This window comes from Serratia sp. ID 25-353 (assembly GCF_054792795.1).
Map to the genome: position 1 here is coordinate 3,003,634 of NZ_CM139236.1, position 57,671 is coordinate 3,061,304.

At 59.9% G+C, this 57,671-nt stretch carries 51 protein-coding genes and 6 tRNA genes (2 of these 57 only partly in view); 44 read left to right on the plus strand and 13 right to left on the minus strand.

The annotated features are described in order from the left end of the window. Together ACYF6X_RS14530 and ACYF6X_RS14535 are read right to left on the minus strand one after the other, a co-directional pair. Nucleotides 1-167: the beginning of a YbgA family protein gene (locus ACYF6X_RS14530; RefSeq protein WP_033647169.1), read on the minus strand. Its footprint begins 790 nt before the window's first position; 167 of the gene's 957 nt are visible here — the first part of the coding sequence; the start codon lies at nt 165-167; its stop codon lies beyond the left edge, outside the window. A gap of 141 nt (nt 168-308) precedes the next feature. After that, complete coding sequence (locus ACYF6X_RS14535) at nt 309-518, minus strand: YbfA family protein (protein ID WP_004939916.1); 210 nt, start codon at nt 516-518, stop codon at nt 309-311. Nucleotides 519-958: 440 nt separating this feature from the next. Here ACYF6X_RS14535 and ACYF6X_RS14540 point away from each other — a divergent pair, with 440 nt between their 5' ends. From ACYF6X_RS14540 to kdpE, 6 genes are all read left to right on the plus strand, one after another. Further along, on the plus strand, nt 959-1,048 hold the full coding sequence (locus ACYF6X_RS14540) for a K(+)-transporting ATPase subunit F (protein WP_016928742.1): 90 nt from the start codon (nt 959-961) through the stop codon (nt 1,046-1,048). Then, nucleotides 1,048-2,736: a potassium-transporting ATPase subunit KdpA gene (gene kdpA / locus ACYF6X_RS14545; protein WP_130018772.1), complete on the plus strand. Its 1,689-nt coding sequence runs from the start codon at nt 1,048-1,050 to the stop codon at nt 2,734-2,736. The genes ACYF6X_RS14540 and kdpA overlap by 1 nt, the downstream gene beginning before the upstream one ends. A 26-nt stretch (nt 2,737-2,762) precedes the next feature. Then, nucleotides 2,763-4,832, plus strand: a complete 2,070-nt coding sequence (kdpB, locus tag ACYF6X_RS14550; protein ID WP_107227282.1) for a potassium-transporting ATPase subunit KdpB — start codon at nt 2,763-2,765, stop codon at nt 4,830-4,832. An 18-nt stretch (nt 4,833-4,850) separates the two neighbouring features. Further along, nucleotides 4,851-5,420, plus strand: coding sequence for a potassium-transporting ATPase subunit KdpC (gene kdpC / locus ACYF6X_RS14555; protein WP_063991181.1), 570 nt, complete (start codon nt 4,851-4,853; stop codon nt 5,418-5,420). 73 nt (nt 5,421-5,493) lie between these two features. Further along, entirely contained in the window at nt 5,494-8,190 is a 2,697-nt protein-coding gene (gene kdpD, locus ACYF6X_RS14560) for a two-component system sensor histidine kinase KdpD (RefSeq protein WP_107227281.1), read from the plus strand. A gap of 16 nt (nt 8,191-8,206) precedes the next feature. Beyond that, nucleotides 8,207-8,896 (plus strand): two-component system response regulator KdpE, encoded by a 690-nt coding sequence (gene kdpE, locus ACYF6X_RS14565; protein WP_033637458.1) that lies wholly within the window; start codon nt 8,207-8,209, stop codon nt 8,894-8,896. A gap of 27 nt (nt 8,897-8,923) precedes the next feature. Here kdpE and ACYF6X_RS14570 read toward each other — a convergent pair whose 3' ends face one another. The 4 genes from ACYF6X_RS14570 to seqA form a co-directional block, all read right to left on the minus strand. After that, a complete protein-coding gene (locus ACYF6X_RS14570) occupies nt 8,924-9,223 on the minus strand; it encodes a DUF3861 domain-containing protein (protein ID WP_038877504.1) in 300 nt (99 codons plus the stop codon). After that, a complete protein-coding gene (locus ACYF6X_RS14575) occupies nt 9,223-9,864 on the minus strand; it encodes a PadR family transcriptional regulator (RefSeq protein ID WP_406880104.1) in 642 nt (213 codons plus the stop codon). The genes ACYF6X_RS14570 and ACYF6X_RS14575 overlap by 1 nt, the downstream gene beginning before the upstream one ends. Before the next feature lie 191 nt (nt 9,865-10,055). After that, entirely contained in the window at nt 10,056-11,699 is a 1,644-nt protein-coding gene (gene pgm / locus ACYF6X_RS14580) for a phosphoglucomutase (alpha-D-glucose-1,6-bisphosphate-dependent) (protein WP_063991180.1), read from the minus strand. 77 nt (nt 11,700-11,776) lie between these two features. Further along, nucleotides 11,777-12,319: a replication initiation negative regulator SeqA gene (gene seqA / locus ACYF6X_RS14585; protein ID WP_063991104.1), complete on the minus strand. Its 543-nt coding sequence runs from the start codon at nt 12,317-12,319 to the stop codon at nt 11,777-11,779. 224 nt (nt 12,320-12,543) lie between these two features. Between seqA and ybfF the strand changes: the two genes are divergently transcribed. From ybfF to fur, 4 genes are all read left to right on the plus strand, one after another. After that, nucleotides 12,544-13,317, plus strand: a complete 774-nt coding sequence (gene ybfF, locus ACYF6X_RS14590) for an esterase (RefSeq protein ID WP_080473430.1) — start codon at nt 12,544-12,546, stop codon at nt 13,315-13,317. A 256-nt stretch (nt 13,318-13,573) separates the two neighbouring features. Beyond that, the gene (gene ybfE, locus ACYF6X_RS14595) at nt 13,574-13,861 is read left to right on the plus strand and encodes a LexA regulated protein (protein ID WP_004939936.1); all 288 of its coding nucleotides are present in this window, start codon (nt 13,574-13,576) and stop codon (nt 13,859-13,861) included. A gap of 264 nt (nt 13,862-14,125) precedes the next feature. Continuing rightward, nucleotides 14,126-14,665: a flavodoxin FldA gene (fldA, locus tag ACYF6X_RS14600; protein WP_025301862.1), complete on the plus strand. Its 540-nt coding sequence runs from the start codon at nt 14,126-14,128 to the stop codon at nt 14,663-14,665. A 329-nt stretch (nt 14,666-14,994) separates the two neighbouring features. Next, nucleotides 14,995-15,441 (plus strand): ferric iron uptake transcriptional regulator, encoded by a 447-nt coding sequence (fur, locus tag ACYF6X_RS14605; RefSeq protein ID WP_019454058.1) that lies wholly within the window; start codon nt 14,995-14,997, stop codon nt 15,439-15,441. 245 nt (nt 15,442-15,686) lie between these two features. Here fur and ACYF6X_RS14610 read toward each other — a convergent pair whose 3' ends face one another. From ACYF6X_RS14610 to nagE, 5 genes are all read right to left on the minus strand, one after another. Beyond that, nucleotides 15,687-18,344, minus strand: coding sequence for a beta-N-acetylhexosaminidase (locus ACYF6X_RS14610; protein ID WP_130017575.1), 2,658 nt, complete (start codon nt 18,342-18,344; stop codon nt 15,687-15,689). Nucleotides 18,345-18,357: 13 nt separating this feature from the next. Then, nucleotides 18,358-18,684, minus strand: coding sequence for a ChiQ/YbfN family lipoprotein (chiQ, locus tag ACYF6X_RS14615; protein ID WP_004939944.1), 327 nt, complete (start codon nt 18,682-18,684; stop codon nt 18,358-18,360). 46 nt (nt 18,685-18,730) lie between these two features. Continuing rightward, on the minus strand, nt 18,731-20,134 hold the full coding sequence (gene chiP, locus ACYF6X_RS14620) for a chitoporin ChiP (protein WP_019454060.1): 1,404 nt from the start codon (nt 20,132-20,134) through the stop codon (nt 18,731-18,733). A 578-nt stretch (nt 20,135-20,712) separates the two neighbouring features. Then, the gene (gene glnS, locus ACYF6X_RS14625) at nt 20,713-22,377 is read right to left on the minus strand and encodes a glutamine--tRNA ligase (RefSeq protein ID WP_130017574.1); all 1,665 of its coding nucleotides are present in this window, start codon (nt 22,375-22,377) and stop codon (nt 20,713-20,715) included. Between the two features lie 240 nt (nt 22,378-22,617). Beyond that, the gene (nagE, locus tag ACYF6X_RS14630) at nt 22,618-24,654 is read right to left on the minus strand and encodes an N-acetylglucosamine-specific PTS transporter subunit IIBC (protein ID WP_149559357.1); all 2,037 of its coding nucleotides are present in this window, start codon (nt 24,652-24,654) and stop codon (nt 22,618-22,620) included. A 334-nt stretch (nt 24,655-24,988) separates the two neighbouring features. On the opposite strand from nagE, the gene nagB reads away from it, so the two are divergent. The 12 genes from nagB (at nt 24,989) to ACYF6X_RS14690 (ending at nt 33,410) form a co-directional block, all read left to right on the plus strand. Beyond that, nucleotides 24,989-25,789 (plus strand): glucosamine-6-phosphate deaminase, encoded by an 801-nt coding sequence (gene nagB / locus ACYF6X_RS14635; RefSeq protein ID WP_004939952.1) that lies wholly within the window; start codon nt 24,989-24,991, stop codon nt 25,787-25,789. A gap of 18 nt (nt 25,790-25,807) precedes the next feature. Then, nucleotides 25,808-26,947: an N-acetylglucosamine-6-phosphate deacetylase gene (nagA, locus tag ACYF6X_RS14640; RefSeq protein ID WP_107227276.1), complete on the plus strand. Its 1,140-nt coding sequence runs from the start codon at nt 25,808-25,810 to the stop codon at nt 26,945-26,947. A 27-nt stretch (nt 26,948-26,974) separates the two neighbouring features. After that, entirely contained in the window at nt 26,975-28,195 is a 1,221-nt protein-coding gene (nagC, locus tag ACYF6X_RS14645; RefSeq protein WP_033637448.1) for a DNA-binding transcriptional regulator NagC, read from the plus strand. A 67-nt stretch (nt 28,196-28,262) separates the two neighbouring features. Then, nucleotides 28,263-29,015, plus strand: coding sequence for an HAD-IIA family hydrolase (locus ACYF6X_RS14650; RefSeq protein WP_004939957.1), 753 nt, complete (start codon nt 28,263-28,265; stop codon nt 29,013-29,015). Between the two features lie 188 nt (nt 29,016-29,203). After that, nucleotides 29,204-30,643 (plus strand): chitinase ChiC, encoded by a 1,440-nt coding sequence (gene chiC, locus ACYF6X_RS14655; RefSeq protein WP_130017572.1) that lies wholly within the window; start codon nt 29,204-29,206, stop codon nt 30,641-30,643. A gap of 284 nt (nt 30,644-30,927) precedes the next feature. After that, a complete protein-coding gene (gene asnB, locus ACYF6X_RS14660; protein WP_130017571.1) occupies nt 30,928-32,592 on the plus strand; it encodes an asparagine synthase B in 1,665 nt (554 codons plus the stop codon). A gap of 219 nt (nt 32,593-32,811) precedes the next feature. After that, nucleotides 32,812-32,888 (plus strand) — tRNA-Met (locus ACYF6X_RS14665). 16 nt (nt 32,889-32,904) lie between these two features. After that, nucleotides 32,905-32,989, plus strand: a tRNA-Leu gene (locus tag ACYF6X_RS14670). Nucleotides 32,990-33,019: 30 nt separating this feature from the next. Then, a tRNA-Gln gene (locus ACYF6X_RS14675) sits at nt 33,020-33,094 on the plus strand. Nucleotides 33,095-33,138: 44 nt separating this feature from the next. Continuing rightward, a tRNA-Gln gene (locus ACYF6X_RS14680) sits at nt 33,139-33,213 on the plus strand. Nucleotides 33,214-33,254: 41 nt separating this feature from the next. Further along, nucleotides 33,255-33,331, plus strand: a tRNA-Met gene (locus ACYF6X_RS14685). A 4-nt stretch (nt 33,332-33,335) separates the two neighbouring features. Beyond that, nucleotides 33,336-33,410 (plus strand) — tRNA-Gln (locus ACYF6X_RS14690). Between the two features lie 87 nt (nt 33,411-33,497). On the opposite strand, the gene ubiF is transcribed toward ACYF6X_RS14690, so the two are convergent. Further along, on the minus strand, nt 33,498-34,679 hold the full coding sequence (ubiF, locus tag ACYF6X_RS14695; RefSeq protein ID WP_130017570.1) for a 3-demethoxyubiquinol 3-hydroxylase: 1,182 nt from the start codon (nt 34,677-34,679) through the stop codon (nt 33,498-33,500). Between the two features lie 197 nt (nt 34,680-34,876). Here ubiF and miaB point away from each other — a divergent pair, with 197 nt between their 5' ends. From miaB to ACYF6X_RS14755, 12 genes are all read left to right on the plus strand, one after another. Continuing rightward, nucleotides 34,877-36,301, plus strand: a complete 1,425-nt coding sequence (gene miaB / locus ACYF6X_RS14700; protein ID WP_049195581.1) for a tRNA (N6-isopentenyl adenosine(37)-C2)-methylthiotransferase MiaB — start codon at nt 34,877-34,879, stop codon at nt 36,299-36,301. Nucleotides 36,302-36,419: 118 nt separating this feature from the next. Further along, nucleotides 36,420-36,755: a zinc ribbon domain-containing protein YjdM gene (locus tag ACYF6X_RS14705; protein WP_004939967.1), complete on the plus strand. Its 336-nt coding sequence runs from the start codon at nt 36,420-36,422 to the stop codon at nt 36,753-36,755. A gap of 234 nt (nt 36,756-36,989) precedes the next feature. Beyond that, the gene (locus ACYF6X_RS14710) at nt 36,990-38,045 is read left to right on the plus strand and encodes a PhoH family protein (protein WP_025301852.1); all 1,056 of its coding nucleotides are present in this window, start codon (nt 36,990-36,992) and stop codon (nt 38,043-38,045) included. Continuing rightward, nucleotides 38,042-38,515 (plus strand): rRNA maturation RNase YbeY, encoded by a 474-nt coding sequence (gene ybeY, locus ACYF6X_RS14715; protein WP_063991096.1) that lies wholly within the window; start codon nt 38,042-38,044, stop codon nt 38,513-38,515. Before ACYF6X_RS14710 ends, ybeY begins: the two co-directional genes overlap by 4 nt. 84 nt (nt 38,516-38,599) lie before the next feature. Beyond that, on the plus strand, nt 38,600-39,478 hold the full coding sequence (gene corC / locus ACYF6X_RS14720) for a CNNM family magnesium/cobalt transport protein CorC (protein WP_004939973.1): 879 nt from the start codon (nt 38,600-38,602) through the stop codon (nt 39,476-39,478). A gap of 7 nt (nt 39,479-39,485) precedes the next feature. Next, the gene (gene lnt / locus ACYF6X_RS14725; RefSeq protein ID WP_130017569.1) at nt 39,486-41,015 is read left to right on the plus strand and encodes an apolipoprotein N-acyltransferase; all 1,530 of its coding nucleotides are present in this window, start codon (nt 39,486-39,488) and stop codon (nt 41,013-41,015) included. 394 nt (nt 41,016-41,409) lie between these two features. Continuing rightward, nucleotides 41,410-42,306 (plus strand): amino acid ABC transporter substrate-binding protein, encoded by an 897-nt coding sequence (locus tag ACYF6X_RS14730; RefSeq protein ID WP_063991094.1) that lies wholly within the window; start codon nt 41,410-41,412, stop codon nt 42,304-42,306. 213 nt (nt 42,307-42,519) lie between these two features. Beyond that, entirely contained in the window at nt 42,520-43,260 is a 741-nt protein-coding gene (locus ACYF6X_RS14735) for an amino acid ABC transporter permease (protein ID WP_063991093.1), read from the plus strand. Then, on the plus strand, nt 43,260-43,934 hold the full coding sequence (gene gltK, locus ACYF6X_RS14740) for a glutamate/aspartate ABC transporter permease GltK (protein WP_004939982.1): 675 nt from the start codon (nt 43,260-43,262) through the stop codon (nt 43,932-43,934). Before ACYF6X_RS14735 ends, gltK begins: the two co-directional genes overlap by 1 nt. Next, nucleotides 43,934-44,659 (plus strand): amino acid ABC transporter ATP-binding protein, encoded by a 726-nt coding sequence (locus ACYF6X_RS14745; RefSeq protein WP_063991092.1) that lies wholly within the window; start codon nt 43,934-43,936, stop codon nt 44,657-44,659. Before gltK ends, ACYF6X_RS14745 begins: the two co-directional genes overlap by 1 nt. Nucleotides 44,660-44,772: 113 nt before the next feature. Further along, complete coding sequence (gene rihA / locus ACYF6X_RS14750; RefSeq protein WP_015376943.1) at nt 44,773-45,705, plus strand: pyrimidine-specific ribonucleoside hydrolase RihA; 933 nt, start codon at nt 44,773-44,775, stop codon at nt 45,703-45,705. A 148-nt stretch (nt 45,706-45,853) separates the two neighbouring features. Then, a complete protein-coding gene (locus tag ACYF6X_RS14755) occupies nt 45,854-46,558 on the plus strand; it encodes an FMN-dependent NADH-azoreductase (protein WP_063991091.1) in 705 nt (234 codons plus the stop codon). A 39-nt stretch (nt 46,559-46,597) separates the two neighbouring features. Here ACYF6X_RS14755 and ACYF6X_RS14760 read toward each other — a convergent pair whose 3' ends face one another. Continuing rightward, nucleotides 46,598-47,080, minus strand: coding sequence for a zinc ribbon-containing protein (locus tag ACYF6X_RS14760; RefSeq protein ID WP_025301844.1), 483 nt, complete (start codon nt 47,078-47,080; stop codon nt 46,598-46,600). Nucleotides 47,081-47,364: 284 nt separating this feature from the next. On the opposite strand from ACYF6X_RS14760, the gene leuS reads away from it, so the two are divergent. From leuS to dacA, 10 genes are all read left to right on the plus strand, one after another. Next, entirely contained in the window at nt 47,365-49,947 is a 2,583-nt protein-coding gene (gene leuS / locus ACYF6X_RS14765; protein ID WP_130017568.1) for a leucine--tRNA ligase, read from the plus strand. A gap of 14 nt (nt 49,948-49,961) precedes the next feature. Beyond that, nucleotides 49,962-50,522: an LPS assembly lipoprotein LptE gene (gene lptE, locus ACYF6X_RS14770; protein WP_060440523.1), complete on the plus strand. Its 561-nt coding sequence runs from the start codon at nt 49,962-49,964 to the stop codon at nt 50,520-50,522. Continuing rightward, nucleotides 50,519-51,553: a DNA polymerase III subunit delta gene (gene holA, locus ACYF6X_RS14775; RefSeq protein ID WP_063991088.1), complete on the plus strand. Its 1,035-nt coding sequence runs from the start codon at nt 50,519-50,521 to the stop codon at nt 51,551-51,553. Before lptE ends, holA begins: the two co-directional genes overlap by 4 nt. Then, entirely contained in the window at nt 51,543-52,205 is a 663-nt protein-coding gene (gene nadD, locus ACYF6X_RS14780; protein WP_130017567.1) for a nicotinate-nucleotide adenylyltransferase, read from the plus strand. The genes holA and nadD overlap by 11 nt, the downstream gene beginning before the upstream one ends. A 194-nt stretch (nt 52,206-52,399) precedes the next feature. After that, nucleotides 52,400-52,717, plus strand: coding sequence for a ribosome silencing factor (rsfS, locus tag ACYF6X_RS14785; RefSeq protein ID WP_038877448.1), 318 nt, complete (start codon nt 52,400-52,402; stop codon nt 52,715-52,717). A gap of 3 nt (nt 52,718-52,720) precedes the next feature. Continuing rightward, nucleotides 52,721-53,191 carry a 23S rRNA (pseudouridine(1915)-N(3))-methyltransferase RlmH gene (gene rlmH / locus ACYF6X_RS14790; protein ID WP_004940002.1) on the plus strand — a complete coding sequence of 157 codons (471 nt, stop codon included), beginning with the start codon at nt 52,721-52,723 and terminating at the stop codon, nt 53,189-53,191. Between the two features lie 38 nt (nt 53,192-53,229). Beyond that, nucleotides 53,230-55,125 carry a peptidoglycan DD-transpeptidase MrdA gene (gene mrdA / locus ACYF6X_RS14795; protein WP_107227271.1) on the plus strand — a complete coding sequence of 632 codons (1,896 nt, stop codon included), beginning with the start codon at nt 53,230-53,232 and terminating at the stop codon, nt 55,123-55,125. Between the two features lie 8 nt (nt 55,126-55,133). Continuing rightward, nucleotides 55,134-56,246, plus strand: a complete 1,113-nt coding sequence (mrdB, locus tag ACYF6X_RS14800) for a peptidoglycan glycosyltransferase MrdB (protein WP_004940006.1) — start codon at nt 55,134-55,136, stop codon at nt 56,244-56,246. A gap of 10 nt (nt 56,247-56,256) precedes the next feature. After that, nucleotides 56,257-57,342: an endolytic peptidoglycan transglycosylase RlpA gene (gene rlpA / locus ACYF6X_RS14805; RefSeq protein ID WP_107227270.1), complete on the plus strand. Its 1,086-nt coding sequence runs from the start codon at nt 56,257-56,259 to the stop codon at nt 57,340-57,342. Nucleotides 57,343-57,522: 180 nt separating this feature from the next. Beyond that, nucleotides 57,523-57,671, plus strand: the start of a protein-coding gene (dacA, locus tag ACYF6X_RS14810; protein ID WP_004940010.1) for a D-alanyl-D-alanine carboxypeptidase DacA. 1,063 nt of this gene lie beyond the right edge of the window; the window shows 149 of its 1,212 coding nt (coding positions 1-149); the start codon lies at nt 57,523-57,525; the stop codon falls past the right edge of the window.

Consider the following 57,671-nt stretch of genomic DNA (forward strand, 5'->3'; position numbering starts at 1 on the left):
GGGCGCGGCGTAGGCAGGCCGATCGCCATTTCCGGGCAAACGGGCTCAAAGCGCACATAGGGCGCCAACTGCTCCACAGCAAAGGCCAGCCGCTTGTGGCCGCCGTCGAAACGCACCGCGTCGCCCAGTAAACAGGCGCTGATGCCGATAGGGATCTTGTCGCTCATACCGCTCTCCCGTGTTGTTGGCCGATGAGGAAAGTGTAGAAGAATGGCTTGCCGAATACGACCTTGCGCTTGATAGGGGCGGCTATAGGCATAAAAAAACCCCCGCCGCAGGGCGAGGGTTCTTCGTGAATCAGCAGTGGATCAGTAGAAATCGCAGGACGCCAGTTCCGCCTGCTGCAGCCAGACCGGCTTATCGCTGGTTTTTGACCAGACGCGGTGCAGGTAGCTGTAAAAACGCCCGCGATCGCTGCGGAACAGCATCACCGGCAGGGCCAAAATGCCCGCGATAACCACTGCGCTGCGGCGCAGGAGAATCCGATGCAATGAATAAGCGTGATAGGTAGTAGACATGCGAACCTCCTTAAAAACGCCTGCCGTTGATTTGTCAGGGAAAACGGCGTCGGCGTATCAAATGAACAATCGGTAATTTGGTAACTGGACAAAATTTTAGCGCACTTGATGAAAGTTTACTACTCATCCGACCACTAAATCGCACAAAAAATCGCTAATCGCCGCAGCGATCCGTAATTTTGTTACAGCCAAGTTAATTTTTAACTAAACATGGGTTACATTGTGGTTATTATCCGGTTCATTATTTCCCGCTTGCGCCCGTCCTCACTCCCCATCAGGGGCAATCTCGCCACCGGCCTGATGGTTGACACGCCCAATTTCCGCTGAAATTTCAGCCATTTTTATACTTTTTTTACACCCGCCTGCGCGATTTTTTCATCTTCTTTCTACCCCGCTCCCTACACTGCCTCTATCAAAAACAACACCTCTGGAGGTGTCCCGTGAGTTTCAGCGTTATTGGTGGTGCGCTGTTGGTCCTGCTGCTGTTGGCCTATCTGGTCTACGCCCTGTTTAACGCGGAGGATTTCTGATGGCGGCTTCAGCCTTTTTACTGATCGCCAGCTTCCTGCTGGTGCTTCTGCTGCTGGCCCGTCCGCTGGGCGGCTTTATGGCGCGCCTGATCGAAGGTGAGCCGCTGCCTGCGCTGCGCGGGGTGGAAGCCGGCGTCTGGCGCGCCTGCGGCATCCGCGCCACCGAGATGAACTGGTGGCAATACGCGCTGGCGATCCTGGCGTTCAACCTGCTCGGCCTGGCGCTGCTGTTCGCCCTGCTGATGACGCAGGGCTCGCTGCCGCTCAATCCGCAAGGCTTCCCGGGCCTCTCCTGGGATCTGGCGCTCAACACCGCCGTCAGCTTCGTCACCAACACCAACTGGCAGGCCTACAGCGGCGAAAGCGCCCTCAGCTATTTCAGCCAGATGGCCGGGCTGGCGGTGCAGAACTTCGTCTCCGCCTCCACCGGTATCGCCGTGGCCTTTGCGCTGATCCGCGCCTTTACCCGCCGCGCCGGCAAGACCGTCGGCAACGCCTGGGCCGATCTGTTCCGCATCACGCTGTATGTGCTGCTGCCGATCGCGCTGCTGATCGCCCTGTTCTTCGTCAGCCAGGGCACGCTGCAAAACTTCCTGCCTTACTTGCACGTCACCACGCTCGAAGGCGCGCAGCAGACGCTGCCGATGGGGCCGGTGGCCTCGCAGGAAGCGATCAAGATGCTCGGCACCAACGGCGGCGGCTTCTTCGGCGCCAACTCGGCGCACCCGTTCGAGAACCCGACCGTGCTGACCAACTTCGTACAGATGCTGGCCATCTTCCTGATCCCCTGCGCGCTGTGCTTCTCCTTCGGCCAGTTGGCCGGTGAAAACCGCCAGGGCCATGCGCTGATCTGGGCGATGGCGCTGATCTTCGTGGTGGCGGTGGTAGTGGTGATGGTCGCCGAACTGGCGGGCAACACGCACCTGAGCGCGCTGGGCGCCGACAGCAACATCAATATGGAAGGCAAAGAGTCGCGCTTCGGCATTCTTGCCACCAGCCTGTTCTCGGTGGTGACCACCGCCGCGTCCTGCGGGGCGGTTAACGCCATGCACGACTCTTTCACCGCGTTGGGTGGCATGGTGCCGATGTGGCTGATGCAGATCGGTGAGGTGGTGTTCGGCGGCGTCGGCTCCGGCCTGTACGGCATGCTGCTGTTCGTGCTGCTGACGGTGTTTATCGCCGGTCTGATGATTGGCCGCACCCCGGAATATCTGGGCAAGAAAATCGACGTTTACGACATGAAAATGACCGCGCTGGCGATCCTGGTCACGCCGACGCTGGTGTTGCTGGGCAGCGCGCTGGCCATCGGCACCGACGCGGGCCGCGCCGGCATCCTCAACCCGGGCGCCCACGGCTTCAGCGAAGTGCTGTACGCCCTGTCCTCCGCCGCCAACAACAACGGCAGCGCCTTCGCCGGGTTGAGCGTCAATACGCCGTTCTACAACCTGCTGTTGGCCTTCGCCATGTTTGTCGGCCGCTTCGGGGTGATCTTGCCGGTGCTGGCGATCGCCGGTTCGCTGAGCGCCAAACAACGCCAACCAGCGGGCAACGGCACCCTGCCGACCTATGGGCCGCTGTTTATCGGCCTGCTGATCGGCACCGTGCTGCTGGTGGGCGCGCTGACCTTCGTGCCGGCGCTGGCGCTGGGCCCGGTGGCCGAGCATTTGCAGCTTTGGTTGGCAAACTAACCGACGTCACAGAGAGAGAATAAGAGATGACTCGCAAACAACGTGCGCTGTTTGAACCGGCCCTGGTGCGCACCGCGCTGATCGATGCGGTGAAAAAACTGGACCCTCGCGTTCAATGGCGCAACCCGGTGATGTTCGTGGTGTATATCGGCAGCATTCTGACCACCGCCATCTGGCTGGCGATCCTCACCGGCCAAACCGACGGCGCCGCCGCCTTTACCGGCAGCGTCGCCCTGTGGCTGTGGTTCACCGTGCTGTTCGCCAACTTCGCGGAAGCGCTGGCCGAAGGGCGAAGCAAGGCCCAGGCGGAAAGCCTGAAGGGCACCAAGAAAACCAGCTGGGCGAAAAAGCTGGCCGGCCCGCGCCGCGACGGCGCCACGGAGAAAGTGGCCGCCGAAAGCCTGCGCAAGGGCGATATCGTGCTGGTAGAAGCCGGCGACACCGTCCCGTGTGACGGCGAAGTGCTGGAAGGCGGCGCCTCGGTGGATGAAAGCGCCATCACCGGTGAATCCGCGCCGGTGATCCGCGAGTCCGGCGGCGACTTCTCCTCGGTCACCGGCGGTACTCGCGTTCTGTCCGACTGGTTGGTGGTGCAGTGCAGCGTCAACCCGGGGGAAACCTTCCTCGATCGCATGATCGCCATGGTGGAAGGCGCCAAACGCCGCAAAACGCCCAACGAGATCGCGCTGACTATCCTGCTGGTGGCGCTGACCATCGTGTTCGTCCTGGCCACCGCCACCCTGTTCCCGTTCTCGCAATACAGCGTGGAAGCGGCCGGCAGCGGCAGCGTGGTCACCATCACCGTGCTGGTCGCGCTGCTGGTCTGTCTGATCCCCACCACCATCGGTGGCCTGCTGTCCGCCATCGGCGTGGCCGGGATGAGCCGCATGCTCGGCGCCAACGTGATCGCCACCAGCGGCCGTGCGGTGGAAGCCGCCGGCGACGTGGACGTGCTGCTGCTGGATAAAACCGGCACCATCACGCTGGGCAACCGCCAGGCTTCGGAGTTCCTGCCGGCGCCGGGCGTGAAAGAGCAAGAGCTGGCGGATGCCGCGCAGCTGGCCTCGCTGGCGGACGAAACGCCGGAAGGCCGCAGCATCGTGGTGTTGGCCAAACAGCGATTCAACCTGCGCGAACGCGATCTGCAGGCACTGAACGCCACCTTCGTGCCCTTCTCCGCCCAGACCCGCATGAGCGGCGTCAACGTGCAGGAGCGCATGATCCGTAAAGGCGCAGTGGATGCCATTCGCCGTCACGTCGAATCCAATCAGGGGCACTTCCCGCGGGCGGTGGACGATCTGGTGGAAAGCGTGGCGCGCACCGGCGGCACGCCGCTGGTGGTGGCGGAAGGCGCCCGGGTGCTGGGCGTGGTGGCGCTGAAGGATATCGTCAAGGGCGGTATCAAGGAACGCTTCAATGAGCTGCGCAAGATGGGCATCAAAACGGTGATGATCACCGGCGATAACCCGCTGACCGCGGCGGCGATCGCCGCCGAAGCCGGGGTGGACGATTTCCTGTCGGAAGCCACGCCGGAAGCCAAGCTGGCGCTGATCCGCCAGTACCAGGCGGAAGGCCGCCTGGTGGCGATGACCGGCGACGGCACCAACGACGCCCCGGCGCTGGCACAGGCCGATGTGGCGGTGGCGATGAACTCTGGCACCCAGGCCGCCAAAGAGGCGGGCAACATGGTCGATCTGGATTCCAACCCGACCAAGCTGATCGAAGTGGTGCACATCGGCAAACAGATGCTGATGACGCGCGGCTCGCTGACCACCTTCAGCATCGCCAACGACGTGGCCAAATACTTCGCCATCATTCCGGCGGCGTTCGCGGCCACCTATCCACAGCTGAACGCGCTGAACGTGATGCATCTGCATTCCCCGGCCTCCGCCATCATGTCGGCGGTGATCTTCAACGCCCTGGTGATCGTGTTCCTGATCCCGCTGGCGCTGAAAGGGGTGAGCTACAAACCGATGAGCGCCGCGGCCCTGCTGCGCCGCAACCTGTGGCTGTACGGGGTCGGCGGCCTGCTGGTGCCGTTCGTCGGCATCAAACTGATCGACCTGATCCTGGTCGCGCTGCACGTCGCCGGTTAACCATTGAGGGAAATGAACATGACTTATTTACGACCTGCGCTGGTGATGCTGATCCTGCTGACGCTGATTACCGGCATCGCCTATCCGCTGCTGACCACCGGGCTGGCGCAGCTGCTGTTTCCGGGTGCGGCCAACGGTTCGCTGCTGTACCGGGGCGACAAGGCGGTCGGCTCCGCGCTGATCGGCCAGAACTTTACGCGTGCCGACTATTTCTGGGGCCGCCCATCGGCCACCGGCGATTCGGCCTATAATTCGCTGGCCTCCGCCGGCAGCAACCTGGCGGCCACCAACCCGGCGCTGGATAAGGCTATCGCCGAGCGCGCAGCGCACCTGCGCCAGGCCAATCCTGCGATGAGCGGCCCGATCCCGGTCGATCTGCTGACCGCCTCCGGCAGCGGGTTGGATCCGCAGATCTCGATCGCCGCCGCACAGTATCAGCTGGCACGGGTCGCGGCGGCGCGTCATCTGCCGCCGCAACAGATCGCCAAACTGATCGAAGACAACACCGATCGGGCCACGCCCAACTTCATGGGAGAATCGGTGGTGAACGTACTGAAGCTGAACCTGGCGCTGGATGCGTTGAAGTAACGCGCCGTATTCAGCATAGTGATAGGGTTCGGCATGCCGAACCCCTTTTTGCTTGGTAACACAAGGAATTGTCATGGTCGAAGAAGAGCAGCAGCGCCCCGATCCCGATAGCCTGCTGGCGATGGCCAATGAAAAACCACGCGGCCGATTGAAAGTATTCTTCGGCGCCTGCGCCGGCGTCGGCAAAACCTACGCCATGCTGCAGGAAGCCCAGCGTTTGCGCGCTCAGGGGCTGGACGTGCTGGTCGGCGTGGTGGAAACCCACGGCCGCAGCGAGACCGCCGCCCTGCTCGACGGCCTGACGCTGCTGCCGCAAAAACGCATCCAGCATCGCGGCCGGCTGGTGCATGAATTCGATCTCGACGCCGCGCTGGCGCGCCACCCGGCGCTGGTGTTGATGGATGAACTGGCGCACAGCAACGCTCACGGTTCGCGCCACCCCAAACGCTGGCAGGATGTGGAAGAGCTGCTGGATGCCGGCATCGACGTACTGACAACCGTCAACGTACAGCATCTGGAAAGCCTGAACGACGTAGTGGGCGGCGTGACCGGCGTGCGGGTGCGTGAAACGGTGCCCGACCACGTGTTTGACGAGGCCAGCGAAGTGGTGCTGGTCGATCTGCCGCCGGACGATCTGCGCCGGCGGCTGCACGAAGGCAAAGTGTATATTCCCGGCCAGGCCGAGCGCGCCATCGAGCACTTCTTCCGCAAAGGCAACCTGATCGCCCTGCGCGAGCTGGCGCTGCGCCGTACCGCCGATCGGGTCGATGACCAGATGCGCGAGTTTCGCGACACCCAGGGGCGCGAGAAAGTGTGGCACACCCGCGACAGCATTCTGCTGTGCGTCGGCCACAACAGCGGCAACGAAAAGCTGGTGCGCATCGCCGCCCGGCTGGCAGCGCGGCTTGGCTGCCACTGGCATGCGGTCTATGTGGAAACCCCCAAACTGCACCGGTTGCCGGAAAACCAGCGCCGCGCCATTCTGCGCGCGCTGCGGCTGGCGCAGGAACTGGGGGCAGAAACCGCCACCCTGGCCGATCCGTCCGAAGAGCGCGCGGTGCTGCGCTATGCCCGCGAGCATAACCTCGGCAAAATCATCATCGGCCGCCGCAGCGAGCAGCGCTGGAAGCTGCGCGGCAGTTTCGCCGATCGCCTCGGCCGGCTGGGCCCGGATCTCGATCTGGTGATCGTGGCGCTGGAGAGCGACACCGCACCACCGCCGCCGGGCAAGGAGCACGACGGCCGCAGCTTCAATGAGAAATGGCGCATGCAGCTGCGCGGTTGCGCGGTCGCGGTGGCGCTGTGCGCGCTGATTACCCTGCTCTCGCAGTGGCTGCTGCCGGGCTTCGATCAGGCCAACCTGGTGATGGTCTATCTGCTCGGCGTGGCGATCGTCGCGCTGTTCTTCGGCCGCTGGCCGTCGGTGCTGGCGGCGGTGATCAACGTCGCCAGTTTCGATCTGTTCTTCGTTCAGCCCGAATGGTCGTTCGCCGTCAGCGACATGCAGTACCTATTGACCTTCGGCGTAATGCTCGCCGTCGGCATCATCATCGGTAACCTGACCGCCGGGGTGCGTTATCAGGCCCGGGTGGCACGCTACCGCGAGCAGCGGGCGCGTCATCTGTATGAAATGTCGCGCGGGCTGAGCCGTGCGCTGACGGTGGCCGACATCGCCAACACCAGCCGCCACTTCCTCTCCAGCAGCTTCCAGGCGAAAACCGTGCTGCTGCTGCCGCAGGAAGACGGCCGCCTGCAACAGATGGTCGGCGAGGAAGGTGGGCTGCTGTCGGTAGATGAAGCCATCGCGCGCTGGAGCTTCGACAAAGGCCTGCCGGCCGGCGCCGGCACCGACACCCTGCCCGGCGTGCCTTACCAGCTGCTGCCGCTCAATACCCCCAAGCAGACCTTCGGCCTGCTGGCGATCGAACCCAACAACCTGCGCCAGCTGATGGTGCCGGAACAGCAGCGGCTGCTGCAGACCTTCGCGGTGCTGATCGCCAGCGCGCTGGAGCGGCTGCACCTGGCGCGCAGCGCCGAAGAAGCCAAGCTGGACGCCGAGCGCGAACAGCTGCGCAACTCGCTGCTGGCGGCGCTGTCGCACGATCTGCGCACGCCGCTGACCGTGCTGTTCGGCCAGGCGGAAATCCTCACGCTGGATCTGGCGGCCGAAGGCTCCAATCACGCCACCCAGGCCAGCCAGATCCGCCAGCAGGTGCTGAGCACCACCCGGCTGGTGAATAACCTGCTGGATATGGCGCGCATCCAATCCGGCGGTTTCAGCCTGCGTAAAGAGTGGCAGTCGCTGGAAGAGATCGTCGGCGCCTCGCTGCACATGCTGGAGCCGCTGCTCAGCCAGCATCCGATCGTGGTCGAGCTGCCGCCGGAACAGATCCTGGTGAACTGCGACGGCAGCCTGCTGGAGCGGGTGTTCACCAACCTGTTGGAAAACGCCAATAAATACGCCGGCGCCGAGGCCACCATCGGCATTCGCGCCCGCACGCTGCCCGAATGGCTGGAAGTCGAGGTCTGGGATAACGGCCCCGGCATCCCCGCCGATCAGCTGCAGCTGATTTTCGACAAGTTTTCACGCGGCAATAAAGAGTCGGCAATCCCCGGTGTCGGCTTGGGGTTAGCGATTTGCCGTGCCATTATTGAAGTGCATGATGGCCGCATCTGGGCGGAAAACGGCGCCAACGGCGGCGCCAGCTTCCGCTTCGTGCTGCCGCTGGAAAAACCGCCCGAGATCGACGGCGACGCCTTCGATCTGTAATCAACGCAGGGGAAACGTGAGCATAACGCCAACCAACATTCTGATTGTTGAAGATGAAAAAGAGATCCGCCGCTTCGTGCGCACCGCGCTGGAGAGCGAAGGCCTGCGGGTGTTTGAAAGTGAAACGCTGCAGCGTGGGCTGATTGAAGCCGGCACGCGCAAACCGGATCTGATCATTCTTGATTTGGGCTTACCGGACGGCGACGGGCTGAGCTACATCCGCGATCTGCGGCAGTGGAGCGCCATTCCGGTGATCGTGCTGTCGGCGCGCAACGCCGAAGAGGACAAAATTGCCGCACTGGACGCCGGCGCTGACGACTACCTCAGCAAACCGTTCGGCATCGGTGAGCTGCTGGCGCGGGTGCGGGTCGCGCTGCGCCGCCACTCCGCCAGCCAACAGGAAAGCCCGCTGGTGAGTTTTTCGGCGATCACTGTCGATCTGGTGAATCGCCGGGTGCTGCGCAACGACGAAGATCTGCATCTGACGCCGATCGAGTTTCGCCTGTTGGCGGAGCTGCTGGCCAACGCCGGCAAAGTGATCACCCAACGCCAGCTGTTGAGTCACGTCTGGGGGCCGAACTACGTGGAGCACAGCCACTATCTGCGCATCTACATGGGCCACCTGCGGCAGAAGCTCGAAGCCGATCCGGCCCGGCCCAAACACCTGCTGACCGAAACCGGCGTCGGCTATCGCTTCATGCCTTAACCCCGGCGGGCGTGGTGTGTCGCGCCTTTACGCCGCCGGGCCCTTCTTCAATCCGACCATAAATTCCTTAAACGCATCGCGCAGCGGAGCGAACACCGGGTGTTTGCGGTTTTCGATCATCACTTCGGAAAACAGCTTCAATCCTACGGCGAAGGCCGCGCTCTGCTCGGGGCCGAAGTTCAGATCGTCACGCGCCCGGATGCGCTCGACGATGTCGAGAATATCGTCGTGGTTGGTCACTTCAAAACTCAGCGGCGCTTTCTCGACGGGATTGCCCTGGCGATCGCTCAGGGCTTCAACGGTAATAGTAAAACGGTGGCCGGGCATCAGTTCTTCTCCTGCTGCGTGGGTTGAATATGCATTTCGCTTTCGATCGCCGCCACGGCGGTCAGCAACGCGGCGTTGATGCGCTCCACCTGCTGCGACGTGAGATCGGCGCGCATCACGTTGCCGCGCAGCAGGCTGCGCAGGCGGTTCATGGCGTCATAAATGCCTTCCGCCAGATTGCCGTGCCGATGATGCTCGCGGCCGGCGCCCGCCAGGCGCGCCAGAATGACGTCAACCACCTGTTGATGCTTTTGCAGCTCGCCCTCGCCCGCGGCGGTGATGCGGTAGCTTTTGCGGCCGTTGCCGGTGGTGAGCGGCTCAAGGAAATCCTGCTCTTCCAGCAGCGTCAGCGTGGGGTAAATCACCCCCGGGCTCGGCACGTACAGGCCGGATGACGCTTCCTCAATCGCCTTGATCAGCTCATAGCCGTGGCTAGGCTTGCGCGCCACCAGCGCCAACAGCACCAGGCGCAGATCGCCGTGCTCGAACAGACGGTGACGCCCGCCCCGGCCGCCGCGCCCACCCCGACCGTGCTCTTCGCCTTCGCCGCCGAAGTGATGGCGCCCACCGCGATGACGGCGGCCCTCTTCGCATTCATGATGGTGGTGGTGATGCCGGTGTAAACCTAATCGATGAAACATAGGGTGATACCTCGCTTTAACAGTGAACATCAATACGAGGTTGTTTAGATATATCTAAACAGCGTCGATAACGCTAATCTAGATCGATATATCTAAATGCGCAAGCGTGCGCCGATAAAAAGATATATCTAAATTGCAGGCATAAAAAAAGCGCTGTAAAAACAGCGCTTTTTATCAATCAAGAAAAGCGATTACTTGGCGGAAGCCAGCACTTCGCTGACGATCTCGACCGCTTCGTGCTCAATCTTCTCGCGGTGTTCCGCTCCGAGGAAGCTCTCGCAGTAGATCTTGTAAGCCTCTTCGGTACCGGAAGGACGGGCCGCGAACCAGCCGTTGTCGGTCATGACTTTCAGGCCGCCGATCGACGCACCGTTGCCCGGTGCTGCAGTCAGACGTGCGGTGATCGGGTCCCCGCCCAGCGTACTGGCCTTGACCATCTCCGGCGACAGTTTGGACAGCGCCGCTTTCTGCGCATGGGTTGCCGGCGCCTGGATGCGGTTATAGCTTGGTGCACCGAAGCGCTTGGCCAGATCGTCATAGTGATGCTGCGGGTTCTCACCGGTTACCGCGGTGATTTCAGCCGCCAGCAGGCACATGATGATACCGTCTTTGTCGGTCGACCACGGCTGGCCGTTGAAGCGCAAGAACGAGGCCCCGGCGCTTTCTTCGCCGCCGAAGCCCAGGCTGCCGTCGAACAGGCCATCCACGAACCATTTGAAACCGACCGGCACTTCCACCAGCTTGCGGCCCAAATCGGCCACCACGCGGTCAATCATCGCGCTGGACACCAGCGTTTTACCTACCGCCACATCGGCGCCCCACTGTGGGCGATGCTGGAACAGGTAGTTGATGGCTACCGCCAGATAATGGTTCGGGTTCATCAAGCCCTTCGGGGTGACGATGCCATGACGGTCGTAATCCGGATCGTTGGCGAACGCCAGATCGAATTTGTCGCGCAGCGCCAGCAGGCCGGCCATCGCCGACTCGGACGAACAGTCCATGCGGATGATGCCGTCGTGGTCCAGGTGCATAAAGCGGAAGGTCTGATCGAGGGAATCGTTTACCAGCGTCAGATCCAGCTTGTAGTGCTCCGCCACGCGCTGCCAATAGGCGATGCCGGAACCGCCGAGCGGATCCACGCCCAGCTTCAGGCCGGCGCGTTGGATGGCCGGCATGTCGACCACCTCAACCAGACCTTCGACATAAGGCTGCACCAGATCTTTGGCATGCAGGTGGCCGCTGTTCCAGGCCTTGTCCAGAGACTGACGCTGAACGCCTTTCAGCTGCTGCGCCAGCAGTTCGTTGGCACGCTTTTCGATCACCGACGTCAGGTTGGTGTCGGCCGGGCCACCGTTCGGCGGGTTGTACTTGATGCCGCCGTCTTCCGGTGGGTTATGGGACGGCGTAATGACGATGCCATCGGCCTGCGCGCCGCCGCGGCGGTTGTGGCACAGAATGGCGTGCGATACCGCCGGCGTTGGCGTGAAGCCGTTGTTTTCCTGCACGATCACATCGACGCCGTTGGCGGTCAGCACTTCCAGCACGGAAATGAAGGCCGGCTCGGACAGCGCATGGGTATCTTTGCCCACGTAGCACGGGCCGGTGGTGCCCTGCTGATGACGAACTTCGGCAATCGCTTGAGCAATGGCGAGGATATGCGCTTCGTTGAAACTGTGGCGCTGCGCGCTGCCACGGTGGCCGGAGGTGCCAAACTTCACCGCGTGTGCGGCATTGCCGGCTTCCGGTTGCAGCACATAGTACTGCGACGTCAGCTGGGCTACGTTGATCAGATCGCTTTGGCGGGCGGGCTGCCCGGCACGTGGATTATTCGCCATCGACATATCTCCCTCATCCCTGTCGGTGACCGGGCAGATACGTCGCGCACGGCCAGCATGACGGGCTGTTCGCTAAATTAGACGGTACCGCAAACTTTCTCGATCAGTTCCGCCGGGAACTGCATCGCCTGCATGATGTGTTCGATCATGCTGCGTTTGCGGCCGGTATTGGTATTGGTGATCACCCAGTAAGGGGTGCCCGGTACATGCTTCGGCTTGGTGTGCGTGCCGTTGGCCAGCAGGGTCTGCTGATCGCCGGCGAAATAGGTGCGGGTACGGCCGGTCAACGCCTCGGTGGCGGCGGCGAAACCGGCGGCATCGAGGGTATACAGCGTGGACAGCACCAGCATGAAACGGTTGACCGCTTTGTTCTGCTCGGCATATTCATCCGACAGCAGCAGCTCACGTACGGCGCGTACGCGATCGCGTGGGCGCTGCGCCGGCGCCGCTTTTTCCAGCTCGACGGACTGCGGTGCACTGGCGGCAGGCAACGCGCGCACCGGCTGCCCGGCGGTGAATTTCAACATGCGGCGTAAAATATCGGACGCGCTTTCACCGATGTGTTGCGTGTGGCTGGCAATATAACGGTAAAGCTCTTCGTCGACTTCAATAGTTTTCATCTTTATCCAATACTGTTTTTTCTACTTAGAACCTGAAGCCAGATCCTGCATTCAAGCCATGGGATTATAAGGTTAAAAGCGCTGGGGCGAACACAACAATGTGCCTCTGGACGGCAAATGCAGACTAATACCTATAGCCGGCACTGCCAAGCCCGCGCCGCGAAAATTCCGCATGATTCATCGTGCGATTCAATCATGATACCCTAATCTGAATCTCTCTCAGTATGAACTTCGCCATGAAATTACATTATCAACTGCTGGCCGCCGAGTCAGACGCGCTGCCGGTGCTGCTGATCCACGGGCTGTTCGGCAATCTGGACAACCTGGGCGTGCTGGCGCGCGATCTGCATAAACAGCACACCGTGATCAAGGTCGATCTGCGCAACCACGGCCTCTCCCCGCGCGCCGACGACATGAACTACCCCGCCATGGCGCAGGATCTGCTGGCGTTGCTCGACGAACTGCAGCTGGAGAAAGCGATCGTCATCGGCCACTCGATGGGCGGCAAAGCGGCGATGGCGCTGACCGCTATCGCGCCCGAGCGCGTCGCCAGGCTGATCGTCATCGACGTCGCGCCGGTGGATTACCAGACCCGCCGCCACGACGAGATTTTCGCCGCGCTGAAGGCCGTCAGCGCCGCCGGCATCACCCAGCGCCAGGCGGCCGCCCAGTTGATGCGCGACTATCTGCAGGAAGAAGGCGTAATCCAGTTCCTGCTTAAGTCCTTCCACAACGGCGAATGGCGTTTCAACCTACCGGTGCTGATCGAACGTTACGAAGACATCACCGGCTGGCAGGATGTGCCGGCCTGGCCGCACCCAACCCTGTTCATTCGCGGCGGCCTGTCGCCGTACGTGCAGGACAGTTACCGTGCAGACATCGCGCGCCAGTTCCCGCAGGCCCGCGCGCACGTCGTCGCCGGCACCGGCCATTGGGTGCACGCCGAGAAGCCGGAGGCGGTGCTGCGCGCCATCCACCGTTTTCTCGACGAAGCCTGAAAAACCCGCTCATCTGGCGAAAAAACGCGCTAAAGATAACGGCTTAGCGCGTTTAGCCCGCAGTTAGGCATTGTCGCCGCTCCATCTGCTGGGGTAATATGGCGCGCTATAATTTTGCCGCCGCGCCAGCGCGTTCGCGAACGCCGGTTCGGGGGTGAATTTGGGTTAGGGTTTATTGGCCCGAAGTGTGTTAACCGATGCCTCCGGAAGCGTGCGAGCGCTTTTTGATGCAAACTCCCTTGCAGTACCGCTACCTATGGCAAAAGAACAAACGGATCGCACGACGCTGGATCTGTTCGCAGATGAACGCCGTCCGGGGCGCCCGAAAACCAACCCGCTTTCCCGCGATGAACAGCTTAGAATCAATAAGCGCAATCAGTTACGGCGCGATAAAGTGCGTGGATTGCGGCGCGTAGAGCTGAAAATCAACGCGGATGCGGTGGACGCCCTGAACAAACTGGCGGAACAGCGCAACATCAGCCGCAGCGAACTCATCGAGCAGATGCTGTTGGCACAACTGGCGGAAGAACAGCCGGAACATTGATCTCTTCGGCCGCACGCGCGGCGCGGCGTTAAGGACAACGCCGGATCGACCACGCTTTTCTTCATTCTCCGGCATCGCATAAATGCGATAAAACCCCGGCGCCACTTTCTGGCATGATACGCATTTACCGGTAAGAGACTGCGCCTGTCGGCGCCCGCCCCGGAGGCGAAAGGCTCTTGCCATGGCATCATTTTAATCGGCGTCAGCGGCGGCAGTGCCGGCGTCGAGTAATGCAATTACTTGAATTTAAAGGTTATACGCGATATGGCTACTGTAGGCATTTTCTTTGGCAGCGACACTGGCAATACCGAAAACATTGCCAAAATGATCCAGAAAATTCTCCAGAAACAGTTTGGCGACGACGTCTCTGAAGTGCATGACATCGCTAAAAGCAGCAAAGAAGACCTGGAAGGGTTCGATATCCTGCTGCTGGGTATCCCGACCTGGTACTACGGTGAAGCGCAGTGTGACTGGGATGATTTCTTCCCGACGCTGGAAGAAGTCGACTTCAACGGCAAACTGGTGGCGCTGTTCGGCTGCGGCGATCAGGAAGACTACGCGGAATACTTCTGTGACGCGATGGGCACCATCCGCGACATTATCGAACCGCGCGGCGCGGCCATCGTGGGCCACTGGCCGACCAAAGGCTATCACTTCGAGGCCTCCAAGGGCCTGGCGGACGACGACCACTTCATCGGTCTGGCGATCGACGAAGACCGTCAGCCGGAGCTGACCAACGAGCGCGTCGACGCCTGGGTCAAACAGATCGTCGAAGAGCTGAGCCTGGCCGATATCGTCGGCTAAGCCCCGGCACTGGCGAAAGGTTGAACAAAGGCCCTGTAAAGTGCATAGTGTGCCCACAGGGCCGTCATCGGCAACAGGGATTGCTGCGATAGAAGCTACAGATTTGTAACTTCCCACCCCGTCACGGTAGACTGAGATATCGGTTTATCCCATCCATCAAGGCGTTGCATGCAAAACATGCAATAGTGCAATTATATCTTTGTTAACAACCGGCGGTTTCCATTTAGTACAACCGGTTCTATAATGAGACGCATTAACTCTTTGTGCCGACCGATGCCACAGGCGAGTACGCCTCAACTTGATTAGCATAGTAACAGGACTGAATTCGCATGACCGACAACAACATCGCATTGAAGAAGGCCGGCTTAAAAGTCACGCTTCCGCGACTCAAAATCCTGGAAGTACTGCAAAATCCGGAATGCCATCACGTCAGTGCGGAAGATTTGTACAAAAAACTGATTGATATGGGCGAAGAGATCGGGCTGGCAACGGTTTATCGCGTACTGAACCAGTTTGACGATGCGGGCATTGTGACACGTCACAATTTCGAAGGCGGCAAGTCCGTGTTCGAGCTGACCCAACAGCATCACCACGATCACCTGATTTGCCTGGACTGCGGCAAAGTGATCGAATTCAGCGACGAATCCATCGAAGTGCGCCAGCGTGATATCGCCAAGCAGCACGGCATCAAGCTCACTAACCACAGCCTGTACCTGTACGGCCACTGTGAAACCGGTGACTGCCGCGAAGACGAAACGCTGCACGACAAGAAATAAGCCTGACCGGCTATGAAAAACCGCCTCACACCGAGGCGGTTTTTTTATGCCCTCCGTGCAACGGGCAAAAAAATCCCCGGACAAGCCGGGGGAAAATCATGTCATGAAATATCACAATTGCAGCGGCACAGCGACTCCACGTACTCCTCTCACTACAACGTCCGCCCTACGCCGACACGCGCGGGCGAACGCATTCCCCCTTCGTTATACGGCCGCCGCCAGGACAGCAGGCCGTTGCACCGGGCTTAGACCTTTTCGGCGCGGCTGTAGCGTTTGCCGTCCGGGCTGACCGACCGCACCTGAACGTCACCCGAGACCGCCGGCTTGGCCTTGGCGTCATAGCGCTGCCACTGCTTGCCACCGTCGGTGGAGTACTCGATGCCCAATCCCGGCAGCGCGATATTCGCCTCCAGCTTGCCGCCCGCTACGCGTGCGCCCGGCACCGGCAGACGGTAAGCGACGCCGCCCTTATCCAGCTTGGCCAGTTCACGCTGACCCAGGATATTGGCGAAGCGCAGCCAGTCTTTCTCCAGCATCTTGGTATCGACAAAGTGGGTTTCCCCGCCTTTGTATTCGCGGCCTGCGCGGTAGTCCTGTTCCCAACCGGCGCGGTGCCAGGCGCGTTCTGCCACCGACAGCGCGCGTGGGAAGATCATGTATTCCATCTGCGGATCGGTGCGCTGGGTTTCGCTCCACAGCTGAGCGGACAGCCCGTAGGCGCCCGGCCACGGCTTGTCGCTCTTGGCGCTGAAGTGGTTGCCGTCGCGGTCGACCGAAGTTTCCGCGTTCTGCGGCATGTTGTCCGGCGCGAAGCTGAACACCTTGCGCTCGTCGCTGAAGCGGGTGCCCCAGTAGTAACCGCGCTCGTCCGGGTTCACCTCGTAAGGGAAGTCCATATAGACGTAGTCCGGGTTGGAAACCACCACTTCATACCCTTTGTTGGCCCAGTCGTTGACGCTATCGAAACCGCCCCAGTACAGGGTATCCCAGAAGTTGACGCCCACGCGCGAGGTGGCGAACGCCTTCGCGTTCTCGGCGTCTTTCAGGCCATCCTGCCAGGCCTGCATTCTGTCGATGCCATGCGCCTTCACCAGCTTGCTGACCTCTTGGCCGAAGTAGCTCGGCAGATGCTCCATGTCGGCCACCTTGCCTTCTTTGATCATCGTCTGGCACACCTGCGACTTGGCCCACGGCTTGTCTTCGTTGCTCTGATCGATGATGCCTTTGCCCGGCTCCGGTTTCGCCTTGTCGGTGTAGCCGGCGCCCAGGCGAATGTTTTTCGCTTCGTCGCCGCCGAAGTGCCAGGTCTTGATCGGCTGGCCGGCCTCTTTATGCATCTGGGCGATCTCGCCGATCACCTTGTCGACAAAGCGCTGGGACGAGTCAAGGCACGGGTTCAGGTAGCTCTGGCGGTTAAAGAACTGCACGGAGGTGGTGTTGGAGGTATCGGTCGGATCCACCAGGCGGAATTCGTTGGCCTCCTGCTCTTTCCCGGCGGCATGCAGCTTTTTATAGCGCGCTTCCATCGAGACCACCGCGGCGCGGGCGTGTGCCGGCATGTCGATCTCCGGGATCACTTCAATCTGGCGCGCCTGGGCATATTTTATGATGTCGATATAGTCCTGACGGCTGAAGAAGCCGCCGTAGACGTCCGGCCCTTGGCCGTACTGCGGCAGCAGGCAGGTGGTTTCGCTCAGATCGTGGCAGCGCTGGCCACCGACTTCCGTCAGCTCAGGCAAACCGGGGATCTCGATGCGCCAGCCTTCGTCATCGCTCAGGTGGAAGTGGAATTTGTTGAGCTTGTAGGCCGCCATCTGATCCAGCAGGCGCAGCACCGCGTCCTTCTTATGGAAGTTGCGCGCCACGTCGAGGAAAATGCCGCGATACTGGAAGCGCGGCGCATCGCTGGCGTCCAGCGTGGCAATCTTGCCGCTGCCGTCGCTCGGCACTAACGACAGGATCGACTGCAGCCCGTAGAACACCCCGGCCTGATCGAAGCCGATCACCCGCGTCTCTTTCTTGCCGATTTTCAGCTCATAGGCGCCCGGCACCGCCATCGCGCCTTTAAACTTGCCCGGCTGGATGTCGGTCTTGATTGGATAGCCGTTGGCCTGAACCGGCACGCCCAGCAGCGCGAAGCGCTGGTTGACGACGTCCGCCGCCGGCTTGACCAACGTGCTCAGATCCGGCGATACCCCTTTGCGCAAATCGACATCCTGCGCGTGAACCTTCACCTGCATCGGCGTCGGCACGATCTGGCCGCGCAGCGCGCCGGCAGGCAGCGTCTGCAAGTCGGCATTGCTGACAAAGCGCGAAGCCGGCGTCATCAGAATGTTTTTGTCGTCCTTGGTGCGCTTCCACTGGTCGCCGGTGAACGGCGCCACAAACTGGTCCAGGTTTTCGGTGTCGGTATTCGCCAGCATTTTCGGCTTGGCGTCGCCGGACGTGGCATACCAGCGCGGCAGGAAGTCGTTTCTGAACAGCTGCCAATATTCGGCGACCACCGGGATTTCCACCGCCTTACCGGCCGGGAAGCCGCTGAATTTGGCGGTCGGCTCCAGCTTGTACAGATCGCCGGTGAGGTGAGCAATCTTGAACTGGTCGTTGTCTACCCGCAGGGTCTGGCGCGGGCTGTGGAAATAGATGACCCAGTCTTTGCCGTCGATCGCCTGGCCGTCGTTGCTGAGGGTGAATAACACCCGGTTGCATGAGGCCCAGTCGGCGCCCAGCGCCGCGCAATCCACGCCGTTTTCACCGGCGCGGTTATCCAGCATTTTTACGTTCAGCTTCAGCTGGCTCAGCTGATCCACCCGCTGTTGATCGGCCATGGCGTTTCCCATGCCGCCCAGGAATCCCATCGTTGCCGTCAACGCGGCTAATGCGCTCAGTTTGAATGCGTTCATGTTCTTGTCCTTCTTAATTATTGTTATCGCGAATTTCTTGCCACAGCTTGCCGCACTTGGCGTCGTAAGCCTGACCGTTACCGCTGTGCACCGCCATAATGCAGTTCTGATAATCCATCACCCGCACCGTTTCCTGCGCGGCGAACTGCTGGTGCTGCTTCTCTTGTTTCAACACGTTCAGCACCGCCTTGCAGGGCTGCAGACGCTCCGGCGAACCTTCGGCGGTGTTGATACAGGCGCTATACGCCTGTTTCAATTTGGCGTCTTCCGGCGGCGCGGCGGGTTGCGCGCAGGCGCTCAAGGCCGCGGCGGCCGCCAACATCAGCATGATTTTTTTCATCGTTGAATTCCCTTAACTGCCCCCGGCGGCGAGGCCGGGGAATGCATCAGAAGATGGTGAATGGCGCGATGACCATGAACTTGACGTCTTTCTCGTCCTGGAAGATGTTGCCGTAACCGCCGCCCCAGCTCGGGATGTTGGTGTGGTTGTCATACTGGGTGTAGTGCAGTTTGATCAGGGTGCCCTTGGCGCGCCCTTCCTGGATGGTGTACATCGCATCCAGGCTCCAGGCGCTCTCTTTCAGGCGCTGGCTCTGATCGTAGATCGGGTTGGTGCTCGGCTTGGCGTCCCAGGCGTAAACGTAGGAGCCACCGACCGCCATGCCCGGCAGGTTCCAGTTGCTGAGGTCATACATCACGCCGGCGTACACTGCTTTCTCGCCGTTGGCGTTAAAGTCGGAGCGGTTATCCCACCACACGTCCAGACGACCGTTGGACGAGGCGTAGGTCGGGGTCATGCGCTGCAGGAAGAAGCCCTGGTTGCCTTCCGCCTTGACCATGGTGCCTTCCAGACGCCAGTTGAATTGACCGGTGGTGTAACCGAAGGTCAGCGCCTGCAGCCAGGCCAGGCCGTCGTAGATGCTGTTCGGATCGTTCTTGTTACTGATGCGGTCTTCCGCACCGTAGAACTGGTAACTGGTGGTCAGCGGGTTGCCGAGCACATCGAATTTGTAAGACGCCTTGGTGAAGTATTGATTCACATAACCCTGCGCCTGGCCGAAGGCGGCTTCCAGCACCAGATCGTTTTTGAAATCGTACTTGGCACCCAGCGAGTGCAGGTAGGAGACGCGCGTTTTCTTATCGTTCTGGCGGAAGTCGTCCATCTCGATATGCCACGGCGCCTTGTATTTGTCGGTCCACATGTAGGAGAAGCTCAACGCACCGGCGTCGCCGTAGTCGAACTTGGCGCCGGCTTCGGCCCCCTGATAGGTGCCCGGCATAAAGCTCCAGTGCGGCGCCAGCAGGGTTTGGCCGCTCGGCTGAATATAGCCGGCGCGCGCCCAGACCGGGCCGTATTTGAATTTGGCGGCGGCTTTGTACAGGCTCACGCCGCCTTTGTCACCGGAATAGTCTTCGTCGTAGGTACGGTTTTTCGAGGAGAACGCGATCTCGTTCGGGTGGCCGCTGGCGCTGGATTCTGCCAGCTCGATGGCGGTAAAGGCACCGACGTCCAAACCAAACATGTCCCAGGCGTAGCCCGAAGCGAAATCCAGGCTCAGGTTGGCGGTGGAGTGCGACAGGTTGGTGGTGTATTGGTTGTAATCCTTGCTGTCCGGATTGAGATCTTTACGGTCGCGCTCACGTTGCCAGTAATAAATGCCGCCGGTCAGCGTGGAATCATCGATAAACCCTGCGGCTTTCGCCTCAGGCGCCATGGCAAACCCTGTTCCCAACAGCGCGCCCGCGACTGCGAGCGCCAGCGTTTTACGCTGAGCACCGTGCGTACCCATATTGAAATTCCTCTTTGACTTAACTTAAAAGTTGCAGCCGCCTGTGTTCACCACTGCCCTGCACGACTGCCAATAAAAAACCCGAACGGGTAAAAAATATTGCCGACGAGATGTTATTCCCACAGCACTAATTGCTACAGACAGACTATTTTTCGCGACGCGAATTATCAAATGAAAAATGCGGGAGATTTGTCAAAGTATGACAAGGAGCACATATCAGTGAGATTTTGTTACGCCGGTGATCATGGAAGGTGTCGAATAAAAAATTCAATTAAATCAGAATAAATTGAGATACGTGGTCAACCTGAGACGATTAATGGTTTCAGCCTGACTAAATCCGTCAGTCAGAAGATAAAAACTGAGAGCGCTCTCTAAATGAAATTAATTCGCATCACGAATATATAAGAAAAAATGAAGACTAATAGGACCAATATAAGAGAACCAATGGGTTAATGCGTCGCTATTAATTAAACGCATCCCGGATAAAATGAGAGAGGAATAGATCACGAGCTGAGTGCAGGCATAAAAAAGCGCGGCTTAAAGCCGCGCTGATTCATTAATTTTTCAGGCGAATAGGATTAGCCTTCGATTTTCGCCCAGGTGTCACGCAGGCCGACGGTGCGGTTAAACACCAGATGCTCGGCCGACGAGTGACGGCTGTCGGCGCAGAAGTAACCTTCACGCTCGAACTGATAGGCTTTCTCCGGCTGTGCGGCCGCCAGGCTCGGCTCGACGAAGCCGTGCTTGATGACCAGCGATTCCGGGTTGATGGTGGAGAGGAAATCCTCCGCCGCGCCCGGATTAGGCACGCTGAACAGGCGATCGTACAGGCGAATTTCCGCCGGCAGCGCGTGCGCCGCTGACACCCAGTGGATCACGCCCTTCACCTTGCGGCCGTCGGCAGGATCTTTGCTCAGCGTTTCCGCATCGTAGCTGCAGAAGAGGGTGGTGATCTCGCCCGCTTCGTCCTTCTCGACGCGCTCGGCCTTGATCACGTAGGCATTGCGCAGACGCACTTCCTTGCCCAGCACCAGACGCTTGTACTGCTTGTTGGCTTCTTCGCGGAAGTCGGCGCGATCGATATAGATCTCGCGGCTGAACGGCACTTCGCGGCTGCCCATTTCCGGCTTGTTCGGGTGGTTAGGCATGGTGACCATTTCCACCGCATCGCCCATGTTCTCGATAACGATTTTCACCGGATCCAGCACCGCCATGGCGCGCGGCGCGTTCTCGTTCAGATCGTCGCGGATGCAGGATTCCAGCGCCACCATCTCGACGTTGTTGTCTTGCTTGGTCACGCCGATGCGCAGGCAGAACTCGCGAATCGAGGCGGCGGTATAACCACGGCGACGCAGACCGGAGACGGTCGGCATACGCGGATCGTCCCAGCCCGCGACGATCTTCTCGGCCACCAGCTGGTGCAGCTTGCGCTTCGACATGATGGCGTATTCGAGGTTGAGACGCGAAAACTCGTACTGACGCGGGTGGCAAGGAATGGTGATGTTATCCAGCACCCAGTCATACAGACGGCGGTTATCCTGGAATTCCAGGGTGCACAGCGAATGGGTGATCCCTTCCAGCGCATCGGAAATGCAGTGGGTGAAATCGTACATCGGATAGATGCACCATTTATTGCCGGTCTGGTGGTGTTCGGCGAACTTGATGCGGTACAGCACCGGATCGCGCATCACGATAAACGGCGAAGCCATATCGATCTTGGCGCGCAGGCAGGCGGCGCCTTCGGCGAACTCGCCGTTGCGCATCTTCTCGAACAGCGCCAGGTTCTCTTCCACGCTGCGGCCGCGGTACGGGCTGTCTTTGCCCGGCGCGGTCAGGGTGCCGCGATATTCACGGATCTGCTCCGGCGACAGCTCATCGACGTAGGCCAGCCCCTTGGTGATCAGCTCAACCGCATACTGGTGCAGCTGATCGAAATAGTCTGAGGAGTAACGAACGTTGCCGCTCCACTCAAAGCCCAGCCACTCCACGTCGTGCTTGATTGACTCCACGAACTCGATGTCTTCTTTCACCGGGTTGGTGTCATCGAAACGCAGGTTGCACTGGCCCTGATAGTCCTTGGCGATGCCGAAGTTCAGGCAGATGGACTTGGCGTGGCCGATATGCAGATAGCCGTTAGGCTCCGGCGGGAAGCGGGTATGTACCGACGTGTGTTTCCCCGACGCCAGATCTTCATCGACGATCTGACGGATAAAATTGGTTGGGCGGGCTTCAGCCTCACTCATTTCACTGTTCCTCAATGCAAAGCGCTACACATAACCGCCTATGATCCAACAAGCCACGTCTGGAAACAACCGTTTGTTTCACGAAAAATGCGGCGCGTTGCGCCATAGGCGCACAGCGCACCGCAGTGGAGCGAAAGGGGATAAAAAAAGCGGGAAGAGATCGCTCTCTTCCCGCCAAGTCGGGGCACACTCCGCCATGATGCGTGACCGGCCCCCGGTACTACTCAGGTAAAAACGGCCTTACTTTTGGATCTCGTACAGCTTGGTCTGACCGGCGACCACAGAGCCGCTGGCCAGCGCCGCCAGGCCGGCGTAGTCGTCAGAGTTGCTGACCACCACCGGGCTTATCATCGAACGCGCATTGGCGTTGAGATAATCCAGATCCAGTTCCAGAATCGGTTGACCGGCTTTCACTTCCGCGCCCTCTTCCACCAGGCGTTTGAAGCCCTGCCCTTCCAGCGCGACGGTGTCAATCCCCATGTGCACCACGATCTCGGCGCCCTTGTCGGTTTCCAGGCAGAACGCGTGGTTGGTATTGAAGATTTTCACCACGGTGCCGTCCGCCGGCGCCACGACGAGCTTGTCGGTCGGGCGAATCGCCAGGCCGTCGCCTACCGCCTTGCTGGCGAAAGCTTCGTCCGGCACCTGATCGAGCGCCACGACTTCACCGGTCACCGGCGCCACCAGCGTTTCAAACGCGGTTTTCGGTGCGTTCGGTACCGCCTGCGGTTTGGCTTCTGCGGCAGGTGCCGCCGCCGGGGCCGCCGCTGCCGCTACCGGGCCGGCTGCAATCACGTTGCGCATTGCGCTGGCAATCAGCTCGGCACGGGTGCCGACGATCACTTGCACGCTCTGCTTGTTCAGGCGGATAACGCCGGATGCGCCGAGGCGTTTCGCCAATGCGTCGTTCACCAGCGCGGAGTCTTTCACGTTCAAACGCAGGCGAGTGATGCAGGCATCGATACCGGTCAGGTTGTCGGAACCGCCGATCGCGCCGACGTAGCGACGGGCCAGCGTGGTGGTTTCGTTCTCGTCTTTACCGCCGTTGCTGTTGACGTTGACGTCGTAACCGTCGGTTTCGTCACCGGCAACCGCCAGCTCGCGGCCCGGGGTCATCAGGTTGAATTTGTTGATGGTGAAGCGGAACACCACGTAGTAGATAACGAAGAACACCAGGCCCTGCGGGATCAGCATGTACCAGTGGGTCGCCAGCGGGTTACGCACCCACAGCATCATATCCACCAGGCCGGCGCTGAAGCCGAAGCCTGAAATCCAATGCATGTTAGCGGCAATGAACACCGAGATACCGGTCAACACGGCGTGGATCACATACAGCACCGGCGCCACAAACATGAAGGAGAATTCCAGCGGTTCGGTGATGCCGGTAAAGAAGGCAGCGAATGCCCCCGCCATCATGATCCCCAGCACTTTCGCCTTATTCTCAGGGCGTGCGCAGTGATAAATGGCCAGCGCCGCCCCCGGCAGACCGAACATCATGATCGGGAAGAAGCCCGCCTGATAACGACCGGTGATGCCGACGACCGCTTTACCCGCGTCGATCGACTGCTGGCCGCCGAGGAAGTTAGGGATATCGTTGATGCCGGCCACGTCGAACCAGAACACTGAGTTCAGCGCGTGGTGCAGGCCGACCGGGATCAGCAGGCGGTTGAAGAAGGCATAGATGCCCGCGCCGACCGAGCCCAATTTCTGGATGTGTTCACCGAAGCTCACCAGAGCGCCGAACACCACTGGCCAGACGAACATCAGGATGTAAGCGACCAGGATCATCAGGAAGGAAATGAGGATCGGCACCAGGCGGCGGCCGCTGAAGAACGACAGCGCCTTAGGCAGCTCGACGCCGCTGAAGCGGTTGTACACTTCGGCAGAGATGATACCCACCAGAATACCGACGAACTGGTTTTCAATCTTGCCGAACGCGGCAGGCACCTGATCGAGCGGGATCTTCTGAATCATCGACACGGCGGCCGGTGAACAGAGGGTGGTCAACACGAGAAAACCGACGAAGCCGGTCAGTGCGGCAGAGCCGTCCTTGTCTTTGGACATGCCGTAGGCCACACCAACGGCGAACAACACGGCCATATGATCGATAATCGCAGAGCCGGATTTAATCAATAAAGCGGCGAAAGCGTTGTCGCCGCCCCAACCAACAGGGTCAATCCAGTACCCGACGCCCATCAAGATGGCGGCGGCGGGCAGCGTGGCAACCGGCACCATCAGCGCCCGTCCCACCTTTTGCAAATAACTAAGAATGTTCACCTTTTCCCCCTATGTTGTCCGCGGACGGACCCTATTAGTAGTTTATTTGGAGCTCTCACTACCTTTTTAGAAAAAACGCATGGCACGTATCACTCATGCCGAGTGTAAAAAATTTATTTTGTATCGCAAATTAAAACCTCCCTTTTTGTGATAAATATCACCAAAAAGTAGTCTTTCCCTCCCAGATTGCTGGCCATCACACAAAACTTATTTTATCATTCAAAAAATCAACCGGACGGACGATTCACGCGAGAATCATAAAGCTGGGTTACGCTTAGGACTCCCGCAGGCCCGTACAGTATAGCTTTAGTTTACTTATCCCAAGAGGTGTTAGATGAGACTTATCCCACTGAAAGATACCGCACAAGTCGGCAAATGGGCCGCGCGTCATATCGTTCAACGCATCAACGCATTCAAGCCAACCGCAGAGCGCCCGTTTGTCCTCGGCCTGCCCACCGGCGGCACGCCGCTGGAAGCCTACAAACATCTGATTGCGATGCACAAAGCAGGTGAAGTAAGCTTTAAGCATGTTGTGACTTTCAACATGGACGAGTACGTTGGCCTGCCGCAGGAACACCCGGAAAGCTACCACACCTTCATGTACCGCAACTTCTTTGACCACGTTGATATCCCTCGTGAGAATATCAACCTGCTGAACGGCAACGCCGCGGATGTCGACGCCGAGTGCCGCCAGTACGAAGAGAAGATCAAGTCTTACGGCAAAATTAACCTGTTCATGGGCGGCGTGGGCATCGACGGCCATATCGCGTTCAACGAGCCGGCTTCGTCCCTGGCTTCACGCACCCGCATCAAAACGCTGACCGAAGACACCCGCATCGCCAACTCGCGCTTCTTCGGCGGCGACGTCAGCCTGGTGCCGAAATATGCGTTGACCGTCGGCGTGGGCACGCTGCTGGATGCCGAAGAAGTGATGATCCTGGTGACTGGCCACGCCAAGGCGCAGGCGCTGGAAGCCGCGGTGGAAGGCAACATCAACCACATGTGGACCATCAGCTGCCTGCAGCTGCACGCCAAAGCGGTGGTGGTGTGCGACGAACCGGCCACCATGGAGCTGAAAGTCAAAACCGTCAAATATTTCCGCGAGTTAGAAGCGGAAAGCGTGAAAAGTCTTTAATCTTTGCAGGGGGCTACGATGTTCGCTTTAACCCACGGCCGAATCTATACCGGCCACGACGTACTTGATGACCATGCAGTCATTATCGCTGATGGGCTGATCGAGAGAGTCTGCCCGGCGGCTGAATTGCCCGCCGGCATCGAAACGCGCGACCTGGGTGGCGCCATCCTGGCCCCCGGGCTTATCGACGTGCAGCTGAACGGCTGCGGCGGCGTCCAGTTCAACGATTCGCTGGAAGCGATTTCGGAAGAAACGCTGGAGATCATGCAGCGCGCCAACGAGAAATCCGGCTGCACCAGCTATCTGCCGACGCTGATCACCAGCAGCGACGAATTCATGAAGCACAGCGTCGACGTGATGCGCGCTTATCTGAAAAAGCACCAAAATCAGGCGCTGGGCCTGCACCTGGAAGGGCCGTATCTCAGCCCGGTGAAAAAAGGCACCCATAATCCGGCGTTCATTCGCAAACCAACGCAGGACATGATCGATTACCTGTGCGCCAACGCCGATGTGATCACCAAGGTGACGCTGGCGCCGGAAATGGTTGAGCCGCACGTTATCAAGCAGCTGACCGAGGCCGGCATCGTGGTCTCCGCCGGCCACTCGAACGCCACCTACGATCAGGCGCGCACCGGCTTCGCCGCCGGCATCAGCTTCGCCACCCACCTGTACAACGCCATGCCGTATATCACCGGCCGCGAACCGGGGCTGATGGGGGCGATCTTCGATACGCCGGAGGTCTATACCGGCATCATCGCCGACGGCCATCACGTGGCCTGGGCGAGTATCCGTAACGCCAAACGCCTGAAAGGTGATAAATTGGTCTTGGTCACCGACGCGACCGCTCCGGCGGGTGCCGATATTGACCAATTTATTTTCGCCGGTAAAACAATATACTATCGGGATGGGCTGTGCGTGGATGAGAACGGCACCCTGAGCGGTTCCGCGCTGACCATGATCGAAGCGGTGCAAAACAGCGTCGAGCATATCGGTATCGCGCTGGACGAAGCGCTGCGCATGGCGACGCTGTACCCGGCGCGCGCCATTGGCGTCGAGCACCGTCTGGGCACCATCGAAGCCGGCAAGGTGGCTAACCTGACCGCCTTCACCCGTGATTTTAACATCACCAAAACGCTCGTTAACGGTAACGAGGTTTAATTCAATGAACAGCGAGTAACATTATTGATGAGCACTGGCGGACAAGCACAAATAGGGAACGTTGACTTAGTCAAACAACTTAACGGCGCAGCAGTTTACCGCCTGATCGACCAGCAGGGCCCGATCTCGCGCATTCAAATTGCCGAACTCAGCCAGCTTGCCCCCGCCAGCGTCACCAAAATTACTCGCCAGCTGCTGGAGCGCGGGCTGATCAAAGAAGTCGATCAGCAAGCCTCCACCGGCGGTCGCCGTGCGATTTCCATCGTGTCGGAAACCCGTCATTTCCATACCGTCGCGGTGCGTCTCGGCCGCCACGACGCCACCATCACCCTGTATGACATGAGCGGTAAATCGCTCGGCGAAGAACACTATCCGCTGCCGGAACGCACCCAGGAAACGCTGGAAAATGCGCTGTTCGCCGCCATCGCCCAATTCATCGAAGCGAACCAACGCCGCCTGCGCGAGCTGATCGCCATCGCGGTGATCCTGCCCGGCCTGGTGGATCCGGCGCTGGGCGTGGTGCGCTACATGCCGCACATCAGCGTCAGCAACTGGGCGCTGGTGGACAACCTGCAGCAGCGCTTCAACGTCACCAGTTTCGTCGGCCACGACATCCGCAGCCTGGCGCTGGCGGAACACTACTTCGGCGCCACCCGCGACTGCGAAGACTCAATTCTGGTGCGCCTGCACCGCGGCACCGGCGCCGGGATCATCGTCAACGGGCAAATTTTTCTCGGCAATAACGGCAACGTCGGCGAGATCGGCCATATCCAGATCGATCCGCTGGGTGAACGCTGCCACTGCGGCAACTTCGGCTGCCTGGAAACCGTGGCCGCCAACGCGGCGATCGAACAGCGTGTGCGCCAACTGCTGAGCCAGGGCTACCCGAGCAAACTGACGCTGGAAGACTGCGGCATCAACGCCATCTGCAAGGCCGCCAACCGCGGCGATCTGCTGGCCAGCGAAGTGATCGAACACGTCGGCCGCTATCTGGGCAAGGCGGTGGCCATCGCCATCAACCTGTTCAATCCGCAAAAGGTGGTGATCGCCGGTGAGATCACCGAGGCAGACAAGGTGCTGCTGCCGGCGATCCAGAGCTGCATCAATACCCAGGTGCTGAAGGACTTCCGCAAAAATCTGCCGGTGGTGACCTCCGAACTTAATCATCGCTCGGCGATCGGCGCTTTCGCCCTGGCCAAACGCGCGATGCTCAACGGCGTGCTCTTGCAGCGATTGCTGGAAAGCTGATCCGCCGCTTCTGGCAGGTGTGTTATCGTCACCCCTTGCCTGCCGTAATCATGAGAAACAGCGACAAATGAAAATCAAAAACGTTATATGCGATATCGACGGCGTGCTGCTGCATGACAATACGCCGGTGCCCGGCGCCGATCTGTTCCTGGCGCGCATCCAGGAACAAGGCATGCCGCTGGTGGTGCTGACCAACTACCCGTCACAGACCGCGCAGGATCTGGCGAACCGCTTTGCCGCCGCCGGGCTGGAAGTGCCGGAGAGCGCGTTCTATACCTCGGCGATGGCCACCGCCGATTTCCTGCGTCGCCAGGAAGGCAAAAAAGCCTACGTGGTCGGCGAAGGCGCCCTGATCCATGAGCTGTACAAAGCCGGTTTCACCATCACCGACATCAACCCGGATTTCGTGATCGTCGGTGAAACCCGCTCTTACAACTGGGACATGATGCACAAGGCCGCCTACTTCGTCAGTAACGGCGCGCGCTTTATCGCCACCAACCCGGATAGCCACGGCCACGGCTTCTCGCCGGCCTGCGGCGCGCTGTGCGCCCCCATCGAGAAGATCACCGGCCGCAAGCCGTTTTACGTCGGCAAGCCCAGCCCGTGGATCATTCGCGCCGCCTTGAACAAAATGCAGGCGCACTCGGAAGAGACGGTGATCGTCGGCGACAACCTGCGCACCGACATTCTGGCGGGCTTCCAGGCCGGTCTGGAAACCGTGCTGGTGCTGTCCGGCGTCTCCACGCTGAGCGACATCGAAACCATGCCGTTCCGCCCGAGCTACGTCTACCCTTCCGTTGCCGATATCACCATTTTCTGATGCGTTATGGCGGCTGCCCGGCCGCCATTATTTCTCTATTCCTGACCGCAGTTTGAATTTAATTCGTTCATGACCGCAAAAGGTTTCAGCCTGCCTGCGCTAAAAATCCTCATTATAACCTTACGCCCCGCCAATAGCTGATATTGCCGGCCAGCGGAAAACCTTTACCCCTAATTAATGAGGCTACCATGAGCACAAATAACATGATTAATGTCGCCGCCGATGACGCAGCCATTATGCCGACTATCGCCAATAAAAAAATCCTGATGGGTTTTTGGCACAACTGGGCCGCCGGCGCCAGTGACGGCTATCAGCAAGGCCAGTTCGCCAATATGAACCTGACCGACATTCCCGCCGAATACAATGTGGTGGCCGTCGCCTTTATGAAAGGCCAGGGCATCCCAACCTTCAAACCTTACAACCTGTCCGACGCCGAGTTCCGCCGACAGGTGGGCGTGCTGAACAGCCAGGGCCGCGCGGTGCTGATCTCCCTCGGCGGCGCCGACGCGCATATCGAACTGAAGACCGGCGACGAAGATAAGCTGAAAGACGAGATTATTCGCCTGGTGGAAGTCTATGGCTTCGACGGCCTGGATATCGATCTGGAACAGGCGGCGATCGGTGCAGCCAATAATAAAACCGTCTTGCCTGCGGCGTTGAAAAAAGTAAAAGACTATTACGCTGCGCAGGGGAAGAACTTTATTATCAGCATGGCGCCGGAATTCCCGTATTTGCGCACCAACGGCACCTACCTGGATTATATCAACGCCCTCGAAGGCTATTACGACTTTATCGCGCCGCAATATTATAACCAGGGCGGCGACGGTATTTGGGTGGATGAACTCAACGCCTGGATCACGCAGAATAACGACGCCATGAAAGAGGACTTCCTCTACTACCTGACGGAAAGCCTGGTTACCGGCACCCGCGGCTATGCGAAGATCCCGGCGGCGAAATTCGTCATCGGCCTGCCGAGCAACAACGACGCCGCCGCCACCGGCTACGTGATCGACAAACAGGCGGTGTATAACGCCTTCTCGCGTCTCGACGCCAAGAACCTGTCGATCAAGGGCCTGATGACCTGGTCAACCAACTGGGACAATGGCAAGAGCAAAGCCGGCGTCGCCTACAACTGGGAATTCAAAACCCGCTACGCGCCGCTGATTCAGGGCGGCGTCACCCCGCCGCCGGGAAAGCCTAATGCGCCGACGGCGCTGACGGTCGCCGATCTGGGCGCCACCTCGCTGAAACTGAGCTGGGCTGCCGCCACCGGCGCCTCACCGATCGCCAGTTACACCGTCTACCGCAACGGCAACCCGATCGGCCAGACCGCCGCCCTGTCACTGGCCGACAGCGGCCTGACGCCGGCCACCCAGTACAGCTACTTCGTTACCGCGACCGACAGCCAGGGCAATACCTCGCTGCCGAGCAGCGCGCTGGCGGTCAAAACCGCCAACGACGGCACGCCGCCTGATCCGGGGGCGCCCGAGTGGCAGAACAACCACAGCTACAAAGCCGGCGACGTGGTGAGTTATAAAGGCAAGAAATACACCTGTATCCAGGCGCACACTTCCAACGCCGGCTGGACGCCGGACGCCGCCTTCACCCTGTGGCAGCTCATCGCCTAATCGCCAATCGATTGCCGGCCAAACCGGCCGGCAATCCCGTCATCGCGTTAAAAATTGCATAATCGCTAATTTTTCCCGCCAATAACTGGAAATCCGTTAAAAACCACGCCCTCGCAAACAACTATTTCTCAGCGTATGGCTAAAACGCTTGCATCTCCTGCAGCTTTAGGCGCATTTTCATAACCACAGCGCAGCAAAACCGCGTTATCGCTGATGAACCGGCAATGCTGCCCATAACAGTAAAAAACAACATCACAGTCATAAAAGCCCGTTAGGAGAGTTGTATGTGTTCTATTTTCGGTGTGCTCGATCTGAAGTCCGATCCCGTTGAACTGCGTAAGAAAGCGCTGGAGCTGTCGCGCCTGATGCGCCACCGCGGCCCGGATTGGTCCGGCGTTTACGCCAGCGACAAAGCCATTTTGGCTCACGAACGCCTGTCGATCGTCGACGTCAACAACGGCGCTCAACCGCTGTACAACGCTGCGCACACCCACGTTCTGGCGGTCAACGGCGAAATTTACAACCACCAGGCGCTGCGCCAACAGCTGAGCGACCGCTACGCGTTCCAGACCGGTTCCGACTGTGAAGTGATCCTGGCGCTGTATCAGGAGAAAGGCCCGGATTTCCTCGACGACCTGCAAGGCATGTTCGCCTTCGCCTTGTATGACACCGAAAAAGACGCCTATCTGATCGGCCGCGATCACCTGGGCATCATCCCGCTGTACATGGGCCACGACGAGCACGGCAACCTGTATGTCGCCTCGGAAATGAAAGCGCTGGTGCCGGTGTGCCGCACCATCAAGGAATTCCCGGCTGGCAGCTACCTGTGGAGCCAGGACGGTGAGATCCGCGAATACTATCGCCGCGACTGGTTCGATTACGACAGCGTCAAAGACAACGTGACCGACGCCACCGCCCTGCGCACCGCGCTGGAAGAGTCGGTGAAAAGCCACCTGATGTCCGACGTGCCTTACGGCGTGCTGCTGTCGGGCGGGCTGGATTCCTCGGTCATCTCGGCGATCACCAAGAAGTACGCCGCGCGCCGCGTGGAAGATCAGGAACGCAGCGAGGCCTGGTGGCCACAGCTGCACTCCTTCGCCGTCGGCCTGGAAGGCTCGCCGGATCTGCGCGCCGCGCAAGAGGTGGCTAACCACCTGGGCACCGTGCACCATGAGATCCACTTCACCGTGCAGGAAGGCCTGGACGCCATCCGCGACGTGATTTACCACATCGAAACCTATGACGTCACCACCATTCGCGCCTCGACGCCGATGTACCTGATGTCGCGAAAAATCAAGGCGATGGGTATCAAGATGGTGCTTTCCGGCGAAGGCGCGGACGAAGTGTTCGGCGGCTACCTCTACTTCCATAAGGCGCCGGACGCCCGCGAATTCCACGAAGAAACCGTGCGTAAACTGCTGGCGCTGCATATGTTCGACTGCGCGCGCGCCAACAAGGCGATGTCGGCCTGGGGCGTCGAAGCCCGCGTGCCGTTCCTGGACAAGAAATTCCTCGACGTGGCGATGCGCATCAACCCGAAAGATAAAATGTGCGGCAACGGCAAAATGGAAAAGCACATCGTTCGCGAATGTTTCGAGTCCTATTTGCCGGCCAGCGTGGCCTGGCGCCAAAAAGAGCAGTTCTCCGACGGCGTCGGCTACAGCTGGATCGACACGCTAAAAGAGGTCGCTGCGCAGCAAATCAGCGATCAACAGCTCGAAACCGCGCGTTTCCGCTTCCCGTACAACACGCCAACGTCTAAAGAAGGCTACCTGTACCGCGAGATCTTTGAAGAGTTGTTCCCGCTGTCGAGCGCCGCCGAATGCGTGCCGGGCGGCCCGTCCGTCGCCTGCTCGTCCGCCAAGGCCATCGAATGGGACGAATCGTTTAAGAAGATGGACGATCCTTCCGGCCGCGCCGTCGGCGTGCACCAGGCCGCCTATAAATAATCGCGCGGCGTTTTCCCTCGGGGCGGGCCTTTTGGCCCGCCTTTTTGTTGCCTTTCTCCCCCGCCAACTGCCTGAATTGCCGATTTTATCGCCATAATGTTCACAAGCCAGACAAACGGCGCTTCCGGGCGCTTTTTCGGGAAAAAACTTGTTGACGCAAATCGGTCATATACGCATAATGCGCCCCGCAACGCCGATGAAGGCAAAGCAAAAAAAGAGGGCTACGTAGCTCAGCTGGTTAGAGCACATCACTCATAATGATGGGGTCACAGGTTCGAATCCCGTCGTAGCCACCATCTCTTTTTTGCATTTGCGGGAGTGGCGAAATTGGTAGACGCACCAGATTTAGGTTCTGGCGCCGCAAGGTGTGCGAGTTCAAGTCTCGCCTCCCGCACCATTTCTCTTCATCGTCGGCGCAGTATGTTGATGGGGTATCGCCAAGCGGTAAGGCACCGGTTTTTGATACCGGCATTCCCTGGTTCGAATCCAGGTACCCCAGCCATATTCTTTCGGGAACGGGGTTTCAACATAAGATTTGTTTGCAGGTGGGGTATCGCCAAGCGGTAAGGCACCGGTTTTTGATACCGGCATTCCCTGGTTCGAATCCAGGTACCCCAGCCATCACAAACTGCTTGCAAATCAAAGAAGTAAAAAGTAACATCGGCTACGTAGCTCAGCTGGTTAGAGCACATCACTCATAATGATGGGGTCACAGGTTCAAATCCCGTCGTAGCCACCATAATTGGGGTGTCGCCAAGCGGTAAGGCTCTGGTTTCTGATACCAGCATACCCAGGTTCGAATCCTGGCACCCCAGCCATATTTAGAAAAGCCCGCTTCGGCGGGCTTTTTGCTGTCTGGCGTTCAGCCAATCCTAACGGGCCCAGCCGCAGCTGAGCCCTGTCGGTTACAATCCCAAGGCGTACTTCAACGCATGCTCTTTCAGCTTGCCCGCCCGCTGCGCGGCCATCAGCGCCAGATTGCGCGCCACGTTCAGCGGCGCCAGGTTATTGCTGAAGGCGGTATAAAACAGATCCATGCCGCTCTGCATCAGCAGATTGTCGGTACGGCGGCGGCGCTGATAACGCAGCAGTACCGTCTCGCTGCTCCAGTCCTCTCCCTGCTCTCGCGCATCGCTCAATACGTCCAACAAGGCATCCACGTCGCGATACCCCAGATTGACGCCCTGCCCCGCCAGCGGGTTGATGGTATGCGCCGCATCCCCCAGCAGCGCCAGCCCCGGTAGCACGTAACGCTGCGCATGGCGCCGCGTCAGCGGGAACGAACCGGCGGCGTGCACCTTGACCGGGCCCAGGCGCGCCGGGAAAGCGGCGGCGATTTCGCGCTCCAGCTGCGCCGGCGGCATCGCCTGCAGCTGGCGAATGCGCTGCGGGCTGTCATACCACACCAGCGATGCCCAGCTGTCGTACAGCGGCAGGAAGGCGCGCGGCCCGGACGGGAAGAAACGCTGCCAGGTCACATCCTGCTGCGGCGCGCCGGTATCGACGGTGATCAACATACACGCCTGACGATACTGCCAACCGTTGGTGCCGATCGCCGCCAGCTTGCGCACCTGCGAGTTGGCGCCGTCGGCGCCGACAACCAGGCGCGCCTGCAGCGTTTCACCGCCGTCCAGCGTCAGTTGCCAGGCATTGTCCGCCCGGTGCAGCGATTGCAGCCTGGCGGGGCACAGCAGCGTCAGATTGGCGCACTGCGCGAACTGCTGCCACAGCGCCAGCTGCAGAACGCGGTTTTCGACCATAAAGCCCAGCTCCGGCAGCCCCAGGGACACCGCGTCGAACGCCACGCGCGACGACGCCCATTCCCAGGTCTCCAGCCGGCGATACGGCGCCGTGCGCATCGCCGTCACGGCGGGCCAGGCGCCGAGCTGTTTCAGCAGCCCCACCGAGGTGCAGCCGATAGCGGAAATGCGCAGGTCCGGCGGGCTTTGCGCTTCAAACGCCTGCGGCGCCTGATGTTCCAGCAACGCCACCGACCAGCCCGCCTGCGCCAGCCCCAGGGCCGCCGCTGCGCCGACCATGCCGCCGCCCACCACCACCGCGTCATACCGATTTTGAGATGTCTTCATATTGGCTATGTTTTCTGTGTGAATGCTCGCCATCCCACCCGGCATGGCGTTTTGCGCAGTGTACCGGATTTTCGCTTCGGCTTCAGGTCGCGTGCCATTTTCCCCCGCGCTGGTCACAACGGCGGCAAATGATTACAATACGCGCCCTGCATGTCGCGTAACGCAACTTTCGCTCCGCACTGAGTAATGGCAAGTCAATGACGAAAAAACTACATATCAAAACCTGGGGCTGCCAGATGAATGAGTACGATTCATCAAAAATGGCCGACCTGTTGAACAGCACACACGGCTTCGAGTGGACCGAAAACGCCGAAGAGGCGGACGTGTTGCTGCTGAACACCTGCTCGATCCGTGAAAAAGCGCAGGAGAAAGTTTTCGCCATGCTGGGGCGCTGGCGCTTGCTGAAAGAAAAGAACCCGTCGGTGATCATCGGCGTCGGCGGTTGCGTGGCCTCGCAAGAAGGCGAACTGATCCGCAGCCGCGCGCCCTGCGTCGACGTGGTATTCGGCCCGCAGACCCTGCACCGCCTGCCGGAAATGATCAACCACGTTCAGGGCACCCGCAGCCCGGTGGTCGACATCAGCTTCCCGGAGATCGAAAAATTCGACCGCCTGCCGGAACCGCGCGCCGAAGGCCCGACCGCGTTCGTGTCGATCATGGAAGGCTGCAACAAATACTGTACCTTCTGCGTGGTGCCATACACCCGCGGCGAGGAAGTGAGCCGCCCGAGCGACGACGTGCTGTTCGAAATCGCCCAACTGGCGGCGCAGGGCGTGCGCGAGGTCAACCTGCTCGGCCAAAACGTCAACGCTTACCGCGGCGCCACGCATGACGGCGATATCTGCTCGTTCGCCGAACTGCTGCGCCTGGTGGCGGCCATCGACGGCATCGATCGCATTCGCTTCACCACCAGCCACCCTATCGAGTTCACCGATGACATCATCGCGGTGTACGAAGACACGCCGGAGCTGGTCAGCTTCCTGCATCTGCCGGTGCAGAGCGGTTCGGACCGCATCCTGACCATGATGAAACGCGCGCACACCGCGCTGGAGTACAAGGCGATTATCCGCAAGCTGCGCAAGGCGCGGCCGGCCATCCAGCTCAGCTCCGATTTCATCGTCGGTTTCCCGGGCGAAAGCCAGGCCGACTTCGAACAGACCATGAACCTGATCGCCGACGTCAATTTCGACGTCAGCTTTAGCTTCATCTATTCGTCGCGCCCGGGCACCCCGGCGGCGGACATGGTCGACGACGTCAGCGAAGAAGAGAAAAAGCAGCGGCTGTATATTCTGCAGGATCGCATCAACCAGCAGGCGCTGCAGTTCAGCCGCCGCATGCTCGGCACCGTCCAGCGTATTCTGGTGGAGGGCACCTCGCGCAAAAGCGTGATGGAGCTGGCCGGGCGCACGGAGTGCAACCGTGTGGTAAACTTCGAGGGCACGCCCGACATGATCGGCCAGTTCGTCGACGTGGAAATTACCGAGGTGCTGACCAACACCCTGCGTGGCGCAGTGGTGCGCACCGAACAGCAGATGGATCTGCGCGTACATGAATCCCCGCAGTCGGTGATCGCCCGTACCCGCAAAGAAAACGCGCTGGGCGTCGGCATTTACCAGCCCTGACGCCGCGGTGGCCGCCTTATCGCCGCCCATTCGCGCTACTCCTTACCGTTTCTCCGCCGGGCGCCCGCGCCCGGTGATTTTCTTTTTTATTTTTTTATTGTTGAAGAGGCGACATAACATGCAACTCCCACACTGCCCGAAGTGCAACTCCGAATACACCTACCAGGACAATGCCCTGTTCATCTGCCCTGAGTGCGCCCACGAGTGGAGCGACAGCGCCCCGGCGGAAGATCAGGACGCGCTGATCGTCAAAGACGCCAACGGCAACCTGCTGGCAGACGGCGATGCGGTCACCGTGATCAAAGACCTGAAGGTCAAAGGCAGCTCCTCGATGCTGAAGATCGGCACCAAGGTGAAAAACATTCGCCTGGTCGAAGGCGATCACAACATCGACTGCAAAATCGACGGCTTCGGCCCGATGAAGCTGAAATCCGAGTTCGTGAAAAAGAACTGATTCACGGCGGCCTTGTTCTGTGATGACGCGGCGGGCTTTGCGCCCCGCCGCGTTTTTTCCTTATCTTCCCTTGAATTCCGCCGACGGCGCACAGATAGATCAGCGGTAAACTTGCGCCGTTGCGGCGCACCATGAATAATTCAAGAAAGAGAGTATTCAGGCTCACCCTGAACGCGCGCGTCCCAGACGCGCTATGTGACATCAACCAGGCCCGATGTGACCTAGAGGAATAGTTTGAACGTCGCAACACAAGAAATTTTGTTAGAGCCCGCAGACAACAAGCGTTTGCTCAGCCTGTGCGGCCCGTTTGATGACAACATCAAGCAACTCGAGCGCCGATTGGGCATCGAAATCAATCGCCGCGACAACCGTTTCAAGCTGGTCGGCAAAAACCTGTGCGTGGTTGCCGCCGCCGATATCCTGCGTCATCTGTACGTGGATACCGCGCCGATTCGCGGCGTGATCCCGGATATCGATCCGGAACAAATCCACCTGGCTATCAAAGAGAGCCGGGTGCTGGAACAGGTAGCCGACAGCGTGCCGGATTACGGCAAGGCGGTCACCATCAAAACCAAGCGCGGCATGGTGAAACCGCGTACGCCTAACCAGGCGCAGTACATCGCCAACATTCTCGATCACGACATCACCTTCGGCATCGGCCCGGCGGGCACCGGCAAAACCTACCTGGCGGTCGCCGCCGCGGTGGATGCGCTGGAGCGCCAGGAAATTCGCCGTATTCTGTTGACCCGCCCTGCGGTCGAAGCCGGCGAAAAACTGGGCTTCCTGCCCGGCGATCTGAGCCAGAAGGTCGATCCTTATCTGCGACCGTTGTACGACGCCCTGTTCGAAATGCTGGGCTTCGAGCGCGTGGAGAAACTCATCGAGCGCAACGTGATCGAAGTCGCGCCACTGGCCTATATGCGCGGCCGCACGCTGAACGACGCCTTTATCATTCTGGATGAGAGCCAGAACACCACCATCGAACAGATGAAGATGTTCCTGACGCGCATCGGCTTCAACTCGAAGGCGGTCATCACCGGCGACGTCACTCAGATCGACCTGCCGCGCAACCAGAAATCCGGCCTGCGCCACGCGGTGGAAGTGCTGTCGGACGTGGAAGAACTGAGCTTCAACTTCTTCCATAGCGAAGACGTGGTGCGCCACCCGGTGGTGGCCCGCGTAGTCATCGCCTATGAGGCCTGGGAAGCGGCCGAACAGAAACGCAAAGACGCGATTGCCGAACAACGTAAGCGCGAGGCGCTCGCCGCCTCCGAGCAGGAGACACCATGAGTCAGGTGATTTTGGATCTGCAGATTGCCTGTGAAAACGGCGACGGCCTGCCGGATGAAGCCACCTTCCAGCGCTGGCTGGAAGGCGTGCTGCCGCAATTTCAGGAAGAGGCCGAGGTGACCGTGCGTCTGGTAGACGAAGCGGAAAGCCACGAGCTGAACCTGACCTACCGCGGCAAAGACAAGCCGACCAACGTGCTCTCTTTCCCGTTCGAGGCCCCGCCGGGCATCGAGCTGCCGTTGCTCGGCGATCTGATCATCTGCCGCCAGGTGGTTGAACAGGAAGCGATTGAGCAAGGCAAGGCGCTGGAGGCCCACTGGGCGCATATGGTTGTCCACGGCAGCCTTCATCTGCTAGGGTATGACCACATCGAAGACGATGAAGCCGAAGAAATGGAGTCTTTGGAAACCGAAATCATGCACGGACTGGGCTATCCTGATCCGTACCTGGCGGAAAAAGACCCCGTCTGACGTCAGCCGTTTACCCTACAGCCCCCTGCGGGGCTGTCGCTGACGCCCCTTAACTCTGACATGAGTGACAGTAACGAAAACGCCATGAGCGACGACCATTCACAAAGCAATGACAGCCCCAGTCCCAAGAAGGGGTTCTTTACTCTTATCCTTAACCAGCTGTTCCACGGCGAGCCCAAAAACCGTGGCGATCTGGTCGAGCTGATCCGTGATTCCGAACAAAACGACCTGATCGATCCCGATACCCGCGACATGCTGGAAGGCGTGATGGATATCGCCGAGCAGCGCGTGCGCGACATCATGATCCCCCGCTCCCAGATGGTGACGCTCAAGCGCAACCAGACGCTGGAAGAGTGCCTGGACGTGATTATCGACTCCGCCCACTCGCGCTTCCCGGTGATCAGCGAAGACAAAGATCACATCGAAGGCATCCTGATGGCCAAGGATCTGCTGCCGTTCATGCGCGCAGACTCCGAGCCGTTCAGCATCGACAAGGTGCTGCGCACCGCGGTGGTAGTGCCGGAAAGCAAGCGCGTCGACCGGATGCTGAAAGAGTTCCGCTCCCAGCGCTATCACATGGCGATTGTCATTGACGAATTCGGCGGCGTATCCGGCCTGGTCACCATCGAAGACATTCTGGAACTGATCGTCGGCGAGATCGAAGACGAATACGACGACGAAGACGATCTGGATATCCGCCAGCTCAGCCGCCACATGTACACCGTGCGCGCGCTGGCCCCGATCGAAGACTTCAATGAAGCCTTCGGCACCCATTTCAGCGACGACGAGGTCGATACCATCGGCGGTCTGGTGATGCAGGCCTTCGGTCACCTGCCGGCGCGCGGGGAAACCATTGAAATCGAAGGTTACCTATTTAAAGTTGCCATGGCCGACAGTCGACGTATTATCCAGGTTCATGTAAAAATTCCGGACGATTCTCCCCCACCGAAACTGGAAGATTAAATCCAACATGGCTAAAGCCTCATTACTTGAACGCCAGCGGGTTCGCGCCCTGCTGGCGCTGTTGTCAGGTGCCGGCGGGACGCTGGCGTTCTCGCCCTACGACTTCTGGCCCGCGGCCATCGTCTCCCTGTTCGGCCTGCTGGCCGTTACCTTCAATCGCACCACCAAACAGTCTGCCCTGCTCGGCTTTGTCTGGGGCTTAGGGCTGTTCGGCAGCGGCATCAACTGGGTGTATGTCAGCATCGCCGATTTCGGCGGCATGCCTTTCGCCGTCAACGTCTTCCTGGTGGTGTTGCTCGCCGCTTACCTGTCGCTGTATACCGGGCTGTTCGCCGGGCTGCTGACGCGCCTGTGGCCGACCACCCGCTGGTGGCGGCTGGCCATCGCCGCGCCGGCGCTGTGGCAGGTGACCGAATTCCTGCGCGGCTGGGTGCTGACCGGCTTTCCGTGGCTGCAGTTCGGCTACAGCCAGATCAACGGCCCGCTGAAGGGCATCGCGCCGCTGCTGGGCGTCGACGCCATCACCTTTGTGCTGATGGCCATCGCCGGCCTGCTGGTGTACGCCGTCAATCAGCGCCGCCTGTCGGCTGCGGTCATCGCCGCCGCGCTGCTGCTGTTGCCGTGGCCGCTGCGCCAGCTGCATTGGTTTACTCCGCAGCCGGAGAAAGCGGTGAACGTCGCCATGGTGCAAGGCAACATCGCCCAGTCGATGAAATGGGATCCGAAAGCGCTGGTCAGCACGCTGCAAACCTATCTGGACGAAACCCGTCCGTACGTGGGCAAGGCGCCGATCGTTATCTGGCCGGAGTCCGCCATCCCGGATTATGAAGCCAACCAGAACGGCTTCCTGACCATGATGGACGACCTGATGCGGGCGAAGAACAGCAGCCTGATCACCGGCATCGTCGACGTGCGCGCCACGCCACAGGGCCAGCAGATCTACAACAGCGCCATCGTGCTCGGCGAACCGACGCCGTACAGCTACCCGGCCAAGGATCGCTACAACAAGCACCACCTGGTGCCGTTCGGCGAGTTCGTGCCGCTGGAAACCCTGCTGCGGCCGCTGGCGCCGTTCTTCGATCTGCCGATGTCCTCCTTCAGCCGCGGCGACTACGTGCAGCCGCAGCTCAGCGTACGCGGGTACAACCTGACGGCGGCCATCTGCTACGAAATCGTGCTGGGCCAGCAGGTTCGCGATAACTTCCGCCCGGACACCAATTTCCTGCTGACCATCTCCAACGATGCCTGGTTCGGCCACTCCATCGGCCCGTGGCAGCACTTCCAGATGGCGCGCATGCGGGCGCTGGAGCTCGGTCGGCCGCTGCTGCGCAGCACCAACAACGGCGTTACCGCCGCGGTGGATGCGAACGGCGAGGTGATCGCCGAGATCCCGCAGTTTACCCGTCAGGTGCTCGAAGTGAAGGTCACGCCGACCACCGGCGTCACGCCTTACGCGCGCTTCGGCGCCACGCCGCTGTGGGTGATAACCCTGCTGCTGGGCGGCTGGGCGCTGATGTTGGGCCTGCGCCGCAAATAGTCCTCTTCGCCGGGGCGCGCCCGCCGCGCCCCGCTTTCCCGTCACTATCCCCACCTCAGTCAGAAAACGCCGTTAAATCCACGCGGCTGGCACACTCTTTGCTTTTATCTATGGCGATATCGCGCGCCGATTTACTTTTGCTGACGTTTTGTCGCACCTGCGCACATTTTGGGTGCATTGAGCGCACCGCGCGGGTGCGTCAAAGTTTTGTTGCATTGATTTGGTGCGCGTGGCGTCTCAAAAAATGAAACATTTTAGTTTCAAGGTGTTCACAATCGGTTATTTTTTAACAGCGTTCAGTTCATAAGACTATCTTTATAACTTGAGCAATAAACAGTCGATTTAACCTGACGCTCTTTAGTCAGAGCCACAACAACAGCAAAGGAGTTGGACCATGCAAATGCGTAAATTGGCGTTATCGTTACTGCTGCTCGGTGCGGCAGGTAGCGTGGCGCACGCGGAAGACCTGACCGGTACGCTGAAGAAAATCAAAGACAATGGCGTGATCGTTGTCGGCCACCGCGAATCTTCAGTGCCGTTCTCCTACTACGACAACCAGCAAAAAGTTGTGGGCTACTCTCAGGACTACTCCAACCAAATCGTTGAAGCCGTTAAGAAAAAGCTGAATGCACCGAATCTGCAGGTGAAAATGCTGCCGATTACCTCACAGAACCGCATCCCGCTGCTGCAAAACGGCACCTATGATTTCGAGTGCGGCTCCACCACCAATAACCTCGAGCGCCAGAAACAGGCCGCCTTCTCCGACACCATTTTCGTGGTCGGCACCCGCTTGCTGGTGAAAAAAGGCTCCGACATCAAAGACTTTAAAGACCTGGCCGGCAAACCGGTGGTGGTCACCTCCGGCACCACCTCCGAAGTGCTGCTGAACAAGCTGAACGACAGCGGCAAGATGAACATGCGCATCATCAGCGCCAAAGACCACGGTGACTCCTTCCGCACTCTGGAAAGCGGCCGCGCGGTGGCCTTCATGATGGACGACGCCCTGCTGGCGGGCGAGCGCGCCAAAGCCAAGAAACCGGATCAGTGGGAAATCATCGGCACACCGCAGTCGAAAGAGGCCTACGGCTGTATGTTGCGTAAAGACGATCCTGAGTTCAAAAAGCTGGTCGATGACACCATCGCCCAGGCGCAAACTTCCGGTGAAGCGGCCAAGTGGTTTGATAAATGGTTCAAGCAGCCTATTCCACCGAAAAACCTCAACATGAACTTCGAACTGTCGGACGACATGAAGCAGCTGTTCAAAGAGCCTAACGACAAAGCGTTGAACTAAATAGAACAAAAGCCGGGGCGGCCGCCAGGCCAAACCGGCCCAGTTGATGACTGGGACAGACAGGAATGAGGGGGGCCGTTCCCCTCCCTCATTTTCCCCAAGGCGCGCCACCGACATCCGTACACAACAAGCCAGCCAGACTGGCCGCGCGGCGATCGGCGCTCATCAAGTCATCAATCTTCGGCGCCCTGCGCCCGTTTACCGGAGTTTGTTATGTCAATAGATTGGAACTGGGGTATCTTCCTGCAGCAGGCCCCGTTTGGGAACACCACTTACCTCGGCTGGATATGGTCCGGCTTTCAGGTCACGGTGGCCCTCTCCGTCTGTGCATGGATTATCGCTTTCTTCGTCGGTTCGCTGTTCGGTATCTTGCGTACCGTGCCCAACCGCTTTCTTTCCACCCTCGGCACCTGTTACGTCGAACTGTTCCGCAACGTGCCGCTGATCGTGCAATTCTTTACCTGGTATCTGGTGATCCCCGAGCTGCTGCCGGCCAATATCGGCACCTGGTTTAAAAGCGAGCTGGATCCCAACGTGCAGTTCTTCGTCTCCTCCATGCTCTGCCTGGGGCTGTTTACCGCCGCCCGCGTTTGCGAGCAGGTGCGCGCCGCCATCCAGTCCCTGCCACGCGGCCAGAAAGCCGCCGGGCTGGCGATGGGCCTGACGCTGCCGCAAACCTACCGCTACGTGCTGCTGCCGAACGCCTACCGGGTGATCGTGCCGCCGATGACCTCTGAGATGCTCAACCTGGTCAAAAACTCCGCCATCGCCTCCACCATCGGGCTGGTGGACATGGCCGCGCAGGCCGGCAAGCTGTTGGATTACTCCGCACACGCCTATGAATCCTTTACTGCCATCACGCTGGCTTATATCGGCATCAACGTCGTTATCATGCTGTTTATGCGTCTGGTCGAAAAGAAAGTGCAGTTGCCTGGCAACCTGGGGAGTAAATAATGTACGAATTTGACTGGGCGTCGATCGTCCCAAGCTTCCCTTATTTGCTGCAGGGCATGGTGATCACGCTGAAGATCACCGTGACCGCCATCGTGGTTGGCATTCTGTGGGGTACCGTGCTGGCGGTGATGCGCCTGTCGCCGTTCAAACCGATCAGCTGGTTCGCCACCCTGTACGTCAACCTGTTCCGTTCGGTGCCGTTGGTGATGGTGCTGCTGTGGTTCTATCTGGTGGTTCCAAGCTTATTACAACAGGTTCTAGGGCTGTCGCCGAAAACCGATATTCGCCTGATCTCGGCTATGGTAGCCTTTTCCCTGTTTGAAGCGGCCTATTATTCGGAAATCATCCGCGCCGGCATTATCAGCATCTCGCGCGGCCAATCCTCCGCCGCGCTGGCGCTGGGCATGACCCACTGGCAGTCCATGCGGCTGGTGATCCTGCCGCAGGCGTTCCGCGCCATGGTGCCGCTGCTGCTGACCCAGGGCATCGTACTGTTCCAGGATACCTCGCTGGTTTACGTACTGAGCCTGGCCGACTTCTTCCGCACCGCGTCGACCATCGGCGAACGCGACGGCACCCAGGTTGAAATGATCCTGTTCGCCGGCTTTGTCTATTTTGTTATCAGTCTCGCCGCCTCGGCGCTGGTAAGCTATTTGAAGAAAAGGACTGTTTGATGATATCCCTGAAAAATGTTTCTAAGTGGTACGGTCACTTTCAGGTGTTGACCGATTGCACCACCGAAGTGAAAAAAGGCGAAGTGGTCGTCGTCTGCGGTCCTTCAGGTTCCGGCAAGTCCACCCTGATCAAAACCGTCAACGGCCTCGAGCCGATCCAGCAGGGCGACATCCTGGTGAACGGCACGCCGGTCAACGACAAGAAAACCAACCTGGCGCAGCTGCGTGCCAAGGTCGGCATGGTGTTCCAACACTTCGAGCTGTTCCCGCACCTGTCTATCATCGACAACCTGACGCTGGCGCAGGTGAAAGTGCTCAAGCGCGACAAGACCGCCTCGCGCGAGAAGGGCCTGAAGCTGCTGGAACGCGTCGGCCTCTCCGCCCATGCCAACAAGTTCCCCGGTCAGCTGTCCGGTGGCCAGCAGCAGCGCGTCGCCATCGCCCGCGCGCTGTGCATGGATCCTATCGCCATGCTGTTCGATGAACCGACCTCGGCGCTCGATCCGGAAATGATCAACGAAGTGCTGGACGTGATGGTCGAACTGGCGAACGAAGGCATGACCATGATGGTGGTAACCCACGAAATGGGCTTCGCCCGCAAGGTGGCGAATCGGGTGATCTTTATGGACGAAGGCAAAATCGTCGAAGACCGCAACAAAGACGATTTCTTCAACAACCCCGAGTCCGATCGCGCCAAGGACTTCCTGGCCAAGATCCTGCACTAAACGCTTTGCCTATGCGCCCCCAGGGGCGCATCTTTTCTCCCGGCACTAAAAGCGCTTGTTTCTCCCCGGTTTTGATCCGATGCTCGCTGGATAACAAACAGAGGAGAAAGAACATGCCCCGCCCTATTATCATCGATTGCGATCCCGGCCTCGACGACGCCATCGCGCTGGCGATGGCGCTGCGTTCGCCGGAGCTGGACGTCAAAGCCATTACCACTTCCGCCGGCAACCAGACGCCGGAGAAAACCCTGCATAACGCGCTGGGCCTGTTGACCCTGATGCAGCGCGAGGACATACCGGTCGCCGCCGGCGCCGGCGGCCCGCTGATGCGCGAGCTGGTGATCGCCGACTATGTCCACGGCAAAACCGGCATGGGCAACACCCACCTGCCGACGCCGACCCTCAAACCCGATCCCCGCGGTGCCGTCGAGCTGATCGCCGACCTGCTGCGCGCCAGCCCGCAGCCGATAACCCTGGTGGTGACCGGCCCGATGACCAACATCGCCCTGCTGCTGGCCCAGCATGCCGAGCTGAAAAGCCGCATCGAACGCATCGTATTCATGGGCGGCGGCATGAACGCCGGCAATACCACGCCGGTCGCGGAGTTCAACATCTTCGTCGATCCCGAAGCCGCCGAAATGGTGCTGAAATCCGGCGTGCCGCTGACCATGGCCGGGCTGAACGTCACCCATCAGGCGCTGGTGTTGCCACAGGATATCGAGCGTATTCGCCAGATAGACAATCCGGTCGCGCAGGCGGTCGCGGAGATGCTCGATTTTTACCTGCCGCTGTACCTCAGCCATCCTCGCGGCCTGCCCGGCGCGGCGATGCACGATCCCTGCACCATCGCCTGGCTGCTGGCGCCACAGCTGTTCACCGGCGTAGAACGCTGGGTCGGGGTGGAAACCAAAGGGGAATACACCGTCGGCATGACGGTGGTGGACTATTTCCAGCAAACCGGCAACGCAGCCAACGTGGAAGTGCTGACCGGCATCAACCGCGAAGGCTTTATCGACCTGCTGGCCGAGCGCGTAGCGCGTTATTGATCCCATCGGGGTGCGCTCGCGCCCCTCATTCAAGTTTTTTGATTTAACTCAGCGAATTTTTGCGCTATCACTGTTCATGGCTTGCCTCTACCATGCGTTTACACCGACTGACATCGTCACCGATTAGACTTCGCCTGGAGATAAGCCAATGAGCCGCGTACTGGTCCTGAAATCAAGCATTCTGGGTGAATATTCCCAGTCTGGAAAATTAGTCGATTTTTTTGTTGAACAATGGCGTGAAACTCACCCTGAAGACACGTTCACCGTGCGCGACTTGGCCAACCCGACGCTGCCGGAGCTGGATGGTGAAGTGATGGCCGGTTTTACCGCCGGCGATAAACCGCTGACGCCGCACCAGCAAAGCACCCTGGCGCTGTCCGATGAGCTGATTGCCGAGCTGAAGTCGCACGACACGCTGATCATCAGCGCCCCGATGTACAACTTCAACATCCCGACGCAGCTGAAGATCTACTTCGATCTGATCGCCCGCGCCGGCCAGACGTTCCGCTACACCTCCGCCGGCGCCGAAGGGCTGGTGACGGGCAAAAAAGCGATCGTCATCTCCAGCCGCGGCGGCATCCACGCCGACACGCCGACGGATCTGATCACGCCGTACGTAAAGCTGTTCCTGGGCTTTATCGGCATCACCGACGTTGAGTTCGTGCTGGCGGAAGGCTTCGCCTACGGCCCGGAAGCGGCAGAGAAAGCCGCCCAGGACAGCCGCATCGCGGTCGCGCAGAAAATCCCGGCCGGCGTCGCCGTCCCGGCCAGCGCACCGGCGCAAGCGCAAGCCGCCCCGGCAGCCATCAGCGGCGGTTTCCTCAGCAACCTGCTGAAGAAACTGTTCCGTTAAACGCCGCCTTAGCGTTCCCCGCCGCAGCGGGGAACGTCATCAAGGTTCAAACGGCCGGCGCTGGAACTGGTCGTGGCCGCATTTCGGGCAGAGCGGCAGCACCTCCGGCGTGTAGAACGCCAGGTGGTAGTGGCACTGCTCGCACACCAGATTGCCCAGCCCCACCACTTCACCGCTGTGATAAACGCCGTGGTGGCTGACATCCTTGAACACCTCGCGCCACTCCAGCTGGGTTTTGTCGGTGATATCCGCCAGTTCCTGCCACAGACTCTCTTTGATCACCCGCATAAACACGCTGTCGGTAAATTCGTCCCGGCTTTCCTGATAGCTGCGAGCGAACTCTTCCAGATCGCGCCGCACCGCCTGCGTCACCTGCCGCACCTCGTCGCGGGTCAGATCTTCGGCTTCGTTCAACCGCCGCTCCGCGCTGGCCACCAGTTCGTCGATATCGCGTTCACCGTTTTTCAGGCGTTCGGTCAGCGATGCCACCAATTCGCGGTAATACTGAGCAACCTTGTTCATAGACTCTCCTCGTAAACGCTGCGCCGGACTTGGCTGTAGGAATACCCCTAAGCTACTTGTTCTTATTTTAGCCGTAAATGACTGATGTCACTTGGCAAGACGCGGGATCCGCAGGTTGTGAGCCGCGTCATGGCGGCGTTTTTTTTAAATGCGCCGAGTCAGGCGCTTGGAGTTGTTGCCGGGAGGTCTTATCAGCTATGCTATGCGGATCTACGAATACTAAATGTTCATTGCGTTGCCTCTGACCGGGGCAACGGTTTACACCTACAGGACCACCGGCCGCCATGCAAGAGCAATACCGTCCAGAAGACATAGAATCGAACGTACAGCTTCACTGGCAAGAGAAGCAGACTTTCAAAGTTACCGAAGACGACAGCAAGGAAAAGTACTACTGCCTATCCATGCTGCCTTACCCGTCCGGCCGACTGCACATGGGCCACGTTCGTAACTACACTATCGGCGACGTGATCTCGCGCTATCAGCGCATGCTGGGCAAAAACGTACTGCAGCCGATCGGCTGGGATGCGTTCGGCCTGCCGGCGGAAGGCGCGGCGGTGAAAAACAACACCGCACCGGCCCCGTGGACCTACGACAACATCGAATACATGAAGAACCAGCTGAAACTGCTGGGCTTCGGCTACGACTGGGATCGCGAAATCGCCACCTGCCAGCCGGAATACTACCGCTGGGAACAGTGGTTCTTCACCAAGCTGTATGAAAAAGGCCTGGTTTACAAGAAGACCTCGGCGGTGAACTGGTGCCCGCACGATCTGACCGTGCTGGCCAACGAACAGGTTATCGACGGCTGCTGCTGGCGCTGCGACACCAAGGTCGAGCGTAAAGAGATCCCGCAGTGGTTCATCAAAATCACCGCCTACGCCGATCAGCTGCTGAACGATCTGGACACGCTGGAAAGCTGGCCGGAGCAGGTGAAAACCATGCAGCGCAACTGGATTGGCCGCTCCGAAGGCGTGGAAATCACCTTCGACGTGGCGGACAGCGAAGAGAAGCTGACGGTTTACACCACCCGTCCCGACACCTTCATGGGCGCCACCTACGTGGCGGTCGCCGCGGGCCACCCGCTGGCGCAACAGGGCGCACGTAACAACCCGGCGCTGACCGACTTCATCGACGAATGCCGCAACACCAAAGTTGCCGAAGCCGAAATGGCGACGATGGAGAAGAAAGGCATGCCGACCGGCCTGTTCGTTGTCCACCCGCTGAGCGGCGAGAAGCTGCCGGTGTGGGTCGCCAACTTCGTGCTGATGGAATACGGCACCGGCGCCGTGATGGCGGTACCGGCGCACGACCAGCGCGACTGGGAATTCGCCACCAAATACGATTTGGCGATCAAGCCGGTGATCCTGAACCTCGACGGCAGCCGGCCTGACGTGAGCGCCGAAGCGATGACCGACAAAGGTGCGCTGTTCAACTCCGGCGAATTCGACGGCCTGGACAATGAAGCGGGCTTCAACGCCATCGCCGACAAACTGGTCGCCAAGGGCGTGGGCCAGCGCAAGGTCAACTACCGTCTGCGCGACTGGGGCGTTTCCCGTCAGCGTTACTGGGGCGCGCCAATCCCGATGGTGACGCTGGAAGACGGCACCGTGATGCCGACGCCGGAAGACCAGTTGCCGGTGATCCTGCCGGAAGACGTGGTCATGGACGGCATCACCAGCCCGATCAAGGCCGACCCTGAGTGGGCGAAGACCACCGTCGACGGCCAGCCGGCGCTGCGTGAAACCGACACCTTCGATACCTTTATGGAGTCTTCCTGGTACTACGCCCGCTACACTTGCCCGCAGTATGACCAGGGCATGCTGGATCCGGCCGCCGCCAACTACTGGCTGCCGGTCGATCAATATATCGGCGGCATCGAACACGCCATCATGCACCTGATGTACTTCCGCTTCTTCCACAAGCTGATGCGCGATGCAGGCCTGGTGGATTCCGACGAGCCGGCCAAGCGCCTGCTGTGTCAGGGCATGGTGCTGGCCGACGCCTTCTACTACACCGGCAACAGCGGCGAGCGCGTCTGGGTGTCCCCTGTTGACGCCACCGTCGAGCGCGACGACAAGGGCCGCATCATCAAAGCCACCGATCCGCAAGGCCGCGAACTGGTCTATGCTGGCATGAGCAAAATGTCGAAGTCGAAAAACAACGGCATCGACCCGCAGGAGATGGTGGAAAAATACGGCGCGGATACCGTGCGTCTGTTCATGATGTTCGCTTCACCGGCAGAAATGACGCTGGAGTGGCAGGAATCCGGCGTGGAAGGGGCTAACCGCTTCCTGAAACGCGTGTGGAAACTGGCCTACGATCACGTGGAAAAAGGCGCGGTACAGCCGCTCGACGTAGCGGCGCTGACTGAAGATCAGAAAGCGCTGCGCCGCGATCTGCACAAAACCATCGCCAAGGTAACCGACGATATCGGCCGCCGTCAGACCTTCAACACCGCGATCGCCGCCGTGATGGAGCTGATGAACAAGCTGGCCCGCGCGCCGCAGGAGAGTGAGCAGGATCGCGCGCTGCTGCAGGAAGCGCTGCTGGCCGTGGTTCGCATGCTGTATCCGTTCACCCCGCACGTGTGCTTCACCCTGTGGCAGGCGCTGGCCGGCGAAGGCGACGTGGACACCGCGCCATGGCCGGTTGCCGACGAGCAGGCGATGGTCGAAGACTCCAAGCTGGTGGTGGTGCAGGTGAACGGCAAGGTTCGCGCTAAAATCACCGTATCTGCCGATGCGACCGAAGAGCAAGTGCGCGCGCGCGCTGCCGAAGAGCATCTGGTGGCTAAATATCTGGACGGCGTCACGATTCGTAAAGTGATCTACGTTCCGGGCAAACTGCTTAACCTGGTTGTGGGTTAACACAAGGAGGAGTTGTGCGACAACGTATTCTGACGCTGTTGCTGGGGTTGGCGGTGCTGGTCACCGCCGGCTGCGGTTTTCACCTGCGTGGCACCACGCAGGTGCCGAATGAAATGAAAACGCTGATCCTGGACAGCGCTGACCCTTACGGCCCGTTGACGCGCGCGGTGCGTGAGCAGCTGCGTCTGAACGACGTGACTATCGTCAGCGATCCGAAGCGTAAAGACGTGCCTTCCCTGCGCATCCTCGGCGCGACGGAAAGCCAGGACACCGCTTCGATCTTCCAGGACGGTAAAACCGCCGAGTACCAGCTGGTGCTGACCGTGCAGGCGCAGGTGCTGATCCCGGGCCATGACCTGTATCCGCTGTCGGTGAAAGTGTTCCGTTCCTTCTTCGACAACCCGCTGACCGCGCTGGCCAAGGACTCCGAACAGGAGATCATTCGCCAGGAAATGCGTGAGCAGGCGGCGCAACAGCTGGTGCGCAAACTGCTGACCGTGCATGCGGCGGAAGAAGAGAACCGGCAGAAAGCCGCTGCCGCCGGCGAACGAGCGGCAAGCCAAACCGCACAATGATCCGCATTTATCCGGAACAACTTGCCGCGCAGCTCCGAGAGGGGCTGCGCGCTTGTTATTTATTGAGCGGCAATGAACCGCTGCTGCTGCAGGAAAGCCAGGATTTGCTCCGGCAGGCCGCGCAACAGCAGCAGTTCAGCGAGCACTACAGCATTTCCCTCGACGCCCATACCGACTGGGACGCCATCTTCGGCATCTGCCAGGCGATGAGCCTGTTCGCCAGCCGCCAGACGCTGCTGCTGATCTTCCCGGAAAACGGCCCGACGGCGCCGATCGGCGAACAGCTGACCAAACTCGCCACGCTGCTGCACGAGGATATTCTGCTGATCCTGCGCGGCCCGCGCCTCACCAAAGCGCAGGAAAACAGCGCCTGGTTCAAGGCGCTCAGCCCAAACGGTGCCCTCGTCAGTTGCCAGACGCCGGAACAGGCGCAGCTGCCGCGCTGGGTCGCCACGCGCGCCAAGGCGATGAAGCTGGAGCTGGACGATGCCGCCAATCAGCTGTTGTGCTACTGCTATGAAGGCAACCTGCTGGCGCTGTCGCAGGCGCTGGAGCGGCTGTCGCTGCTGCACCCGGACGGCAAGCTCACGCTGCCGCGCGTCGAACAGGCGGTGAACGACGCCGCCCACTTCACGCCGTTCCACTGGCTGGATGCTCTGCTGGCCGGCAAGAGCAAGCGCGCCTGGCATATCTTGCAACAGCTGCAGCAAGAGGATGTGGAGCCGGTGATCCTGCTGCGCACTCTGCAGCGCGAACTGCTGCTGCTGTTGACGCTGCAGCGCCGCATGGCTTCCGCGCCGCTGCGCACGCTGTTCGATCAGCACAAGGTCTGGCAGAACCGCCGCCCGCTGGTGACCCAGGCGCTGCAACGCCTGTCCGGCCCCCAGCTGCAGCAGGCGGTACAGCTGCTGACGCAAATCGAGCTGACCCTCAAGCAGGACTATGGCCAGTCGGTCTGGCCGGAACTGGAAACCCTGTCGATGCTGCTGTGCGGCAAACCCCTGGCCACGAGTTTTAGCGATGCCCACTAATCCGGAACACCCCACCGTTTTGCACGCGCTGTTCGGCGGCACCTTTGACCCGATCCACTACGGCCACCTGCGGCCGGTGGAAGCGTTGGCCACCGAAGTGGGCCTGAATCGCGTCACGCTGCTGCCTAACCATGTGCCGCCGCACCGCCCGCAGCCGGAGGCCAATGCGCAGCAGCGCCTGAAGATGGTCGAGCTGGCGATCGCCGGCAACCCGCTGTTTGCGGTCGACGATCGCGAACTGCACCGCACCACCCCCTCCTACACCATCGAGACGTTGGAAACGATTCGTAAAGAGCGTGGCGCCGCCCAGCCGCTGGCGTTTATTATTGGCCAGGACTCGCTGTTGACGCTGCATAAGTGGCACCGCTGGCAGGCGCTGTTGGACGTCTGCCATCTGCTGGTGCTGGCGCGCCCGGGCTATAACGATCGCATGGACACGCCGGAGCTGCAGCAGTGGCTGGAACGCCATCGCACCGCCGACCCGGCGCTGCTCAGCCGTCGCCCACACGGCCATATCTATTTGGCCGATACGCCGGAGCTGGAAATTTCCGCTACCGAGATCCGCCAGCGCCGCCATCAGGGCCTCAACTGCGACGACCTGCTGCCACGCCCGGTGCAGCGCTATATCGAGTTGCAGGGTTTATATCGCTAGCGAAAGGTGCGTGATATACTGCGCCGCTATTTTTCAGGTATCCGCTGAAAACCCCGGAAACCTTAGCTGGCCGGGCAGTCACCAGTTAGCTGGCTTTCAGCGGCAGCCTGCCGAAACCATTATCCGGTTACGCTGCGGCGCGCGCATTTTGCCCGCCGCAGCCGACTGAACAGAACACACCCGAGGGGGAACCTTTGCAAGGTAAAGCGCTCCAAGATTTCGTCATCGATAAAATCGATGACCTGAAAGGCCAAGACATTATCGCTCTGGACGTCCAGGGCAAATCCAGCATCACCGATTGCATGATCATCTGCACCGGCACCTCGACTCGCCACGTGATGTCGATCGCCAACCACGTGGTGCAGGAATCCCGCGCCGTCGGCATGGAACTGTACGGCATGAAAGGCCAGGAAGCCTCCGACTGGATCGTGGTCGATCTGGGCGAAGTGATCGTGCACGTGATGCAGGAAGAAAGCCGTCGCCTGTACGAGCTGGAAAAACTCTGGAGCTAAGCGGTGAAACTGCAATTGGTGGCGGTCGGCACCAAAATGCCAGACTGGGTGCAAACCGGATTTATGGATTACCTGCACCGCTTTCCCAAAGATATGCCGTTTGAACTGACCGAGATCCCGGCGGGCAAGCGCGGCAAAAACGCCGACATCAAGCGCATTCTGGACAAGGAAGGCGAACAGATGCTGGCGGCGGTGGGCAAAGGCAACCGCATCGTTACGCTGGATATTCCAGGCACGCCGTGGGAAACGCCGCAGTTGGCGCAGCAGCTTGAGCGCTGGAAGCAAGATGGCCGCAACGTCAGCTTGCTGATCGGCGGCCCGGAAGGGCTGGCGCCCGCCTGCAAAGCCGCTGCCGAACAGAGCTGGTCACTTTCTCCGTTGACGCTGCCGCATCCTTTGGTGCGCGTCCTGGTGGCCGAAAGCCTCTACCGCGCCTGGAGTATTACTACAAATCATCCTTACCACCGGGAATAGCCGGTGGTGACCGTGACAGAGTGAAATAAAGCAGCGGGATGAAAATAGAACGTAACCCTTTTCGCGACTATACGGCTGAATCCGCCCTGTTTGTACGCCGCGCCCTGGTGGCGTTCCTGGTCATCCTGGTGCTGTCCGGCATCCTGATCGCCAACCTGTATAATCTGCAAGTGGTCCGCGTCGAGGATTACCGCACCCGCTCCAACGAAAACCGCATCAAGCTGGTGCCCATCGCGCCCAGCCGCGGCATTATCTACGATCGTAACGGCACCCCGCTGGCGCTCAACCGCACCATTTATCAGCTGGAGCTGATGCCGGAGAAGGTCGACGATCTCAAAGCCACGCTGCAGGCGCTGCGCACGGTGGTCGATCTGACCGACGACGACATCACCAATTTCGAAAAAGAGCGCAAGCGTTCGCGCCGCTTCGTCTCCATTCCGGTGAAAACCGCGCTGACCGAAGTGCAGGTCGCCCGCTTTGCGGTCAATCAGTTCCGCTTCCCCGGCGTGGAAGTGAAAGGCTACCAGCGCCGCTACTACCCTTACGGCTCCGCCCTCACCCACGTCACCGGCTACGTGTCGAAGATCAACGACCGCGACGTCGAACGCCTGGACAAAGACGGCAAGCTGGCCAACTACGCCGCCACCCACGATATCGGCAAGCTGGGCATCGAACGCTATTACGAAGACACGCTGCACGGCAAAACCGGCTATGAAGAGGTCGAGGTCAACAACCGCGGCCGGGTGATCCGCCAATTGCACGAGCAGCCGCCCTCCGCCGGTCAGGACGTCTACCTGACGCTCGATCTCAACCTGCAGCGCTACATCGAACAGCTGCTGGTGGGCAGCCGCGCCGCGGTGGTGGTGAGCGATCCGCGCACCGGCGCCATCCTGGCGATGGTGTCCAACCCGAGTTACGACCCGAACCTGTTCGTGGACGGCATTTCCAGCAAGGACTATCAGGGGCTGCTGAACGATCCGAATCGCCCGCTGATCAACCGCGCCACGCAGGGGGTTTACCCACCCGCGTCGACGGTGAAACCTTATATCGCGGTGTCGGCGCTCAGCGCCGGGGTGATCACCAAGAACACCGTGGTGTTCGATCCCGGCTGGTGGCAGTTGCCCGGCTCGGAAAAACGCTTCCGCGACTGGAAAAAATGGGGCCACGGCCGGCTGAACGTCACCAAGGCGCTGGAAGAGTCCGCAGATACCTATTTCTATCAGGTCGCTTATGACATGGGGATCGATCGGCTGTCGACCTGGCTGACCAAATTCGGTTACGGCCAGTACACCGGCATCGATCTGTCCGAAGAGCGTTCCGGCCTGATGCCGACGCGCGAGTGGAAGCTGAAGCGCTATAAAAAACCGTGGTATCAGGGCGACACCATTCCGGTAGGCATTGGCCAGGGTTACTGGACCGCCACGCCGATCCAGATGGCCAAAGCGCTGAACACCCTGATCAACGACGGCACCGTCAAAACGCCTCACCTGCTGCAGAGCACCCGCGTCAACGGCGCGCTGGTGCCGTTCAAACAAGAAGAGAGCACGCAGATCGGCGATATTCACTCCGGCTTCTGGGAAATCGCCAAAGACGGCATGTACGGGGTGGCCAACCGTCCGAACGGGACGGCGCGCAAGTACTTTGCGGACGCACCTTACAAAGCCGCGGCAAAATCGGGTACCGCACAGGTATTCGGCTACGAAACCTACAACGCCCACAAACTGGCGGAGCACCTGCGCGATCACAAACTGATGACCGCCTTCGCGCCGTTCAACAACCCGACGGTGTCGGTCGCCATCATTCTGGAAAACGGCGGCTCCGGTCCGGCGGTGGGCACCATCACCCGCCAGATCCTCGACCATATCATGCTGGGCGACAACAATACGCAATTGCCAAGCGAGGCCCCGCTGCCGCCTGGCGTAGAAGGTGACTAAGGTAGAACATGACTGAAAGCCAACAAAAAGGCTCGATCTGGACCAAAATCCACATCGACCCGACGTTCCTGCTGCTGATATTGGCCCTGCTGGTCTACAGCGCCTTCGTGATGTGGAGCGCCAGTGGCCAGGACATCGGCATGATGGAGCGCAAGATCGGGCAGATCGTCATGGGGCTGATCGTAATGGCCGTCATGGCGCAAATCCCGCCGCGCGTGTACGAAAGCTGGGCACCCTATCTGTATATCTTCTGCGTGATTTTGCTGATCCTGGTGGACGCCTTCGGGCAGATCAGTAAAGGCGCGCAGCGCTGGCTGGATCTCGGCGTGGTGCGCTTCCAGCCGTCGGAAATCGCCAAGATCGCCGTGCCACTGATGGTGGCGCGCTTTATGAACCGCGACGTCTGCCCGCCTTCGCTGAAAAACACCGCCATCGCCCTGGTGCTAATCTTCCTGCCGACGCTGCTGGTGGCCGCGCAGCCGGATCTGGGCACCTCGATCCTGATCGCCGCCTCCGGCCTGTTCGTGCTGTTCCTGTCGGGCATGAGCTGGAAACTGATCGCCGTCGCCGCCGTCGCGCTGGCGGCCTTTATCCCGGTGCTGTGGTTCTTCCTGATGCATGGCTATCAACGCGACCGCGTAATGATGCTGCTCGATCCGGAAAGCGACCCGCTCGGCGCCGGCTATCACATCATTCAGTCGAAGATCGCCATCGGCTCCGGCGGCCTGTCCGGCAAAGGCTGGCTGCACGGCACCCAGTCGCAGCTTGAGTTCCTGCCGGAGCGCCATACCGACTTTATCTTCGCCGTGTTGGCCGAAGAGCTGGGGTTGATCGGGGTGTTGGTGCTGCTGGCGCTCTACCTGCTGGTGATCATTCGCGGGCTGATGATCGCCGCCAAGGCGCAAACCACCTTCGGCCGCGTGATGGTCGGCGGCTTGATGCTGATTTTGTTCGTTTATGTCTTTGTTAACATCGGTATGGTCAGTGGCATTTTGCCGGTAGTTGGCGTACCTTTGCCTCTGGTCAGTTACGGGGGTTCGGCGCTGATAGTGTTGATGGCCGGTTTCGGCATCATCATGTCGATCCACACGCATCGGAAAATGCTGTCTAAAAGTTTATAAGAGGTGAGTAATGCGTAAGGAATGGCTTTGGATCGGCGTCGCGGCGGTGTTGCTCTCCGCCTGTACCGCCCCGACCACGGAACAGCAGGCGCCACAGCAGCCGTATAACGGCCCGGTGGTGGAAATCGGTGGCGTCGAGCCTCAATATGAACCCTATAACCCTAACAACATGCAGGATTATAAGGTTAATGGCGATACTTACCGCATCGTAAAAGATCCGCAGAACTTCTCGCAGACCGGCCTGGCGGCCTGGTATGGCGAAGAAGCCAACGGTAACACCACCGCGCTGGGCGAGCAGTTCGATCCGAACGGCCTGACCGCGGCGCACCCGACCTTACCGATCCCGAGCTATGTACGCGTCACCAACCTGGCCAATGGCCGCCAACTTGTGGTGCGCGTCAACGATCGCGGGCCTTACACTAAGGGCCGCATCATCGATCTGTCGAAAGCCGCCGCCGATCGCCTCAACCTGTCCAACAACACCAAAGTCAAAGTCGATTTCATCAACGTGGCGCCGGACGGCACGCTGAGCGGCCCGGGCACCATCGGCACCATCGTGGCGAAACAGAGTTATGCCCTGCCGTCGCGCCCGGATCTCGGCGCCAGCGGCATGGGTACCCCAATCCAACAGGACGTGCCGGTCGCCAGCGGCGCGGCGGTGCGCCCGATTGATAACAGTACCCTGCGCACCGACGACAACAACGCGCCAGCCGCCGGCGGCAACGCCGCCAACGGCCGCAGCGGTTTCCTCGGCGCGCCAAGCGCATTACCGGCCGGCGTGCTGGAAGGTTCCGAGCCTGAAGCCGCCTCCGTGGCCGCCCCGGTCGCGACCGGGGCCGCAGCCGCCGGCATGGCTGCCGCGTCCTCCTCCGGCGGCTACGTGGTGCAGGTCGGTGCGCTGAGCAGCGCCGAGCGCGCCCAGAGCTGGCAGCAAAGCCTGAGCCAACAGTTTGGCGTGCCGGGCAAAGTGGCCGCCAACGGCAACGTTTACCGCGTCCAGCTCGGCCCGTTCAGCAGCCGTCAGCAGGCGGCCCAGCTGCAGCAACGCCTGGCCAGCGAAGCGCAACAACAGTCTTTCGTTACTGCTGCACCCTGAGCGTTAAGCCCGGCGGGTATTCGCGGCTGATAAGCGGTTATTTAGCTGAAACATTTTCTTGCAGCTAAAAGTTCTCTAACCGCAATTAGTCAGATGAATGGGTAATGCCTGCCGGGATCGCATCTGCTATAGTGTGGCTCGTTTTTTAACTTTACTTTCACGGATGTTGTAGTCCCGATCATGAAACAAGTAACTTCTTTTCGCTTAATCAAAAGCATCGCCCTCGGCACCGTTATCGCAATGAGCGCAGCCTCCGTTGCACATGCCGATGACGTTAACATCAAAACCATGATCCCAGGTGTCCCGCAGATCGATGCGGAAGCGTACAT

Bases quoted from the DNA above. Each gene is read 5' to 3' on its own strand.
- rihA (WP_015376943.1), top strand. From the start codon at position 44,773: ATGCCCCGCCCTATTATCATCGATTGCGATCCCGGCCTCGACGACGCC.
- ACYF6X_RS14735 (WP_063991093.1), top strand. From the start codon at position 42,520: ATGTCAATAGATTGGAACTGGGGTATCTTCCTGCAGCAGGCCCCGTTT.
- nadD (WP_130017567.1), top strand. From the start codon at position 51,543: ATGCCCACTAATCCGGAACACCCCACCGTTTTGCACGCGCTGTTCGGC.
- ACYF6X_RS14705 (WP_004939967.1), top strand. From the start codon at position 36,420: ATGCAACTCCCACACTGCCCGAAGTGCAACTCCGAATACACCTACCAG.
- chiQ (WP_004939944.1), bottom strand. From the start codon at position 18,684: ATGAAAAAAATCATGCTGATGTTGGCGGCCGCCGCGGCCTTGAGCGCC.
- nagA (WP_107227276.1), top strand. From the start codon at position 25,808: ATGTTCGCTTTAACCCACGGCCGAATCTATACCGGCCACGACGTACTT.
- ACYF6X_RS14745 (WP_063991092.1), top strand. From the start codon at position 43,934: ATGATATCCCTGAAAAATGTTTCTAAGTGGTACGGTCACTTTCAGGTG.
- ybfF (WP_080473430.1), top strand. From the start codon at position 12,544: ATGAACTTCGCCATGAAATTACATTATCAACTGCTGGCCGCCGAGTCA.
- miaB (WP_049195581.1), top strand. From the start codon at position 34,877: ATGACGAAAAAACTACATATCAAAACCTGGGGCTGCCAGATGAATGAG.
- ACYF6X_RS14650 (WP_004939957.1), top strand. From the start codon at position 28,263: ATGAAAATCAAAAACGTTATATGCGATATCGACGGCGTGCTGCTGCAT.
- corC (WP_004939973.1), top strand. From the start codon at position 38,600: ATGAGCGACGACCATTCACAAAGCAATGACAGCCCCAGTCCCAAGAAG.
- ybfE (WP_004939936.1), top strand. From the start codon at position 13,574: ATGGCAAAAGAACAAACGGATCGCACGACGCTGGATCTGTTCGCAGAT.
- ybeY (WP_063991096.1), top strand. From the start codon at position 38,042: ATGAGTCAGGTGATTTTGGATCTGCAGATTGCCTGTGAAAACGGCGAC.
- seqA (WP_063991104.1), bottom strand. From the start codon at position 12,319: ATGAAAACTATTGAAGTCGACGAAGAGCTTTACCGTTATATTGCCAGC.
- rlpA (WP_107227270.1), top strand. From the start codon at position 56,257: ATGCGTAAGGAATGGCTTTGGATCGGCGTCGCGGCGGTGTTGCTCTCC.
- ACYF6X_RS14570 (WP_038877504.1), bottom strand. From the start codon at position 9,223: ATGCCCGGCCACCGTTTTACTATTACCGTTGAAGCCCTGAGCGATCGC.
- ACYF6X_RS14535 (WP_004939916.1), bottom strand. From the start codon at position 518: ATGTCTACTACCTATCACGCTTATTCATTGCATCGGATTCTCCTGCGC.
- ACYF6X_RS14730 (WP_063991094.1), top strand. From the start codon at position 41,410: ATGCAAATGCGTAAATTGGCGTTATCGTTACTGCTGCTCGGTGCGGCA.
- chiP (WP_019454060.1), bottom strand. From the start codon at position 20,134: ATGGGTACGCACGGTGCTCAGCGTAAAACGCTGGCGCTCGCAGTCGCG.
- nagB (WP_004939952.1), top strand. From the start codon at position 24,989: ATGAGACTTATCCCACTGAAAGATACCGCACAAGTCGGCAAATGGGCC.
- ACYF6X_RS14760 (WP_025301844.1), bottom strand. From the start codon at position 47,080: ATGAACAAGGTTGCTCAGTATTACCGCGAATTGGTGGCATCGCTGACC.
- holA (WP_063991088.1), top strand. From the start codon at position 50,519: ATGATCCGCATTTATCCGGAACAACTTGCCGCGCAGCTCCGAGAGGGG.
- mrdA (WP_107227271.1), top strand. From the start codon at position 53,230: ATGAAAATAGAACGTAACCCTTTTCGCGACTATACGGCTGAATCCGCC.
- kdpA (WP_130018772.1), top strand. From the start codon at position 1,048: ATGGCGGCTTCAGCCTTTTTACTGATCGCCAGCTTCCTGCTGGTGCTT.
- lnt (WP_130017569.1), top strand. From the start codon at position 39,486: ATGGCTAAAGCCTCATTACTTGAACGCCAGCGGGTTCGCGCCCTGCTG.
- kdpB (WP_107227282.1), top strand. From the start codon at position 2,763: ATGACTCGCAAACAACGTGCGCTGTTTGAACCGGCCCTGGTGCGCACC.
- chiC (WP_130017572.1), top strand. From the start codon at position 29,204: ATGAGCACAAATAACATGATTAATGTCGCCGCCGATGACGCAGCCATT.
- ACYF6X_RS14755 (WP_063991091.1), top strand. From the start codon at position 45,854: ATGAGCCGCGTACTGGTCCTGAAATCAAGCATTCTGGGTGAATATTCC.
- ubiF (WP_130017570.1), bottom strand. From the start codon at position 34,679: ATGAAGACATCTCAAAATCGGTATGACGCGGTGGTGGTGGGCGGCGGC.
- asnB (WP_130017571.1), top strand. From the start codon at position 30,928: ATGTGTTCTATTTTCGGTGTGCTCGATCTGAAGTCCGATCCCGTTGAA.
- kdpD (WP_107227281.1), top strand. From the start codon at position 5,494: ATGGTCGAAGAAGAGCAGCAGCGCCCCGATCCCGATAGCCTGCTGGCG.
- ACYF6X_RS14575 (WP_406880104.1), bottom strand. From the start codon at position 9,864: ATGTTTCATCGATTAGGTTTACACCGGCATCACCACCACCATCATGAA.
- fldA (WP_025301862.1), top strand. From the start codon at position 14,126: ATGGCTACTGTAGGCATTTTCTTTGGCAGCGACACTGGCAATACCGAA.
- mrdB (WP_004940006.1), top strand. From the start codon at position 55,134: ATGACTGAAAGCCAACAAAAAGGCTCGATCTGGACCAAAATCCACATC.
- leuS (WP_130017568.1), top strand. From the start codon at position 47,365: ATGCAAGAGCAATACCGTCCAGAAGACATAGAATCGAACGTACAGCTT.
- nagC (WP_033637448.1), top strand. From the start codon at position 26,975: ATGAGCACTGGCGGACAAGCACAAATAGGGAACGTTGACTTAGTCAAA.
- kdpC (WP_063991181.1), top strand. From the start codon at position 4,851: ATGACTTATTTACGACCTGCGCTGGTGATGCTGATCCTGCTGACGCTG.
- glnS (WP_130017574.1), bottom strand. From the start codon at position 22,377: ATGAGTGAGGCTGAAGCCCGCCCAACCAATTTTATCCGTCAGATCGTC.
- gltK (WP_004939982.1), top strand. From the start codon at position 43,260: ATGTACGAATTTGACTGGGCGTCGATCGTCCCAAGCTTCCCTTATTTG.
- pgm (WP_063991180.1), bottom strand. From the start codon at position 11,699: ATGGCGAATAATCCACGTGCCGGGCAGCCCGCCCGCCAAAGCGATCTG.
- ACYF6X_RS14610 (WP_130017575.1), bottom strand. From the start codon at position 18,344: ATGAACGCATTCAAACTGAGCGCATTAGCCGCGTTGACGGCAACGATG.
- fur (WP_019454058.1), top strand. From the start codon at position 14,995: ATGACCGACAACAACATCGCATTGAAGAAGGCCGGCTTAAAAGTCACG.